Genomic DNA, 47,165 nt, shown 5'->3' on the forward strand with positions numbered 1-47,165 from the left:
GATCAGGTGCTGGGTGTGATCGAATTCAGTATCTCGTTTGCCGCCATTCGTCGCGAAATGGAGCGCGTGGCCGCGGTCGAGGGTACGCACTACCAGTTCATCGTCCGGCGCGAGCTGGTGGAGACCCGACTGTTTGAGGACTTCGAGACGCTGTTCATGCCGGCCGGACTCGACCTGGACTACCTGATCGAGGATCCGCGCTCCTCCCTGGTCGGCCAACCCGATGCGCCGTCGGATCCCGATCTTGTCGAGCGGCTGAATCGTGAGCTTGCCGGCGATGGCCGTGTGGAACGGGGCATGGCGGAGCAGACGGCCTTCGGGGTTTTCGCCCGGGGGGCGGGTGCCACCTGGGCGGTCAATTTCGTGCCGGTCGACAACGCCGAGGGGCGTCACGCCGGCTACGTGGTGGCCTATACGCCGGATTCCAGCCATGACGAGGTGGTGGCCCTTTCGGCGATCTTCTGGACGGTAGGCACCCTGGCGATACTGGGCATCCTGCTCATCCATGACCGCTGGCGTCGCTCGCGCGAAGCGATGCGCTCGGTCACCGAGCACCTGGGGGCGGGGTTGTACCTGCTCGATCGCGCCGGGCGGGTGGAGTATGCCAACCGTGCCGCGGGGCGGATCCTCGGCTATGACCGTGGAGAACTGGTGGGGCGTGACGCCCACGAGATGTTCCATGCCGACGAAGGACTGGAGGGCGGGGGCACCGGCTGTGCGCTCCACGAGATTCCCCTGCGCGGCAAGGTCTATTCGACCGATCGGGCGCATTTTCGTCACCGGCGGGGGCATCTCGTCCCGGTAGACGTGATCAGCAGTCCCCTGGAACTCGACGGCCGGATCACCGCCACGGTGACCATCTTTCGCGACATCACCCGCGCCCGCGAGGTCGAGCAGCGCCTGACACAGGTCTCGGCGGCCATGGGCAGCTCCGACGAGGGCATGCTGGTGACCGATTCGGACGCGCGCATCCTCGATGTCAATCGCGCCTTCACCCGCCTGACCGGCTATTCGCGCGAGGAGGTACTGGGGTGCAATCCGCGCCTGCTCCAGTCGGGGCGACAGGACGCCGCCTTCTATCGGTCCATGTGGGATGCCATCGAGCGGACCGGCCAGTGGCAGGGCGAGATCTGGAACCGGCGCAAGAACGGTGAGATCTACCCCGAGTGGCTGACCATCAGCAGCATCCGTGACGATGCCGGGCGACTGACGAACTACGTGGGCGTGTTCTCGGACATGAGCGAGATACACGCGACGCGCGATGAACTCGAACGGCTCGCCCGGCAGGACCCGCTCACCGGGCTGGCGAATCGTTCGGTCTTCCAGGACCGCCTCGAGCACGCCGTGGAACATGCTCGCCGTGTCGGAACGGGCGTGGCGGTGCTGTTCGTCGGGCTCGATCGCTTCAAGACCATCAACGAGTCCATGGGACACCCGGTCGGGGATCGTCTGCTGATGCAGGTGGCCGGGCGAATCGAGCAGGGCGTGGAGACGGATGCCACCGTCGCGCGCATCGGCGGTGATACCTTCGGCGTGATCATCGAGGACGAGCGGGATATCGAGGCCGTCGAAGCGCTGGCCGATCGCCTGCTTGAGGCGATACTCGAGCCGATACACGTGGGTGGCCGGGAAGTGATCGTCAGTGCCAGCATCGGGCTGGCCATGCGCCCGCAGCACGGCGACGACGGACTGACCCTGATGCGCAACGCCGAGACGGCCATGTACCGGGCCAAGGAGCAGGGCGGCGAGACCCGCGCGGTGTACTCGGCCGACCTGACCAGCCGGGCCTACGACCGGCTCGAGCTGGAAACCCGCATGCGTCGCGGGCTCGAGCGCGACGAATTCAGCGTCCACTATCAGCCCCAGGTGTGCCGGAAAACCGGCCGCGTCTGTGGTGCCGAGGCCCTGATACGCTGGGACAATCCGGATCTCGGTCGCGTCTCCCCGGGCGTGTTCATCCCTCTGGCCGAGGAAACCGGGCAGGTTGCCTCGCTGGGGCGCTGGGTGCTCGAGACCGCCTGCCGGCAGGCCCGGGTCTGGCAGGAGGAGGGGCTGCCGACGATCACCGTATCGGTGAATCTTTCGGCCAACCAGTTGCACGATTCCGCGCTTCCCGCCGAGGTGGATGCCATTCTTTCCCGGACCGGACTGGCGCCGAATTGCCTGGAGCTGGAAGTGACCGAGACGGCGCTCATGCGCCACCCGCGCGAGGCAATCGAGACCCTCAATGCCCTCAAGTCCCAGGGCATCGGCCTGGCCATCGATGACTTCGGCACCGGCTATTCCTCCCTGAGCTACCTCAAGAACCTGCCCATCGATCGGCTCAAGATCGACAAGTCCTTCATCGACGGCCTGCCGGAGGGCGAGGATGACCGGGCGATCGTCGAGGCGGTCGTCGCCATGGCGGATCGGCTGGGGTTGGCCATTATCGCCGAAGGAGTGGAGACCGAGGCGCAGCAGGCCTTCCTGGATTCGATCGGCGTCGATATCCACCAGGGCCATTTCTTTGCGCCCGCCCTGTCGAGCGAGCGATTGCGGGCCACCTTGCTCGGATAGGATGAAGCCCGCCGGGATGGGAAGCGGGCCGCCCGTCGGCCGGGAGATCAGGGCAGGGCGACGGACAGGATGAACAGTCCCTGCACGATCAGGGCGAAAAGCGAGAGCGCGAGTCCCAGCCGGGGTATCCATCGCGGCACGTCCGGCACGTCCTCGGGCTGGCCGCGGCGCTTGAGCACGATCAGCGAGGCGTTCACCACGACGAAGATCGCCAGCATGATCGCGCTGGTGATGTTGGCCAGTGTCTTGAGCGGCAGGAACAGGGTGAGCAGCAGCACCACCGTCGTCACGGCCACGGTGGCGATCAGTGGCGTGTGCGTGACCGGGTTGACGCGCCCGAGGATGGCCGGTGCACCGGCACGATCGCGGCCCATGTCCATGATCAGTCGCGTGGCCATGATGATCTGCCCGAGCGCCCCGTTGACGATGATGAACAGGCTGATCAGGCCCAGTGGCACCCCGGGGTGCCCCTTGGCCTCCGCCACGGCCACCAGCGGGGCATGGGCGAGTGCCAGGTCGTCCGGGGAGAGCACGCTGGTGGCGGCTACCGCCACCAGGGCGTAGATCACCAGCGAGATCACCACCGCGGCGATGATCGCCCGCGGCAGGTTGCGTTTCACGTCGTGCACCTCCTCGGCGAGGTTCGCCATGTCCTCGAAGCCGATGAAGGAATAGAAGGCGAGGAACGCGCCGAGGAACAGGCCGGCGAGCATCCCGGTCTCCAGGCCGCCGAGCGTGCCGGCGAGCGCGACCGGGGCGTCGGCCATGTCGGGGGCGGCGAGCCAGACCACGTAGCCGAGTCCGCCGATTCCCAGCAGTGTGGTGATCGCCATGAACCACGCGCTCTCGCGCATGCCCGCCACCGCGACCGCCCCCAGCACCAGGGTGACGGTGACGATGGTCACCCCGGCGGGGATGTCGAGGAACAGCGAGGCATAGCGCTCGAAGCCGGTGAGGATCGTCGCCCCCGAGACCATGCCGGTGATCGCCAGCCCCCAGCCGACGGTGGACGACAGCCAGGGGCGCCCGAACGCCTGCCGGGAGTAGTCGATCGGCCCGCCGGCCTCCGGGATGCGGGCGGTCAGCTCGCTGAAGGATAGGGCCGTGATCGAGGCGACCACCGCGGCGAGGACGAAGGCGAACGGGGTGAGCAGGCCGGCCGCACCGGCCACTTCGCCGATGACCACGTAGATGCCCGCCCCGAGGATGGTGCCGAGCCCGTAGAGCGTCAGCAGGACCGGCCCCACCTCGCGGCGGAGCACCGGCGCGCGGGGGGCGGGCAGGCCCGTTGGCGTGGGTTCCCGGTCTGGCATGTTCGAATGCTCCGTCCTGTACCGGTGGTCGCTGCGGTCGGGGCGACCAGGATCCGCCCACCCCTCCCCGGAGGGTAACCGGTTGCCCGGGATGCGTCGAACCCGGCCGGCCAGGGGTCAGTCGTGCCCGCTCCCTTCCCGGGGTAAGCTGTCCGTGACATTCCGAACCGACGATTCCATGCGCCGAATTCTCCTTCCTCTGCTGATCTTCTCGTTGGCCCTCGTCTCCACCGGCTGTGAGCGTGACCCGGGCCCCGGCGTCGAGTCCCCCGACGAGACCGGGGTGCTGGTCGTGGCCACCCGCAACGCCGGGACCGTGTGGTACCTCGATGCGGAAGGCCAGCCGAGCGGGCCCGAGCACGACCTGGTTACGGCATTCGCCGAAGAGCAGGGCTGGACGGTTCACTGGCGCGTGCTCGAATCGACCGCCGAGGTGATCCGGGCGCTGGAAGACGGTCAGGCCCACCTCGCCGCGGCCGGGCTGACCCACCTGCCGGAGCGTGACGCGCGTCTCGAGCCGGGGCTGGTCCACACCCGGGTCGTGCCGCAGGTGGTCTGCCATCGCGAGGACCGCCCCCTGCCACGTTCACCGACGGAACTGGCGGACGTCGATCTGCGGGTCACGGCCGACTCGAGCTACGTGAGCCTGCTGTGGGAGCTGGCTGCCTCGGACCCGGGGCTGCGTTTCCGCGAGGAACCGGTGCAGAGCACCGAGGTCCTGCTCACCCGGGTGGCGCAGCGCGAGCTCGGCTGCACCGTGGCGGACTCGAACATCGTGCGGGTCCTGCGCCGGCACTGGCCGCACCTGGACATTGCCATGGACCTGGGGCCGGAGCAGCAGACCGGCTGGTACGTGGCGCCGGGCCACGGGGATCTGGCCGAGACCATGCGAACCTGGCGCCATGGCGGGAAAGGCGAGGCGGCCGTGTCGCGCATGCAGGATCGCTACTACGGTCACATCGGGGAGTTCGATTTCGTCGACTGGCGGGCGCTCAACCGCCGGCTGGACGAGCGTCTGCCACAGTACCGGGGGGCCTTCGAGGACGCGGCCCGGCTGACGGGCATGCCCGCCGACCTGCTGGCGGCGATGGCCTACCAGGAGTCGCACTGGGACCCCGAGGCGACGTCGCCCACCGGCGTGCGCGGGATGATGATGCTCACGCAGTCGACCGCCCGGTCGCTGGGCGTGGAGAACCGGCTGGACCCGGCCGAGTCCATCGAGGCCGGGGCCCGCTACCTGGCCGATCGCCACGAGCGGCTCCCGGAGGACATCCCCGAACCGGACCGGACCTACCTGGCCCTGGCAAGCTACAACATCGGCCGCGCCCACGTGCTCGATGCCCGGCAGATCGCCCGGGGACTCGGCAAGAACCCGGACGACTGGGCGGACATGCGCGAGGTGCTCCCGCTCAAGGCCGACGAGCGCTACTACCCGCAGACCAAGCACGGGTACGCGCGCGGCTACGAGCCGGTCCAGTACGTCCAGCGCATCCGGAACTACCGCGACGTGATTGCCGGGGAGTTCGAGTCGGGGTCGGGGCCGGGCGGCAAGTTGCTGCGGGCGCTGCCATGAAAACAGCCCCGGGGACGCGGGTCCCGCGGGGCTGTCGGATTCGGATCGGCAGGCGATCAGTTGTCGGTTTCTTCCTCGACTTCGTCACCGCCCTCTTCGACCTCGCCGCCGATCTCGTCGGTCGTTTCCTCGGCGGCGTCACCAGATTCTTCCATGGTCTCGTCGATCTGCTCGCCGGCTTCCTCGGCCGGACCCTCTTCCTCGCCGCAGCCGGCGATCGTGAGGCCCGTGGCCATCATCAGTGCGATCAGTGCATTGCGTGCTTTCATCGTCTGTCCTCCTGGGTCGTGCCGGAAACTACCGGCCAATGAGTGTCGGAGTCGAAAATTGAACGGCAGCATCGATACTGCCGGCCCTTGGAGGCACCCGGCGTCGACAAGTTCAGAATCCGTCGACCCGCATGACCTCGTCGCGCTCGAGTTGCCCGGGGCGCGACCAGACGTCCTTGGCCTTCCTGCCGATCGCCACCATAAAGCTGATCAGGTGGTCCTCGGGGAGATTGATCAGTCGACCGACGGCCTCGAAATCGAAGCCGTCCATGGGGCAGGAATCCAATCCCATTTCGCGGGCGGCGAGCATCAGGGTCTGCCCGGCGATGCCGCAACTGCGCATGACCTCGTCGCGTTCGACCTCGGGGCGGTCCCGGTAGTAGGCGTCGATCGCGCCGGCCATCATCTCGCGGACATCCGGCGGGGCGTCCCGCCAGACGCGTTCGGCATCGTGTCTCCAGACATCGCGGCGTCCGCAGAGGATCACCAGCATCGAGGCATCGGTCACCTGGGCCTGGTCCCAGGCCAGCTCGCGGATCTGCTGCCGCCGCTCGGGATCCCGGACCACGACGAAGCGCCAGTGCTGCAGGTTGAAGGCCGTGGGCGACTTCATGGCCAGTTCGATCAGCCGGTTCTGCTCCGCTTCGCTCAGGCGGTGATCGGGATCGAATGCCTTGACGGAACGCCGGCTCTCGATGGCCTCGGAGACTTGCATGCGACTACCTCCCGGTTGAAGTGCATCGAGACCGGGAGTTTAGGCGGTCATCGCCCGTGGCGCAGGGGAGAAGGTCAGAAGGACTTGCCGCGCAGGGCGCGGAGTAGGGCGCGTGCCTGCTTGGCGGGCTTGTGGTGGGGGTTGAGCTCGCGCTCGGCGCGGCGCTGCTCGGACACCAGCCGACGCTTCTCGATGCTCTCGGGGGTTTCCCGGTACATGCGTTCGGCCTCGCTGGCCGGTCCGCGCCTGGGGTTGAGTGCCTCGACATCGACGACGAAGCGCACGCCGGCCTTGCCGATGACCAGGCGGTCACCGACCCGGACGGCCTTGCCCCGCTTGGTCACCGTCTGGCCGTCGAGTTCGATCTTGCCGCCGTCGATGGCGGCGGCGGCCAGTTGCCGGGTCTTGAAGAAGCGTGCGGCCCAGAGCCAGGTGTCGAGCCGCTGGCTGTCGCCCGCGGTGTCGGTCCGACGGTTGTCCGGGGATTTGGAAGCGCGTTTTTTCACGGGGTCGGGGCTGAGGTTCCGGTCGAGGTGCGTTAAGCTTTCGGGCACGCGTGGCGGCCCCGCATGGGGCGACACACGTGACCCATTTCATCTGGAGGCATCATGCAACTCGAACTGATCAGCTTCAAGCTCTGTCCCTTCGTACAGCGCTCCGTGATCACCCTGCTGCACAAGGAGGTCCCGTTCGACACGACCTTCATCCAGCTCGACGACCCCCCGGAGTGGTTCCGCGACATCTCGCCGCTGGGCAAGGTGCCGGTGCTGAAGGTCGACGACACGGTGCTGTTCGAGTCGGCGGTGATCAACGAATTCCTGGACGAGTCCTTCGGCGAGCGGATGCTGTCGGCCAACGCCCTCGAGCGGGCCCAGCAGCGTGCCTGGATCGAGATGGGTTCGGCGGCCATCTTCGCCATGTACGGCGCCATCACCGCCCCGACGCAGGAAGCCAGCGAATCCAAGCGCAACGAGCTCGAGCGACTGTTCCGCCACATCGAACGCCACCTTGGCAACTACCCGCCGCTGCCGTTCTTCTCCGGCAGCAGCCTGTCGCTGGTCGACACCTCGTTCGCGCCGCTGTTCCAGCGCCTGTTCCAGTTGCCGCAGGCGCTGCTCGACTGGAGCGACTACCCGGCGACAACCCGCTGGGGTGAGCGCCTGACCTCCGAGCCGGTGGTCCAGCGTTCCCTGCCCGAGGGTTTCGAGACGCTGTTCCCGGAAGCCCTGCGCAAGCAGAACGGCTGGTACGCACAGCAATACCTCACCGGAGAATCCGGCGAGCCGGGCTAAAAGCCCGGAAACGGCCGTCCGACGGGCTTCAGCTACCGTCGGCCGACCCCGTCAGGCGGCGGTTGATGGCCGAGCCCAGCCCGGCGCCGAGCACGATCCCGGCGCCCACCCAGGCGGCAAACCACTTGCCTTCGCCGAGCATGGCCAGCGCCGTGCCCGGGCAGACACCGGTGACCGCCCAGCCGATGCCGAACAGCACCGCGCCGACCACCAGTCCGCGCTTGAAGGGCTTGTGCCGGATGGAGATGGGCTGGCGGGTGTTCCGCGCGCACCACTTCAGGCGCCAGGCCAGCCAGCTCAGCAGGGCGCCCACGGCGACCGCCGAGGTGATCACCCACAGCAGGTGCAGGTCGTCGAACAGCAGCAGGTCGCTGATCAGGGCGGGGCTGGTGGCACCCGCGCGGCTGAGCAGAAAGCCGAAGCCGATGCCGAAGAGCAGGAACGTGAGATTGTTTCTGGTTCCGGTCATGACCTCAGACCCCCAAAAGCCAGGCGGCCAGTTGGGCGGCGATCACCGCGACGGCGAAGAAGATGGCCGAGGCAGTCAGGCTGGCCGGTGCTCCCATGGCCACGCCGGCGATGGTGTGGCCGGAGGTGCAGCCACCGGCCAGGCGCGCGCCCAGGCCGATGAGCAGGCCGCCGGCCAGCCACCAGGCGGTGGAACCCAGGGTCGACTCGGGCACCAGGGCGGTGTAGAACGCGCCGAACTCGGCCGGCGTGCCCTGCCAGGCCGGCTCGCCGTCGGTCAGGCCGGCCAGCAGTCCGCCGAGCACGATGCCGATCAGGAAGACCAGTCGCCAGTCGGCCTGACACCCACCCGGGGTGAGCAGGCCGGCGATCTGGGCGAAGCCGGTCGAGCAGGAAAGGGGCTGGTCCGTGGTCCAGCGCTGGGCAAAGGCCAAGAGGCCGATCAGGATGCCGACCAGCACCGCCGGCCACAGCGGGGACTGAAGGGGGGAGAGCAGGCTGGTCAGTGCGTCGAGCATCGCGGTGGTGTCACCATTCGTCCAATCGGGAACGGCAACCATAGCGAGGATGACCTGTCCGCGCTAACACATGTTTTTCTATGCCCATTACCTCGCCTCGATACCCTGGAGGGAGGGGGCGGGGGCTCAGTCGCCCGAGCGCGCCTCGTGCTCGCCCTTTTCGGGGAGGGTGATGTTGAGCTCGAATAGTTCGAACTGCTCGTTGTGCTCCACCTCGAACTTTACCGCGTCGTCCGCCACGTCGACGTACTTGCGGATCACCTCGAGGATCTCCTTCTGCATTTCCGGCAAATAGTGCGGAGCGGCGTGCTGTCCCTGGGCGCGTTCGTGCGCGATCAGGATCTGCAGGCGCTCCTTGGCCACCTTGGCCGAGGGTTCCTGCGAACGTGAACGAAAGATATCCAGCAGTCCCATTGGCTTAGCTCCGGCTGAACAGGCGACCCAGGAAGGATTTCTTCTCGGTCTCGATGAATCGCATCGGGCGCTCCTCGCCCAGAAGGCGGGCGACGGCGTCCTGGTAGGCCTGCCCGGCGTCGGTGTTCTCGTCGAGAATCACCGGCCGGCCGGCATTGGAGGCCTGCAGCACGGCGTTGGACTCCGGGATCACGCCCAGCAGCGGCACGGCCAGGATCTCCAGCATATCCTCGACCGAGAGCATCTCGCCGGTGCCGACGCGGTCGGGCGCGTAGCGGGTGATCAGCAGGTGCTCCTTGATCGCGGTCTCGCCTTCCTTCGCACGGCGGGACTTGCTCGCCAGGATGCCGAGCATGCGGTCGGAATCCCGGACCGAGGAGATCTCGGGGTTCGAGACCACGATCGCCTCGTCGGCGTAGTACATCGCCAGCTGCGCGCCGCGCTCGATACCCGCGGGCGAGTCGCAGACGATGTACTCGAAGCCTTCCTCGCGCAGCTCGTCGAGCACCTTGCCGACGCCTTCCTCGGTCAGGGCGTCCTTGTCCTTGGTCTGGGAGGCGGGTAGGACGTAGAGGTTGTCCACCTCCTTGTGGCGGATCAGCCCCTGGTTGAGTGCGGCGTCGCCCTGGATCACGTTGACCAGGTCGTAGACGACGCGTCGCTCGACCCCCATGATCAGGTCGAGGTTGCGCAGGCCGACGTCGAAATCGATGACGACGGTCTTCTTGCCGGCCATGGCCAGACCGCTCGAAATGGCGGCGCTGGTCGTCGTCTTGCCAACGCCGCCCTTGCCGGAAGTTACCACCAGGATCTTGGACACGAATTCCACTCCCTAATCGCGATGAAGATTGACGGTCGTTCGGGTGCGCCGAACGTCGCCGTGACGGGTGTCGACTGCGTTCTCGACCTCCCCGAACTTTGCCACAAGGCGCCCGGTTATCCTACCGGCGCGCTGCGTGATCAGTCGAACGCGTGGACGACCAGCTGGCCGTTTTCCAGTTCGACCACCACACGCTTGCCCCAGGCGGGATGACGGGCGAGCTGCTCGCCGTCGAGAAACGTCCCGCAGATGGCGATGATCTCCGGCTCGAACTGTTCGCAGAAGATGCGCGCCGAGGCCAGGCCCCCGGCCCCGGCTGCCGCCGTGCCCTTGAGCGTGCCGTGGATGTAGATCGAGCCGTCGGCCACCACGCGGGCGCCGGCACCGACGGTGTTCATCACCACCATGTCCTGCCCGTGGGCGTAGAGCTCGGTGCCCGAGCGCACCGGGTGGCGCAGCACCATCGGGCCCACCGCGCCGCCGGGGGTGGCGTTCGCCACCGGCGGCGCGGTTTCCTCGGGCTCGGCGGGGGCGGCGGGGGGCGCTTCCACCGGCTCCGGCGCCTCGGCACGCGCGGGACGGTCCGGGTGCTCCGCCGGCGCATCGAAGACCGGCAGCTCGGCGCCGCGGGCCTGTGCCTGCTGCTGCTCGTTGCCGTGGACGACGCCGACCGGCTCCAGGCGGTAGTTGCGCAGCAGGCTGACCAGGGCCGGGAAGTCGATCCACTTGCCGCTCTCCTGGATCGCGGCGAGGTCGATCACGCAGGGGGACCGTTCGTCGTTGACCCCGGGGTTGCCGAAGCGCTCGCTGAGGCTGCGGGTCAGCTTCAGCAAGTGGGTCTCGAACAGGCGGACGTGGATCACGTCCAGCGGGTTCCGGTCGATCTCGAGGGCCGGGGCTGGCCCCTTGCCTGCTTTCCTGGGGGAGAACGTCATGTCGTGGCCTGGTGGTCGTCCTGAGCGTTGTGTGGTGTCTCGTGCTGCCCGCCGGTCACAGTCGGCACAGGGCCAGGCGGAACTCGATGTCCTCCTGGACCTGGCGGGGGTGGCCGGTCTGGCGGTCGAGGGTCATGAAGCGGACCGTGAAGCGGTGCTTGCCCGCGCTGATCTCGGGATAGAGGTCGGCATCGTCCTCGATCATCACGCGCAGCAACTGGTAGGGCGTGGCGCTCTCGATGCTCTGCTGGAGGAAGCCTTCGTCGGCGGTCACGGACATGGTGTCGACGCTGTTGCGGATCAGGCTGATCACCAGTTCGTTGGCCGCGCGGATGTCGCCGAAGGGCGCAAGCCAGGTGTCCAGGTCCTCGCGGCGCTGCTCCTCGGGAAGCCCCAGCCAGTAGTGCAGCCCGGGGATGTCGAACTCGCACAGCGCCCCGGGAATCGAGGCCCGCTGGCGCACGGCGTTGAGCAGTTCGTGGCTCTTGAGGTGGGCGCCGGGCTGGGCGTGGTAGCCGTGCAGGGCCCGGATCAGGTCGTTCTGTTGCGCGAGCAGGGCATCGAGTTTCCCCCGGTCGACGCCGGGCGCGTTGCCCATGTTCATCAGCCGGCCCTGCTGGCGCTCGAGCTCCTTGATCAGCTCGCGCTTGATATCGATGCGCGAGAGCACGTCGGCCGCTTCCAGCAGGAGCAGGACCGTGCACAGCGTGTCGTTGCGCGACGCGCTCTCCAGGTGGTGGTCGATCCGCGCGAACAGGTGGTCCAGCCGCAGGCAGGCCCGGATACGCTCGTTCAGCGGTTGCTCGAAGATTTTGAGGGGTGCGTTCCGATCCATTGGATGCCGATGTGGTTCGATTGTGGCCCGCCACTGCGGGGAAACGCCGGGACGACCCGGCAGGCCCGAACCGGCGGGAGCCCTGTCCGTCATTCTCGATCCGGCGGCGCGATAACACAACTGCCCGCGTTGCCGGGGCCGTTCCGTGCCTCAGTCCGGCTCGTATCCCAGGATCGGCGCCAGCCAGCGCTCGGCTTCCTTGCGCGTCCAGCCCTTGCGCCGGGCGTAGTCCTCGACCTGATCCTGCCCGATGCGGCCGACGCCGAAATAGCGCGCCTCGGGGTGGGCGAAGTACCAGCCGGACACCGCCGCGCCAGGGTACATGGCATACGAGTCGGTCAGGCTGATTCCGACACGATCGGGCTCCAGGAGTTCCCAGAGCAGGCCCTTTTCCGTGTGATCCGGGCAAGCGGGATAACCCGGCGCCGGGCGGATGCCCTGGTACTTCTCGGCGATCAGCTCGTCGTTGGAAAGCCGCTCGTCGGGCGCGTAGCCCCAGAATTCCTTGCGCACCCGCTCGTGCAGGCGCTCGGCGAAGGCCTCGGCCAGCCGGTCGGCCAGCGACTGCAGCAGGATCGCGTGGTAGTCGTCGTTCGCCTCCTCGAAGCGCCGGACGTGCTCCTCGATGCCGATGCCGGTGGTCACCGCGAACCCGCCGATCCAGTCCTTGATCTTCGTGCCGGTGGGCGCGACGAAGTCCGCCAGGCACTGGTTGGGCTTGCCCGCCGGGCGCGGCATCTGCTGGCGGATGTGGTGCAGGGTCGTGCGCACGCCCTGGCGCTTCTCGTCGACGAACACGCGGATGTCGTCGTCGATCGAGGCGGCCGGCCAGAAGCCGTAGACGGCATTGGCGGTCAGCCACTTCTCGTCGACGATCTGCCTGAGCATGGCCTGCGCGTCGTCGAAGAGCTTCTTCGCCTCGGTGCCGACCTTCTCGTCGTCGAGGATCTTCGGGTACTTGCCGAACAGCTGCCAGCTCTGGAAGAAGGGCGTCCAGTCGATGCGTTCGACCAGTTCGCCGAGCGGGTAGTCCTCCAGGGTGTGCACGCCCGGCTCCCTCGGGGCGACCGGCGTGTATTCGTCGAAGGAGACCCGCTGGCGGTTGTCGCGCGCGGTCTCGATCGAGACCCGCTTGGATTCCTTCTGGTTGGCCTGCCGGCGCTCGACCACCCGAGCGTACTCGCTCTCGATCTCCTCGACGAAGGCCGCCTTGTTCGCGCCCAGCAGCTTGCTCGCCACACCCACCGCGCGCGAGGCGTCGAGCACGTGGACCACCGGGTGATCGTAGACGGGATTGATCTTGAGCCCCGTGTGCAGCTTGGAAGTGGTGGCCCCGCCAATCATCAGCGGGATGTCGAAGCCCTGGCGCTGCATCTCGGCGGCGACGTTGACCATCTCCTCGAGAGACGGGGTGATCAGCCCGGACAGGCCGATCAGGTCGGCGTTCTCCTCGCGGGCGGTGTCGAGGATCTTCTGCGCCGGCACCATCACGCCGAGATCGACGATCTCGAAGCCGTTGCACTGGAGCACCACGCCGACGATGTTCTTGCCGATGTCGTGGACGTCGCCCTTGACCGTGGCCATGACGACCTTGCCCGCCGACTGCGCCTGGCAGGCCTCTTCCTCCATGAACGGCAGCAGGTGGGCGACGGCCTTCTTCATCACCCGGGCGGACTTGACCACCTGCGGCAGGAACATCTTGCCGGCACCGAACAGGTCGCCGACGACGTTCATGCCGTCCATCAGCGGCCCCTCGATCACGTGCAGGGGGCGCTCGGCGTTGAGGCGGGCGGCCTCGGTGTCCTCGATCACGTACTCGTCGATGCCCTTGACCAGCGAGTGCTCGAGTCGTTTTTCCACCGGCCACTCGCGCCAGGCGAGGTCCGGCCCGCTGGACTTCTCGCCGCCGGAGTCGCGGTAGCGGTCGGCGATCTCCAGCATGCGATCGGTGGCGTCATCTCGCCGGTTGAGGACGATGTCCTCGACCGCCTCGCGCAGCTCGTCGGGGATCTCGTCGACCACCGTGAGCTGGCCGGCGTTGACGATGCCCATGTCCATGCCCGCCCGGGTGGCGTGGTAGAGGAAGACGCTGTGGATGGCCTCGCGCACCGCCTCGTTGCCGCGGAACGAGAACGAGACGTTCGATACCCCGCCGGAAACCAGCGCGTGCGGCAGGTTTTCCTTGATCCAGCGCGTGCCCTCGATGAAGTCGACCGCGTAGTTGTTGTGCTCCTCGATGCCCGTGGCGATGGCGAAGATGTTGGGATCGAAGATGATGTCCTCGGGCGGGAAGCCGATCTCGGTCAGCAGGTCGTAGGCCCGCTGGGCGATCTCGCGGCGGCGTTCGAGGCTGTCGGCCTGGCCCTTCTCGTCGAAGAGCATCACCACGGCCGCGGCGCCGTAACGCTGGACGGTGCGCGCATGCTCGAGGAAGGCGTCCTCGCCCTCCTTGAGCGAGATGGAGTTGACCACCGCCTTGCCCTGGACGCACTTGAGGCCCGCCTCGATCACCTCGAACTTCGAGGAGTCGATCATGATCGGCACCCGCGAGATGTCCGGCTCGGCGGCGACGAGATTCAGGAAGCGCTGCATCGCCTCGACGCCGTCGATCAGGCCCTCGTCCATGTTGACGTCGATGATCTGCGCGCCGTTGTCCACCTGCTGGCGGGCGACGTCCAGCGCGGCATCGAAATCGCCTTCCTTGATCAGGCGGCGAAAGCGCGCCGAGCCGGTGACGTTGGTGCGCTCGCCGACGTTGACGAACAGCGAGTCGGCGGTGATGTTGAACGGCTCGAGTCCCGACAGGCGGCAGGCGACTTCCGGTGTCCTGGGCTTGCGCGGCGTGACACCCTCGACCCGGCGGGCCATCTCGGCGGTGTGCGCCGGGGTGGTCCCGCAGCAGCCGCCGACGATGTTGATCAGCCCCGAGGTGGCCCATTCGCCGATCGACTCGGCCATCGGGTCGGCCTCGAGCTCGTACTCGCCCAGCTCGTTGGGCAGCCCGGCATTGGGGTGCACCGAGACCGGGTACTCGCTGATCCGTGCCAGCTCGGCGACGTACTGGCGCAGCAGGTCCGGGCCGAGCGCGCAGTTCAGGCCGATCGAGAGCGGCCGGGCGTGGCGCAGGGAGTTGTAGAACGCCTCGGTGGTCTGCCCCGAAAGCGTGCGCCCGGAGGCGTCGGTGATCGTCCCGGAGATCATCACCGGCCAGCGCTGGCCACGGTCGGCGAACAGCTCCTCGAGCGCGAACACCGCCGCCTTGGCGTTGAGCGTGTCGAAGATGGTCTCGATCAGGAAGATGTCGACGCCGCCCTCGAGCAGACCTTCGGCCGATTCGCGGTAGGCCTCGACCAGCTCGTCGAAGCTCGTGTTGCGGTAGCCGGGGTCGTTGACGTCCGGGGAGATCGAGGCGGTGCGGTTGGTGGGGCCGAGGATGCCGGCGACGAAGCGCGGCCGATCGGGCGTCTCGGCGGTCTTGGCGTCGGCGGCCCGGCGGGCGATCTCGGCGGCGACGACGTTGATCTCCCGCGAGAGCTCCTCCATCCGGTAGTCGGCCATCGCGATGCGCGTGGCCGAGAAGGTGTTCGCCTCGATGATGTCCGCGCCGGCGTCGAGGTACTGGCGGTGGATGTCCTCGATCACGTCCGGGCGGGTCAGCACCAGCAGGTCGTTGTTGCCCTTGAGGTCCACCGGCCAGTCGGCGAAGCGCTCGCCGCGGAAGTCGGCCTCCTCGAGCTTCGCGTTCTGGATCATCGTGCCCATCGCGCCGTCGAGCACGAGGATGCGTTCGCGCATCAGTCCGCGGAGCTGCTCGAAGACGGGGTGGTCCTGGTCAATCGATTTCATGGGCGACAAGGCGTCCTGGTCTCGGTGCCCCGCCGGTCATGGCAGGGTGCCCCGGAAGCGGTGTCCGGCTGGCCGTGAATGGGTAAGGGTGCAAGAAGCGCGCAGTATAACGCAGCGCCCGGCGCCGCGTCGTGTATCCCGGGGCTCAGTCGTCGCGTGCGTTGCGCGATTTCTGGTCTCGCTGGAACTGGCGCAGGCGCAGTAATCGCTGCGCCCGACGACGGCGCTTGTGCCGGGTCAGGTGCAGGCGCCAGAGCAGCCGGATGATGGCGAACCCGAGCAGGGAGCTGACGAACGAGAGGGTCAGCAGCCCGGTGCCCAGTGGCAGCCAGATGTGGGGCAGCTGGCTCATGGCGTAGCCGATGCTCATCACCCCGGTCTCGCCGGTGGGCGGGTCGAGTGCGGCGCCGGTGAGTACCGCCCCGACCTGGTAGGCGATCCAGAGCAAAGGCGGCAGGGTCAACGGGTTGGTCACCCAGACCACCGCGACGGCCAGCGCGATGTTCACGCGCATCACGATCGCCCCGGCCGCCGCCATCAGCATCTGGCCGGGCAGCGGGATGAAGGCCAGGAACAGGCCCAGGGCCACGCCGCCGGAGACCGAGCGGCGATTGAGGTGCCAGATGTTCGGGTCGCCCAGGAACTGCGCGACCGGCTTGAGAAACGGCTGGGAGACGATCCGGTGGCGGTTGGGTGTCAGGCGACGGAAGAACTTGCGTGGCATGTCGGGCCTCGTCGAGCTTCGCCGATGGAAGGTGCGTGTCGGCGGCCCGGGAACCCCCGCTCCCCCGGGGGGCGCTGGGGGGAATCCCCTGAGTTTCATCGACTTGTCTACAGGTTCTTTAGCAGATCGCGCACCTTTTGGCTCAGGGCGATGTAGTCGCGTTTCTCGGTTTCGCTCAGCTCCCCGATCACCTGGTGGCGGAAGTGGGCCAGTGCCTGGTCGGCCGCGTCGATCCGTTGATGGGCGCTGGGCAGCAGCCAGATGGTCTTGGCGCGGCGGTCGGACTCGGAAATCCGGCGCTCGATCCAGCCGCCTTTCTCCAGGCCGTCGAGCAGCTTGACCAGGGTCGGCCCCTCGATGGCCAGTTCGCTTGCCAGCTCTTTCTGCGTTCGGCCCTCGCCCTCGTCGCGGAGGATGCGGATGACCGCCCAGGCCGAGGCGGTCAGGCCGAACTCGGCCAGGGTGTCGTTGACCTGGACGCGCCACAGGCGCGAGACGTCGAATACCAGCCGGGTGATCTCGTCTTCCTGCTGTTGGATCGGGTTCGTCATCTCGGGGTTCGATCCCTGTCATGAGGTGGAAATCCGGTCATGATCTCATCATGCCGCCCGCCGCGCCACGTCGACTCGCCCGTCGGTCCGGTCGATCGCGGCGGGACGGCCGGCTCGCCATGCGGATGACCGGCGTGCTGGACGGGCGAGCCAGATTGCCGGGACAGGGGGTTTGCGGTAACATTTCGCGCTTGAATCGGGCCTCTGGGTCCACCGCCAACATTCCTCTCGAAATGGTTAGTGAATGACCAAATTCGTCTTCGTCACCGGTGGGGTCGTCTCGTCCCTGGGCAAGGGTATCACCGCCGCCTCGCTGGGTGCCCTGCTGGAGTCGCGCGGCCTGCGCGTGACCCTCATGAAGCTCGACCCGTACATCAACGTCGATCCGGGCACCATGAGCCCGTTCCAGCACGGCGAGGTGTTCGTCACCGATGACGGGGCGGAGACGGATCTCGACCTGGGTCACTACGAGCGCTTCGTGCGTTCCCCGGTCGGGCGCCGCAACAACTTCACCACCGGCCGCGTCTACGAGTCGGTCATCCGGCGTGAGCGCCGCGGCGACTACCTCGGCGGCACCGTGCAGGTGATTCCCCACATCACCGACGAGATCAAGCGCCGCGTCGTCGAGGGCAGCAAGGGCTACGACGTCGCCCTGATCGAGATCGGCGGCACGGTGGGCGACATCGAGTCCCTGCCGTTCCTCGAGGCGATCCGTCAGCTGGGCGTGGAGATGGGGCGCGATCGCGCCATCTTCATGCACCTGACGCTGGTGCCGTTCATCAAGGCCGCCGGCGAGGTCAAGACCAAGCCCACCCAGCACTCGGTCAAGGAGCTGCGCTCCATCGGCATCCAGCCGGACGTGCTGGTCTGCCGGGCCGAGGTAGCGCTGCCGGAAGACGAGCGTCGCAAGATCGCCCTGTTCACCAACGTCGAGCACGACGCGGTGATCTCGGCGATCGACGCGGACACCATCTACCGCATCCCGCGGCTGCTGCACGCGCAGAAGCTCGACGAGACGGTGATCAGGAAGCTCCACATCAATGCCGGTCCCGCGGACCTGTCCGAGTGGGATCGCGTGGTCGAGGCCCAGACCAAGCCCGACCGCATCGTCGACATCGCGATGGTGGGCAAGTACGTCGACCTGGTCGATGCCTACAAGAGCGTCAACGAGGCGCTGCTGCACGCCGGTATCCAGACCCGCACCCGGGTGAACATCCACTACTTCGACTCCGAGTCCTTCGAGCGCGAGGGGGTGGGGCGCCTGGAGGGAATGGACGCGATCCTCGTCCCGGGCGGCTTCGGCTCGCGCGGGGTCGAGGGCAAGATCGCCGCGGTACGCTACGCCCGCGAGGCCGGCAAGCCGTACCTCGGCATCTGCCTCGGCATGCAGGTGGCGGTGATCGAGTACGCGCGCAACGTCGCCGGGCTTGCCGGCGCCTGCTCGACCGAGTTCGCCCCCGAGACGGAGAACCCGGTCATCGCGCTGATCACCGAGTGGCGTGACGAGCAGGGCAACCGGATCGAGCGCAGCGCGGACGCCGATCTTGGCGGGACCATGCGCTTGGGTGCCCAGCGTTGCCGGATCGCGCCCAAGACCCTGGCGCACCAGATATACGGCAGTGACGAGATCACCGAGCGCCACCGCCACCGCTACGAGTTCAACAACGGCTACCGCAAGGCGCTGGAGTCGGCGGGGATGGTGTTCGCCGGCTGGTCGGCGGAGAACGAATTGGTCGAGACGGTCGAGCTGCCGGATCACCCGTTCTTCTTCGCCTGCCAGTTCCACCCGGAATTCCGCTCCACGCCGCGCGACGGCCACCCGCTGTTCATCGCGTTCGTGAACGCGGCCCATACCCAGAGGGTGGGGCAATCCGAGGTCCAGGAAGACGAATGACCATGAAACTGCTCGACTTCGAGGTCGGACTCGACCAGCCGCTGTTCCTGATCGCCGGTCCCTGCGTGATCGAGTCGGCGGAACTCGCCCGCGAGACGGCCGGGCAGCTCAAGGAGATGGCAGAAACCGCCGGTATCCGGCTGATCTACAAGAGTTCCTTCGACAAGGCCAACCGCTCGTCGACGGACAGCTACCGGGGGCCGGGCCTGGAACGCGGGCTGGCGATCCTCGAGGACGTCAAGCGCGAGTTCGGCCTGCCGGTCATCACCGACGTCCACGAGGACACGCCGCTCGAGGAGGTCGCCTCCGTGGTCGACGTCCTGCAGACCCCGGCCTTCCTCTGCCGGCAGACCAACTTCATCCAGAACGTGGCGCGCCAGGGCCTGCCCGTGAACATCAAGAAGGGGCAGTTCCTCGCGCCCTGGGACATGGCCAACGTGGTCGAGAAGGCCCGCGCGGTCGGCAACGACCAGGTGATGGTCTGCGAGCGGGGCGTGTCCTTCGGCTACAACACGCTGGTCTCCGACATGCGGGGGCTGGCGATCATGCGCCAGACCGGTGCGCCGGTGGTCTTCGACGCCACCCACTCGGTCCAGCAGCCGGGCGGACAGGGCAAGGCCTCGGGCGGCCAGCGCGAGTTCGTGCCGGTGCTGGCGCGTGCCGCGGTGGCCGCCGGGGTCTCCGGCCTGTTCATGGAAACGCATCCGAACCCGGAGCGGGCACTGTCCGACGGGCCCAACGCCTGGCCCATGGACGAGATGGCCGAGCTGCTGCTCACGCTGACCACGCTCGACCGCACGGTCAAGGCGTCGGGTTTTCCGGAAAACCGCTATCTCGGCATAGGCGACTGACGCCGCGGGGCGCACGGACCAATGATCGCCGGCCGCCCGCAGGGCCACGGGGCGGCAACGAACGCAACCGAATTTCACAGACAGGAGAGAACTTGCATGGCAGCCATCGAGCGAGTGCACGCACGAGAAGTAATCGATTCACGCGGCAACCCGACGGTCGAGGCCGAGGTCCACGTTGCCGGCGGTGTCATGGGGCGTGCCATCGTCCCGTCCGGTGCTTCGACCGGCGCGCGCGAGGCCATCGAACTGCGTGACGGCGATGCCTCCCGCTTCCTCGGCAAGGGCGTGACCCGGGCGGTGGCCAACGTCAACGGCGAGATCAATGACGCCATCGCCGGCATGAACGTCCACTCGCTGTCGGACATCGACAACCGGATGATCGAGCTCGACGGCACCGAGAACAAGTCCCGCCTGGGCGCGAACGCGATCCTCGCCGTCTCCCTGGCCGCGGCCCAGGCCGGCGCGCTGGTGCGCAACGAGCCGCTGTACGCCTACCTGGGCGGTGATGCTGCCGTCACCCTGCCGGTGCCGATGATGAACATCATCAACGGCGGCGAGCATGCCGACAACTCCATCGACATGCAGGAGTTCATGATCATCCCGGCCGGCGCGCCGAGCTTCTCCGAGGCCCTGCGCTACGGCGTCGAGGTGTTCCATGCGCTCAAGCAGGTGCTGGCCGCGCGCGGCCTGTCCACGGCGGTCGGCGACGAGGGTGGCTTCGCCCCCGACCTGCCCTCCAACGAGGCCGCGATCGAGGCCATCATGGAGGCGATCGAGAAGGCCGGCTACACCCCGGGCAAGGACGTGTTCCTCGGCCTGGACGCGGCGAGCTCCGAGTACATCAAGGACGGCAAGTACGTGCTGGCCGGCGAGAACCGCAGCCTGGACGCCGCCGGCATGGTCGACCTGCTGGCCGAGTGGGTCGAGAAGTACCCGATCCTCTCGATCGAGGACGGCATGGCCGAGGACGACTGGGATGGCTGGGCGCTGCTGACCGAGCGGCTGGGTGGCAAGTGCCAGCTCGTGGGCGACGATCTGTTCGTCACCAACGAGAAGATCCTGCGCGAGGGCATCGAGCGCAAGATCGCCAACTCCATGCTGGTCAAGGTCAACCAGATCGGCACCCTGACCGAGACGCTGGCGGCCATGCGGCTGGCGCAGGAGAACGGCTACTCCAACGTCGTCTCCCACCGCTCCGGCGAGACCGAGGACACCACGATCGCGGACCTGGCCGTGGCCACCAACGCCGGGCAGATCAAGACCGGTTCGCTGTCGCGCTCCGACCGGATCGCCAAGTACAACCAGTTGCTGCGCATCGAGGAGCAACTCGGCGACCGGGCCCGTTTCCCGGGCCGGTCGGCGTTCGGCCAGTAAGCCGGTCCCTCGGCCGCTGGGATGCGCTGGCTGACCCTGGTCCTGGTCCTGACGCTGGCCGGCCTGCAATGGCGGGTGTGGTTCGGCGACGCCTCCGTGGGCAACGTGCAGGCCAAGGAGAAGCGGCTCGAGGCCCTGGAGGCCGACCTGCGGCGCCTGGAGATGCGCAACGAGACGCTTGCCGCGGAGGTCGAGAGCCTGCGCGAGGGCGTGGCAGCCGTGGAAGGCCAGGCGCGCCTGAACCTGGGCTTCGTCTACCCCGACGAGCACTTCTTCCAGGTGATCGAGGCCGTGCGTCCCGACACCATCACCCCGGCCCAGCTCGATGGCACCCGTGTGCCGCGATTCGTCCCCGATGAGTGACCGTTCCGGATCCTCCCGGCCGGCCGTGACAGCCGCCCGCCCACAGGGAGATCGGGGCGGGCGCACCCCGCTCGAGGCCGGTCGCTGGTGGTTGTTGCTCCCGGCGGCCGGTTTCGGTCGCCGCATGCGTAGCGACACGCCCAAGCAGTACATGGCACTCGGCGGGCGATCGGTGCTGGATCTCACCATCTCCCGCTTTGCCGCGCTGCCGGGGCTGGCAGGTATCGTCCTCGTGACGGCGCCCGACGCGCCGGCGGAGGCCGCGACGGCGGTGGAGGCGGGCGGGGTGCCCGTCTGGCAGGTGCCCGGGGGCGCGACGCGAGCCGAGAGCGTGCGGAACGGCCTGGCGGTGTTTCGAGATCGCTGGGCGGATATGGTTCCCGGGGACGAGGGTCCCGACGGGCTCGGCGAGTGGGTGATGGTCCACGACGCCGCCCGTCCCTGCGTGCGTCCGGAGGATGTCACCCGGCTGCTCGAGACCGCGACGGCACCGGAGGGGGCGCTGCTCGCCGCGCCGGTGCGCGACACCATCAAGCGCGTGGATGCGCGGGGGCACGTGGCCGAGACGGTGGACCGGGGTTCCCTCATGCATGCACTGACGCCGCAGTTGTTCCCGGTCGGCGTGGTGCTCGGGGCGCTGGACTCGGCGATCGAGGCCGGCCGCGAGGTCACCGACGAGTCCTCCGCGCTCGAGCAGGCGGGGCTCTTTCCGCGGCTGGTCGAAGCGGCGGCGGACAACCTGAAGATCACCCACCCGGAGGACATCGCCATCGCCCGGGCCATCCTCCGGCAGCAGGGGGTGCTGCAATGACCGATCCCGCCGCCATTCGCGCCGGCCATGGCTTCGACGTGCATGCGTTCGAGGCCGGTGACCACCTGTGGATCGGCGGTTGCCGGATCCCCTTCGACCGCGGCTTTCGCGCGCACTCCGACGGTGACGTGCTGCTGCACGCCATCTGCGACGCGCTGCTCGGCGCGGCAGGCCTCGGGGATATCGGGCGGCACTTCCCGGACACCGATCCGACCTGGGAGGGCGCCGACAGCCGCAAGCTGCTCGGGCGGGTGGTGGCGATGCTCGCCGAGGCCGGGTGGTGCGTGGTGAACGTCGACGGGACGGTCATCGCCCAGGCACCGAAGCTCGCGCCGTGGATCGAGCCCATGCGCGCGGCGATCGCCGCGGCCCTGGGCACGGAGCCCGCCGCGGTGAACGTCAAGGCCACCACCTCCGAACGGCTCGGGTTCACCGGCCGGGGGGAGGGCATCGCGGCCGAGGCCGTCGCCCTGATCCGGCGATGCCCGGATCGATCGGCGGATTGATTTTGGGGGGGCAGGCAAGTAGGCTTGTCGCCCGTTTCGTGGGGTCCGGGTCCGTTGCGGACTCCGTCCCGCGGGATCGAGACTCTTGGAAAAGCAAAGTGGAACCATCGGATGCGTAAACCGATTGTCGTAGGAAACTGGAAGCTCAACGGGACCGAGGCCGGCAACGAAGCGCTGGTCGCCGGGGTACTCTCCGAGATGAGCAATCTGGCCGATATCGACGTGGCCGTCTGCCCGCCGTTCGTCTACGTCCCGCAGGTCGTGGGACTGGCGAAGGGCACGGCCCTCGGCGTCGGCGGCCAGAACTGCTCGGAACAGTCCTCGGGTGCCTTCACCGGCGAGGTCGCCCCCGAGATGTTGTCCGACGTCGGTGCCCGTTACGTGATCCTGGGGCACTCCGAGCGCCGCGCCCTGTACGGCGAGACCGACGAGATCGTCAGCGAGAAGGTCAAGGCGGCACTGCATGCCGGGCTGACGCCTATCCTCTGCGTGGGCGAGACGCTGGAGGAACGCGAGGCCGACGAGACCGAGGCGGTGGTTCGCCAGCAGCTCGCCGCCGTGATCGCCGGCAACGGCATCAAGGCCTTCGAGCGTATGGTGATCGCCTACGAGCCCGTCTGGGCGATCGGCACGGGTCGGACGGCCAGCCCGGAGCAGGCCCAGCAGGTCCATGCCTTCATCCGCGGGCAACTCGACTCGCACGACGCCCGGGTGGCCCAGTCGGTGCGTATCCAGTACGGCGGCTCGGTCAAGCCGGGCAACGCCGCCGAGCTCTTCGGCCAGCCGGACATCGACGGCGGGCTGATCGGTGGTGCCTCTCTCAAGGCCGAGGATTTCCTTGGCATCTGTCGCGCCGCGGCCGACACGGTAGGTTAAGTAATGACGACTCTCGTACTCATCGTTCACGTGCTGCTGGGCCTCGCCCTGATCGGCATGGTGCTGATTCAGCATGGCAAGGGCGCCGATGCCGGTGCGGCCTTCGGTTCGGGTGCTTCCGGCACCGTTCACGGCGCCCGCGGGCCGGCCAACACGCTGCAGAAAGTGACCGGCTGGATGGTCGTGGCCTTCTTCGGCACCAGTCTGTTGCTCGCCTACGTAATCAACACTTCCCAGGAGCCCTCGAGCGTGGTAGATTCTGCACCCGTTTCCGAGAGCGGAAGCGAGTCCGGCGAAGTCGAACGCACCCCGTCCGACGAGCCGGCAGAAAAGCCGACCGACGTCCCATCCCCGAACTCGGCGGCACCCTCTGGGCAGGAAGACGGCAACACCCAATCGCCGTCGGATGTGCCCGGACAGTAACGGCGAACATTCGCCGTTACGGCCGGATCAAGCGATGATCCGGTTGACAATCAAAGCGGACGTGGTGGAACTGGTAGACACGCTATCTTGAGGGGGTAGTGGCGAAAGCCGTGTGGGTTCGAGTCCCACCGTCCGCACCAAACGTACTTTTCCGGTTCGATTCGTTATCCTTGCTACGCTACAGCAATGAGCGTGCAGGGGAGTCGAACGCGCAGAAAAAATTCCGCCGGTCCCTGCCCAGCGGATTTCGAGCAAGAGGGTGTCAGATGCTTGAAGGCTACATTCCCATCCTGATCTTCTTCGGTGTGGCCACCCTGTTTTCCCTGGGTCTTCTGGTCATCGGCCAGATTCTGGCACCCAAGCGGCCCGATCCGGCCAAGAACGATGCGTACGAGTGCGGTTTCGCGCCCTTCGAGGACGCGCGCATGAAGTTCGACATCCGCTACTACCTGGTAGCCATCCTGTTCATCATCTTCGACCTCGAGATCGCCTTCCTGTTCCCCTGGGCCGTTGCCCTCGAGGACATCGGCGGCTTCGGCCTGGGCGCGATGGCGATCTTCCTCGGCGTGCTGGTGATCGGCTTCATCTACGAGTGGAAGAAGGGGGCGCTGGAATGGGAGTAGAAGGCGTTCTCGAGAAGGGCTTTGTCACCACCTCGGCCGACAAGCTGATCAACTGGGCACGCACCGGCTCGCTCTGGCCGATGACCTTCGGCCTGGCCTGCTGCGCCGTCGAGATGATGCATGCCGGTGCGGCGCGTTACGACCTGGACCGCTTCGGCGTGGTGTTCCGCCCCAGTCCGCGCCAGTCGGACGTGATGATCGTCGCCGGCACGCTGGTCAACAAGATGGCGCCGGCCCTGCGCAAGGTCTACGACCAGATGGCCGAGCCGCGCTGGGTCATCTCGATGGGCTCCTGCGCCAACGGCGGCGGCTACTACCACTATTCCTACTCGGTGGTGCGAGGCTGTGACCGGATCGTGCCCGTGGACATCTACGTGCCGGGCTGTCCGCCGACGGCCGAAGCGCTGCTCTACGGCATCATCCAGTTGCAGAACAAGATCCGCCGCACCAACACCATCGCGCGTGCCTGACGGCCTGTGGCAAGCATTTTGGGGGCAGCCCGACCTATGAATTTGCAAACGGCCCTGAAAGAGACCATCGGCGAGTTCATCGTCGATCAGACCATCGATCGTGGCGAGGTCACCATCGAGGTGGCCGCCGAGAACTGGCGCGAGGTCGCCAGGCGGCTGGAGCAGAGCGAGGCGACCCGTTTCGAGCAGTGCGTGGATATCTGCGGCGTCGACTACCTCGAGTACGGCCGCGGCGAGTGGGCCGGCGAGGAGACGGTCTCCTACACGGGCTACAGCCGCGGGGTCGAGCCCAACACCAGCGGCTGGCTCAAGTTCGGCGAGGAGCCGGATGCCGGTGATCTCGGCCGCCCGCGCTTCGCCGTGGTCGCGCACCTGCTGTCCTACACGCACAACTGGCGGCTGCGCGTGCGCGTCTACTGCCCGGACGACCAGGCGCCGTCCGTGCCGTCGGTCGTCTCGGTCTGGGCGGGCGTGAACTGGTTCGAGCGCGAGGCCTTCGACCTGTTCGGCATCCTGTTCGAGGAGCACCCGGACCTGCGCCGGATCCTGACCGACTACGGTTTCGTCGGCCACCCCTTCCGCAAGGACTTCCCGCTGATCGGCAACGTCGAGGTGCGTTACGACGACGAGAAGCAGCGGGTCGTCTACGAACCGGTGTCGATCGAGCCGCGCGTGCTGGTGCCGAAGGTGCACCGCAAGGACAGCCGCTACATTGACCTCGACGAGGGCTGATAGATGCCGGAAATCGCCAACTACACCCTGAATTTCGGTCCCCAGCACCCGTCTGCCCACGGCGTGCTGCGCCTGGTCCTCGAGATGGACGGCGAGACCGTCGTGCGGGCCGACCCGCACATCGGCCTGCTGCACCGTGCCACCGAGAAGCTGGCCGAGAGCAAGCCCTACAACCAGTCGATCGGTTACATGGACCGGCTCGACTACATCTCGATGATGTGCAACGAGCATGCCTACGTGCGCGCCATCGAGCAGCTGCTGGATCTCGAGATCCCGGAGCGGGCCCAGTACATCCGCGTGATGTTCGACGAGATCACCCGCATCCTGAACCACCTGCTGTGGCTGGGTGCCCACGCGTTGGACATCGGCGCGATGGCGGTGTTCCTGTACGCCTTCCGCGAGCGCGAGGACCTGATGGACTGCTACGAGGCGGTCTCCGGGGCGCGCCTGCACGCGACCTACTACCGCCCCGGTGGCGTTGCGCGGGACCTTCCGGACACCATGCCGCAGTACGAGCCCTCCAAGTGGCACAGCGAGCGCGAGGTTAAGCGCATGAACGAGGCCCGCCAGGGCTCGCTGCTCGACTTCCTCGAGGACTTCACCAACCGTTTCCCCAAGTACGTCGACGAGTACGAGACGCTGCTGACCGACAACCGCATCTGGAAGCAGCGCACGGTCGACATCGGCATCGTCAGCAAGGAACGCGCGCTGCAGATGGGCTTCACCGGCCCGATGCTGCGCGGCTCCGGCGTGGAGTGGGACCTGCGCAAGCACCAGCCGTACGCGGTCTACGATCAGCTCGACTTCGACATCCCGGTGGGGGTGAACGGCGACTGCTACGACCGCTACCTGGTGCGCGTCGAGGAGATGCGCCAGTCCAACCGCATCATCCGCCAGTGCATCGACTGGCTGCGCAAGAATCCGGGGCCCGTGATGGTGGAAGACCACAAGGTGGTCCCGCCGCGCCGCGAGGAGCTCAAGGCGGACATGGAGTCCCTGATCCATCACTTCAAGCTCTTCACCGAGGGGTATACCCTGCCCGAGGGCGAGGCATACGCGGCGGTGGAGCACCCCAAGGGCGAGTTCGGGATCTACCTGGTCTCCGACGGGGCCAACAAGCCCTACCGCCTGAAGATCCGCGCGCCGGGCTTCGCGCACCTGTCGGGGCTGGATGAGATGTCGCGCGGCCACATGCTGGCCGACGTCGTGGCGATCATCGGCACCCAGGACATCGTATTCGGAGAGGTCGACCGCTGATGAGCGAAAGCAAGCTGGATCTGCTGACCGAACACTCCCGCGAGGAGATCGATCAGTGGCTGTCGCGCTACCCCGAGGACCGCAAGCAGTCCGCGGTCCTGGCGGCGCTGCGCATCGTGCAGCACCAGAACGAGGGTCACGTCACCGTCGACCTGATGGACGCGATCGCCGAGTACCTCGAGATGGAGCCGATCTCCGTCTACGAGGTGGCCTCGTTCTACTCGATGATCGAGACCAAGCCCTGTGGCCGCCACCACGTGTCGGTATGCACAAACATCGCCTGTTCGCTGATGGGGTCCGACGAGATCGTCGAGCACTGCGAGCGGAAGCTCGGGATCAAGACCGGCGAGTCCACGCCGGACGGACGGATCCTCCTGAAGAAGGAGGAGGAGTGTCTTGCGGCCTGCGGTGGCGGGCCGATGATGCAGGTCGACCATGTCTACTACGAGAACCTGACGCCGGAAAAGGTCGACGAGATTCTCGACAAGCTGGATTGACGCCATGAGTTTCAACAAAGCCAGTTCGACAGCCGTCTGCTTCGCCACGCTCGATCACGAGAAGCCGTGGTCGCTCGAGGCCTATCTCGAGTCCGGCGGCTACCAGGCCTGGAAGAAGATCCTCGAGGAAAAGACCGACCCGGCGCTGATCATCGAGGAGGTCAAGACCTCGAACCTGCGTGGCCGGGGCGGCGCCGGCTTCCCGACGGGGCTCAAGTGGTCGTTCATGCCGCGCAACGCGCCGGGACAGAAGTACATCGTCTGCAACTCGGACGAATCCGAGCCCGGCACCTTCAAGGACCGCCAGATCCTGATGAACAACCCGCACGCGCTGGTCGAGGGCATGGCGATCGCCGGCTACTCCATCGGCGCGACCATGGGCTACAACTACATGCGCGGCGAGTTCTCGGACCTGGTCTTCCAGCGCTTCGAGCAGGCCGTCAAGGAAGCCTACGAGTACGGGATGCTCGGCAAGAACATCCAGGGGTCGGGCATCGACTTCGACCTGGCCGGCTCGCTGGGCGCCGGCGCCTACATCTGCGGCGAGGAGACCGCGCTGCTCGAGTCGCTCGAGGGCAAGAAGGGCCAGCCGCGCTTCAAGCCGCCGTTTCCGGCGAACTTCGGCCTCTACGGCCGACCGACCACGGTCAACAACACCGAGACGCTGTCGTCCATCCCGGCGATCATGCGCAACGGCGGACAGTGGTTCGCCGACCTGGGCGTGCCGAACAGCGGCGGCGTGAAGATCTGGTCGGTCTCCGGCCACGTCAACAAGCCGGGCGTGTTCGAGATCCCGATGGGCACACCGTTCGCCGAGCTGCTGGAAATGGCCGGCGGCATGCGCGACGGCAAGCGCTGCAAGGCCGTGATCCCGGGCGGAACCTCCTCGCCGGTCATCCCGGGCGAGATCATGCTCGAGACCAACATGGACTACGACTCGATCGCCAAGTCCGGCACCTTCCTGGGCTCCGGCGGGCTGATCGTCATGGACGAGGACACCTGCATGGTCAAGGCGTTGCGCCGGATCGCGCAGTTCTACTACCGCGAGTCCTGCGGCCAGTGCACCCCCTGTCGCGAGGGGACCGGCTGGCTGTTCCGCATGCTCAACCGCATCATCGACGGCAAGGGCAAGCTGGAGGATCTCGACCGCCTCGACGACGTGGCCAGCAAGATCGAGGGGCGCACGATCTGCGCCTTCGGCGATGCGGCCGCCACGCCGGTAAGGAGCTTCATCAAGCACTTCCGCCCGGAGTTCGAGTACTACATCAAGCACGGCCACAGCATGGTCGATGGCAAGGCCGACGCGGCGTGAGCCGCGGCCTGCAACCAGGTTCCCAGGTATGAGTGACGAGCAGATTACCTTCGAAGTCGATGGCATGACCCTCCAGGGCAATCCCGGGGACATGCTGATCGAGGTGACGGACAAGGCCGGGATCAACATCCCGCGCTTCTGTTATCACCGCAAGCTGTCGATCGCGGCGAACTGCCGCATGTGCCTGGTCGAGGTCGAGCGCGCGCCCAAGCCGTTGCCGGCCTGCTCGACCCCGATCTCCGAGGGCATGAAGGTCTCGACCCGCAGCCCCAAGGCGATCAGCGCCCAGCGCTCGACCATGGAATTCCTGCTGATCAACCACCCGCTCGACTGCCCCATCTGCGACCAGGGCGGCGAGTGCGAGCTGCAGGACGTGGCCATGGGCTACGGCGAGGGCGTCGGCCAGTACTCCGAGGCCAAGCGCGTGGTCAAGGACAAGGACATCGGCCCGCTGATCGCCACCGACATGACCCGCTGCATCCACTGCACCCGCTGCGTGCGCTTCGGCGAGGAGATCGCGGGCCTGAAGGAGCTGGGCGCGACCGGTCGTTCCGACCAGATGGAGATCGGCACCTACATTTCCAAGAGCGTGACCTCCGAGCTCTCGGGCAACGTCATCGACCTCTGCCCGGTCGGCGCGCTGACCGCCAAGCCGTCGCGCTACACGCACCGTCCCTGGGAACTGGTGCAGCACAAGCACGTCTCCACGCACGACGCCTTCGGCTCGAATCTCTACCTGCATACCCGGGAGGCGCAGGTGATGCGCGTGGTTCCGCGTGACAACGAGGCGGTCAACGAGACCTGGATCGCCGATCGCGACCGGTTCGCCTACACCGGCCTGGTCACCGAGGATCGCCTGACCCGCCCGATGGTCAAGCGCGACGGGGAATGGCAGGTCGCCAGCTGGGAAGAGGCCCTGGAGGCGGCCGCCAAGGGCATCCAGGAGATCGTCAACCAGCAGGGCCCGACCGCGCTGGCTGCGCTGGTCTCGCCCAACGCGAGCATCGAGGAGCAGTACCTCGCCGCGCGCATCGTCCGCGGCATGGGCTCGAACAACATCGACCATCGCCTGCGGCAGACCGACTTCTCCGGCGATGCCAACGACCCGGTCATGCCGTGGCTCGGGATGGACATCCCCGCGATCGCCGGCCTCGACGCGGCACTGACCGTCGGCCTGGCGGTCCGCGAGGAGGTGCCGCTGTTCGGTCACCGCCTGCGTCAGGCCGCGCTGGACAACGGCGCCCGCCTGACCCTGGTGCACCCGTACCGCCAGGCGCTTACCTTCCCGGCCCGCCAGGTGGCCTCGGACGAGGCCGGCGGCGGCCAGCTCGGCACGCTCGTCGCGCTGGTCCGCGCCGCCGGGGGCGAGATCCCCGCCTCGCTGGCCGACTGGCCGGAGACCCCGGTCGACGAGGCCTCGGCCATCGTCGAGGAACTCAGGGAGGGTGGTCAGAGCGCCATCTTCCTCGGCGCGGTCGCGCAGAACGCCCAGGAATTCGCCGCCATCCGCGCGCTGGCCGGCGAGCTGGCCCGCCTGACCGGCGCACAGCTCGGTCTGCTGGCGCAGGGCGGCAACGCCGCCGGTGCCTGGCTCGCCGGCGCGGTGCCGCACCGCAGTGCCGGCGGTGCCGAGGCCGTCGGCCATGGCCGTACCGCCGCCGAGCTGCTCGCCGAGCCCAGCGACGCGATGATGCTGCTCGGCGTCGAGCCCGAGCACGACAGCGCGGCCGGGCAGGCGGCGCTGGCCGCCCTGGAGAAGGCCGCCTGCGTGGTGGCGATCTCCAGCTACGTCACGCCGGCCATGAAGCGCTACGCCGACGTGCTCCTGCCGATGGGCACCGCGGTCGAGACGGCCGGGACCTGGGTCAACGGCGAGGGACGCTGGCAGTCGGTCAACGGCGCCGTCCGGCCGCTGGGCGAGTCGCGCCCGGCCTGGAAGGTGTTGCGCGTGATGGGCAACCTGCTGGACCTCAACGGCTTCGACTACATGGCGGTCACCGAGATCCGTCGCGAGCTGCAGTCCCATTGCCAGAACGTGGCGCTGAACAACCGTCCCGTGGACCTCGACCAGGCGCGTTTCGAGCTGCCGGACCGTGCAGCCGGGCAGGGCGGTTATCGCCGCGTGGCCGCCGTCGGCATGTACGCCGGTGACCCGGTCGTACGCCGTTCGCCGGCACTGCAGGCCACCGAGAAGGCCGAGACGCAACGCCACGTGCTGGTCAACCCGTCCGACGCCGAGCGCGAGGGCTGGGAAGACGGCGCCACGGTGTCCGTCGAGCAGGACGGGGCGAAGGTGGAACTGCCGCTGCGCATCGATGACAACGTCACCCCGGGCACCGTGGTGGTGTTCAGCGGCACGCACAGCGATGCGCTGGCACCGCGCAGCGGCCGGGTCGAGATTCACATGGAGGTGGCCGCATGATCACCGAATGGCTTTCGCCGGTCATCGGCTGGATGTCGCCCGGCTGGCAGTACTTCGTCGTCCACGTCCTGCTGACGCTGGTCATCGTCATGCCGATCGTGCTCGCCGTCGCCTACCTGACGCTGGCCGAGCGCAAGGTGATCGGCTACATGCACGTGCGCATCGGCCCCAACCGCGTCGGTCCGCGCGGGCTGTTCCAGCCGTTCGCCGACGTGTTCAAGCTGATGTTCAAGGAGGTGATCACCCCGACGGTCGCCAACAAGTTCATCTTCTACCTCGCGCCGGTCCTGATCCTGGTCGCCGCGCTGGTGGCCTGGGCGGTCATCCCGTTCGACGACGGCTGGGTGCTGGCCGACATCAACGCCGGCCTGCTGTACGTGCTCGCCATCGGCGCGGCAGGGGTCTACGGCGTGATCCTCGCCGGCTGGGCCTCGAACTCCAAGTACGCGCTGCTCGGCGGGATGCGCTCGGCGGCCCACAAGGTGGCCTACGAGTTGGCCATGGGCTTTGCGCTGGTCGGCGTGCTGATGGTCTCGGGCAGCCTGAATCTCTCCGAGATCGTCCGCGGCCAGGACGGCAGCCTCCTGCACTGGTACTGGCTGCCGCTGCTGCCGATGTTCGTCGTCTACTTCGTCTCCGGCGTGGCCGAGACCAACCGCGCGCCCTTCGACATCTCCGAGGGCGAGTCCGAGATCGTCGCCGGCTTCCACGTGGAGTACTCCGGGATCGCCTTCGCGCTGTTCATGCTGGCCGAGTACGCCAGCATGATCCTGATCTCGGCGCTGGCCGCGGTCCTGTTCCTCGGCGGCTGGCTGTCCCCGTTCCAGGGGACCTTCCTCGAGCCGGTGTTCGCCTTCGTGCCGGGCATCGTCTGGTTCCTGCTCAAGATCTCGTTCCTGCTGTTCGTGTTCATCTGGCTGCGGGCGACGTTCCCGCGGTTCCGGTACGACCAGATCATGCGCCTGGGCTGGAAGGTATTCATCCCGCTGACCATCCTGTGGATCGTGGTCGAGGGCGTGTTCTTCTATTTCGAACTCGGCCCGTGGTTCGGCTAAGGGGTAGCTTGCTATGAACGCGATCAAGCATTTCTTCAAGACCTGGTTCCTGTGGGAGCTGTTCCTCGGCATGTCCGTGACCGGCAAGTACTTCTTCGGTCACAAGTACACCGTGCAGTACCCGGAGGAGAAGACCCCGCAGTCGCCGCGCTTCCGCGGCCTGCATGCGCTGCGTCGCTACGCGAACGGCGAGGAGCGCTGCATCGCCTGCAAGCTCTGCGAGGCGGTCTGCCCGGCACTGGCGATCACGATCGAGTCGGAGCAGCGCGAGGACGGCACCCGCCGTACCACTCGCTACGACATCGACCTGTTCAAGTGCATCTACTGCGGCTTCTGCGAGGAGGCCTGCCCGGTGGACTCCATCGTGGAAACAAGGGTTTACGAGTACCACTTCGAGAACCGTGGCGAGAACATCATGACCAAGGACAAGCTCCTCGAGATTGGTGACCGCCTCGAGCCGCAGATCGCGGCCGACCGTCTCGCGGACGCCGCGTACCGCTAGGCGGTTTCGGGATACCCGCGGGCGCCGGGACGTGGTAACGTCCGCCGGCGCCAGGCGCGGGTGAAGGGAAAAACAACAGATACAAAGGTCAACCGGCTACGGGGCGGTGATCCGCCTCCAGCAGAAGGATAGTCATGTCGCTCTATCAGATCCTCTTCTACGTGTTCGCCTCGGTGGCGGTGATCGCCGCCGCCCGGGTCGTGACGGTGAAAAACCCGGTGCACGCGGCGCTCTACCTGGTGCTGACGTTCTTCTCCACCGCGCTGATCTGGGTGCTGATGGAAGCCGAGTTCCTCGGCATCGTGCTGCTGCTGGTCTACGTCGGCGCGGTCATGGTGCTGTTCCTGTTCGTGGTGATGATGCTGGACGTCAACCTCACCCCGCTGCGCGAGGGCTTCGTCCGCAACCTGCCCATCGGCGTGTTCGTCGCCTTGGTGATGATCATCGAGCTGGGCCTGATCCTGGGCCCGGCGAGCTTCGGCCTGGAGCTGTACCCCTCGCCCGAGCCGGCCCCGGCGGACGCCGGCAACACGCTGGCGATCGGCCAGGTGCTCTACACCGAGTTCGTCTACCCGTTCGAGATCGCGGCGTTCATCCTGCTGGTGGCCATCGTCGCGGCGATCGCCCTGGCACAACGTCGCCGGCCGGGCGTGCACTACCAGGACATCGACGCCCAGGTGCGGGTCCGTGCCGCCGACCGGGTGCGCATCGCCGAACTCGATGCGGAGAAGACGCGCCGCGGCGACATCGCCGGGGACGGGGCCAACAAGGAAAAGGAAGAGTCATGATCAGCCTGTCCGAATTCCTGATCTTCGGCGGCCTGCTGTTCTCGATCAGCGTCGCCGGGATTTTCCTCAACCGAAAGAACGTGCTCGTGCTGCTGATGGCCATCGAGCTGATGCTGCTCGCGGTCAACGTCAACTTCGTGGCGTTCTCGCACTTCTCCGGCGACATCGACGGCCAGGCGTTCGTCTTCTTCGTGCTGACGGTGGCCGCGGCCGAGGCGGCGGTCGGGCTGGCAATCCTCGTCACCCTGTTCCGCAACCGGCGCACGATCAACGTCGAAGACCTGACCGAGATGAAGGGCTGATCCCATGGAAATGATGTATCTTGCCGTCGTGCTCGCCCCGCTGATCGCCTCGATCATCGCGGGCCTGTTCGGGCGCCAGATCGGTCGGGCCGGCGCGCACTGGGTGACCATCATCGGCGTCGCCATCTCGTTCGCCGCCTCGCTGTACGTCTTCTACATGCACGTCTTCGGCGGGCTGCCGACGTTCGACGGCACCGTCTACACCTGGATGGCCTCGGACCTGTTCGAGTTCAACATCGGGTTCCTGGTCGACAACATGACCGCGATGATGATGGTCGTGGTCACCGGGGTCTCGCTGATGGTGCACATCTACACCATCGGCTACATGCACGACGACCCGGGCTACCAGCGCTTCTTCAGCTACATCTCGCTGTTCACCTTCTCCATGCTGATGCTGGTGATGGCGAACAACCTGCTGCAACTGTTCTTCGGCTGGGAGGCCGTCGGGCTGGTCTCCTACCTGCTGATCGGCTTCTGGTACAAGCGCGAGTCGGCCATCTTCGCCAACCTCAAGGCCTTCCTCGTCAACCGGGTGGGCGACTTCGGCTTCCTGCTCGGGATCGCCGCGATCCTGATGTACGCCGACACGCTGCACTACGCCACGCTGTTCGAGCGGCTGCCCGAACTGGTCGACATGAAGGTCGAGTACCTGCCGGGCGTGGAGTGGTCCGTCGTGACGGTCATCGCGATCCTGCTGTTCATCGGCGCGATGGGCAAGTCGGCCCAGGTGCCGCTGCACGTGTGGCTGCCGGACTCCATGGAAGGCCCGACCCCGATCTCCGCGCTGATCCACGCGGCGACCATGGTCACCGCCGGCATCTTCATGGTGGCGCGCTTCTCGCCGCTGTTCGAGCTCTCCGATGCCGCGCTGTCGTTCATCCTGGTCATCGGGGCGATCACCGCGCTGTTCATGGGCCTGCTCGGCATCGTGCAGAACGACATCAAGCGCGTGGTCGCCTACTCGACGCTCTCGCAGCTCGGCTACATGACCGTCGCGCTGGGCGTGTCGGCCTACAGCCCGGCACTGTTCCACCTGATGACCCACGCCTTCTTCAAGGCGCTGCTGTTCCTTGCCGCCGGTTCCGTGATCATCGCGCTTCACCACGAGCAGGACATGCGCAAGATGGGCGGGCTGGCGAAGAAGCTGCCGATCACCTTCGTCACCTTCCTGATCGGTGCGCTGGCGCTGATCGGCTTCCCCGGCACGTCGGGCTTCTACTCCAAGGAGTCGATCATCTACGCGGTCGAGGCCTCGACCCTGCCGGGCGCGACGTTCGCCTACTGGGCCGTGTTCGCCGGCGTGTTCGTCACCGCCTTCTACACCTTCCGCATGATGTTCCTGGTGTTCTTCGGCCAGCCGCGCATGAGCGACGAGGAGTACTCCCACGTCAAGGAAACGCCCAAGGTGGTCACCGTGCCGCTGATCCTCCTGGCGGTACCGTCGCTGGTGATCGGTTTCCTCGTGATCGAGCCGATGCTCTTCGGCGGCTACTTCGACGACTCGATCCGCGTGCTGGCCACCCACGGCGCGATGGCGGCGATCGAGTCGAAGTTCCACGGCGCGTGGGACATGTTCCTGCACGGCTGGGCGACCTCCGTGGTCTGGATGGCGCTGGGCGGCGTCGCACTGGCCGCCGTGATGTACCTCGGCGTGCCGAAGACCGCCCCGGCGGCGGCCGCCAAGGCACTGGCCTGGCCGCGCCGGGTGCTCGAGGAGGGCTACGGCTTCGACTCGTTCAACAACACCGTGATCGCCGGCGGCTCGCGCCTGCTCGGCCGCGGGCTGTGGCGCGGCGCCGACCTGCGCGCGATCGACGGCTGGCTGGTCAACGGCTCTGCGGACCTCATCGGTCGCATGGCCCAGCTCTGGCGCCGTGCCCAGACCGGCTACCTCTACCACTACGCGTTCGTCATGATCCTCGGCCTGATCGGCCTGATGACCTGGATCGTGTTCCTGAACCCGTAACGACAGAACACTTAGAAGGATAACGGTTCGATGCTCACTTCCTGGCCGATACTGAGCCTGCTCGTCTGGCTGCCGATTGCCGCCGGTCTTGCCGTCATGCTGTTCGGTGAACGCCGTGCCGACGGCGCGCGGTGGTTCTCCCTCACGGTGTCCGTGGTGGTCTTCCTGGTCAGCCTGCTGCTGATCGTGGGGTTCAACACGTCCACCGCGGCGATGCAGTTCGTCGAGCACGTGCCCTGGATCCCGGCCTTCGGCATCAACTACGCGCTGGGCGTGGACGGCATCTCCATGCCGCTGATCGTGCTGACCACCTTCACCACGGTGCTGGTGGTGATCGCGGCCTGGGAAGTGATCAAGGACAAGGCGCACCAGTACCTGGCCGCCTTCCTGATCATGGAAGGCATGATGAACGGCACCTTCGCCGCCATGGATGCCATCGTCTTCTACTTCTTCTTCGAGGGCATGCTGATCCCGATGTTCATCATCATCGGGATCTGGGGTGGTCCGCAGCGCGTGTACGCGACGATCAAGTTCTTCCTGTACACCTTCCTCGGTTCGGTGTTCATGCTGGTCGCGCTGATCTACATGTACTTCCAGGCCGGCAGTTTCGCCATTCCGGTGTTCCATGACCTGAAGCTGGGACTGACCGAGCAGATCCTGATCTTCCTGGCGTTCCTGATCGCCTTCGCGGTGAAGATCCCCATGTGGCCGGTGCACACCTGGCTGCCGGATGCCCACGTCGAGGCGCCCACCGGCGGCTCGGTGATCCTGGCGGCGATCATGCTCAAGATCGGCGGCTACGGCTTCTTGCGCTTCTCGTTGCCGATGACCCCCGACGCCGCGGCGACGCTGGACTGGCTGATGATCGCGCTGTCGCTGATCGCCATCGTCTACATCGGCCTGGTGGCCATGGTCCAGTCGGACATGAAGAAGCTGGTGGCCTATTCGTCGATCTCGCACATGGGCTTCGTCACGCTGGGCATGTTCGTGATCTTCATGATCGTGGCCAACCCGGACAACCCCTCGGCCAGCGGCGTGACCCTGGCGCTCGAGGGCGCGATGGTCCAGATGGTCTCCCACGGCCTGATCTCCGCGGCGATGTTCCTCTCGATCGGCGTGCTCTACGACCGGCTGCACACCCGGGACATCTCGGCCTACGGCGGGGTGGTCAACACCATGCCCTGGTTCGCCGCGCTGGTGGTGCTGTTCGCCATGGCCAACGTCGGCCTGCCGGGCACCTCGGGCTTCGTCGGCGAGTTCATGGTCATCCTCGCCTCGTTCAAGGCCAACTTCTGGATCGCCCTGGCCGCGGCCCTGACGCTGATCATCGGCGCGGCCTACACCCTGTGGATGGTCAAGCGCGTGATCTTCGGCGAGGTGAAGAACGAGGGCGTCAAGACGCTCGAGGACCTGAACTTCCGCGAGGCATGGATCCTGGGCGTGCTCGCCTTCCTGATCATCCTCATCGGTGTCTGGCCGAACCCGCTGGTCGAGGTGATGCACGCTTCGATCGAGAACCTGGCGCAACAGGCGCTGACCACCAAGTTGTAAGACGTTCCCTATGACACTCGCCTCACTGAACCTGCAACCGGTCCTTCCCGAAATCGTCCTCGCGGCGATGGCGTGCCTGATCCTGCTCGTCGACCCGTTCCTGCCCAAGCGGGGACCGTCGGTGAGCTTCGGCCTCTCGATCCTGACGCTGATCGCCCTGTTCGTGATCACCCTGGTCCAGATGGACGAGGGCGTGCGCATGAGCTTCGGCGACATGGTGGTCAACGATCCCATGGCCGACGTGATGAAGCTGTCGGTCTACGTGCTGGTCGCGGCGGTGTTCGTCATCTCGCGGGCCTACCTGCGCCAGCGCGGCATCGACAAGGGCGAGTACTACATGCTGGGCCTGTTCGGCGTGCTCGGCATGATGATCACCATCTCGGCCAACCACCTGCTGCTGCTCTACCTGGGCCTGGAACTGCTGTCGCTGTCGATGTACGCCATGACCGCGTTCAAGCGCGACGACGGCCGGGCCTCCGAGGCGGCGATGAAGTACTTCGTCCTCGGCGCGCTCGCCTCGGGCATCCTGCTCTACGGCATGTCGCTGCTCTACGGCGTGACCGGTGACCTCACGCTGACCGCCATCGCCGATTCCGTCGCCGGCGGCGAGGACTCGATCGTGCTCAAGGCCGCCGTGGTGCTGATCGTGGTCGGCGCGATCTTCAAGATGGGCGTGGCGCCGTTCCACATGTGGCTGCCGGACGTCTACGAGGGCGCCCCGACCGCGGTGACCATCTACCTGGCCGCCGCCCCCAAGATCGCCGCGCTGGCGCTGATCCTGCGCCTGCTGGTCGACGGGATGGGTCCGCTGTTCGCCGACTGGCAGCCGATGCTGATCGTCGTCGCGATGCTCTCCATGGCCATCGGCAACGTGGTGGCCATCGCGCAGTCGAGCTTCAAGCGCATGCTGACCTACTCGACCATCGGTCACGTCGGCTTCATCCTGCTCGGCGTGCTGGCCGGCACGGCCGCCGGCTACTCCGCGGCACTGTTCTACACCATCGCCTACGCGGTGATGACCATCGGCGGCTTCGGCATCATCCTGCTGCTGGCCCGCCAGGGCTTCGAGGCCGAGGAGCTCGACGACCTCAAGGGGCTCAACGACCGCAGCCCGGTGATGGCCTTCGTCTTCCTGCTGCTGATGTTCTCCATGGCCGGCATCCCGTTCACCTTCGGCTTCTGGGCGAAACTTGCCGTGCTGCAGGCTGTCGTAGGGGTCGGGCTGTGGTGGCTGGCGACCTTCGCCGTGGTCACGGCCGTCATCGGCGCCTTCTACTACCTGCGGGCGGTGAAGATGGTCTACTTCGACGAGCCGGTCGACCGCAGTCCCATCGAGGCGGACGTCAACGTGCGCGGCGTGCTCGCCCTGAGCGGCATCGCCATGCTGGTGTTCGGCCTGTACCCGACCGGGCTGACGGCACTGACCGCCGGCGCGTTCGGACTCTGAACCTGCCGGGCCCCGTGGCCCGGGCAAACACAACGAGGTCTCCATGGTCCCCGACTGGATCGTCATCGTCTACCTGCTGGCACTGCTCGTCCTGGCCAACCTGCCGTTCGTCAACCAGCGGCTGTTCCTGGTCGTCCCGGTGGCGGCGCCCGGCAAGCTCAAGTCGTTCTGGTGGCGGCTGGTCGAGTGGGTGGTCTACTTCGTGATCGCCATGGGGCTGGGCCTGTACCTCGAGTACGCGCTCACGGGCATCGAGGCGAAGGACTGGATCTTCTGGGCGGTGGCGGCGAGCATCTTCGCCGTGTTCTCGGCGCCCGGTTTCATCTGGCAGTACCAGTTGCGCAAGTACCTGCAGGCCTGATCGCGGTCGGGGGCCTCGCCGGGCCCCGTCGGGAAAGACCGCCAGTCGAGCATGGCTCGCTGGCGGTTTTTTCGTATTGGATGTGGGCGTGGCGTGGTCGCTCTGCCGAGCGCGGGGTCGCCGTCCATCGTGGCACGGAGAGCGGTGACTATCCCCGCCGGCCCGTTCCGCGATGCTCTGTCATCGATCGCCGTGGTTGCCGGGCTCGTCGCGGGATGTCGTCGTGGCTGCGTTGCCGTCGTGCGCGGCCTCGGTCGACGTGTCAACATCAGCGGCCGGTGGATAGACCAGGCTGGCCGGGCGCTGACGGACGAGGTGCCAGTAGGCCCGCAACAGGTTGAGCGGACGCGAGATACGCGTTCCGCGCGCCCGCAGGGCGACGTTGAGGGCGAGGGCGAAGCTCACCGTCAGGTTGACCGCGCCGATCAGCAGCACGAAGCCCAGCAACAGGGCGAACATCAGCGGCCCGGCGAATTCCTGCGACATGGCGTAGCCTAGGTCCGCCGAGGAGAACGCCACGTGGCGGATGTCGAGCGGCAGACCGAGCAGGTAGCCCACGTAGCCGGTCGAGCCGAGCATGATGCCGAAGGCGAAGTTGCTGATCAGGGCGCCGTAATGGCCATCGATGTAGGCCGCCAGACGATGGCGTGTGCCTTGCGGCAGCAACCGTCGCAGCAGCGGGTGTTCGCGCAGTCGCGCCTCGAGGCCCAGATAGGCGGCGCGATTGTCGAAGAAGCCCGCGATCAGGCCCGAGAGGAACAGCCAGACGCCGGCAATGGCGGCGTAGAGCAGCGCCAACCCGGTCACGGGGTTGATGCCCTCGAGGATGTAGTCCGCCCGCTCGGGGCTGATCAGCGCCGTGCCGGCCTGTTGCTGCCACCACCAGGCGATCAGGAAGGCAAGCGAAAGGGCGGCGATCACGTTGCCGGCGATGGCGACGAACTGGGTGCGTCCGACGCGCAGCAGCAGGTCGGCGAGCTTGCGGGGATTCGCCCGGCCGCGCTCGCCCAGCTCGACCTGTTCGGCGATGCTCGCCGCCGTCATGGCCGGCTGCTTGGTGGCCACCGTGCCGTGCAGGATGTGGATCAGGACGAAACCCAGCCCGTAATTGAGACTGACCAGGACGGTTTCGGGCAGGCGCGCGAAGCCGCTTTCCAGGATGTGGATCTTGATCAGGGCCATCACCGCGATGACCAGCCCGCCGGCCAGCCCGGAGGCCAGCATTCGGAAATAGGCGGGGCGGTCGCCGGCGATGTAGTGCTCGCCCTTGTCGCTGGCGTTCTCGGTGACGCTGCGCGCCAGTTGACGCACGCTGCGGCGGATCAGCGGGCGGATGCCGTGGCGTTCGGCGCTGGCCTCGACCAGCTCGGTGAACAGGGTGGTGGCCCGTTCGCTGCACTGCTCGCAGGCCTTGGGATCGAGGATGTCGAGCAGGCGCTCGATCCGGGCGATGGTCTGGCCGAGCCGTTCGAGCAAATGCGTCAGCGCGATGCTGGTCCCTCCGCTGACCGCGCGCCGGCGCAGGCGCTCGACCTCCTCACGGCACTGCTCGAGCAGCACGCGGATGTGGGCGTCGTCGTGGAAGTCCTTGAGCTTGCCTTCCAGCCAGCCGACGTAGTCGCGCACGTAGGCGCCGACCTCTCGCTGCAGGGCGATGAAGCTGGAATCGCGGGTGGCCATGCTCGGGTCGAGGCGCAGGATGTCGGGCTCGAATTCCTCGGCGGCGATCCAGATGGCCAGCATCTCCACGGCGTAGAGCGCCTCGCGGGTCAGCCGGTCCCTGCCTCTCTGCCCGGTCTCGTCAGGCTCCCACGGCCAGAGCGTGCGCATCAGCCGTTCCCAGCAGGCCGGCGGCACCTGCGCCACCCAGTCGGGATCGTCGGTCTCGTGGAAGGCGAGGTAGAACACGTCTCGCGCATTCATCGGGTCGGCAGGCGCCGGGTTCAGGCGTTCGTAGACGCGTTGGCCCAGCTCGCGCAGAAAGCCGCGCCGGGAGAACAGGCCCAGTCCCGCCAGGATCTGGAAGAAGCGTGCCTGGTCGAGCCACTCCCCTAGGCGCTCGTGAAGGGCCTGCTGCGCGTCGGGGTCGGCTTCGAGAGCGGCCTGCAGTCCCTCGATGCGGTCGATGGCCGACGCGGCATCCTCGGCCGGGCCGGGACGCAGCCAGTCGATGATGGCGACCAGCGTGCCGACGGGATCGTCCGCGTGGCGTTCGGCAAGTGTCCGGAGCAACTGCTGGGGCATGGGGCGATCCTGTCGGAAGAGGGCGGTCGGTTCAGAGGCGTCGGGCCATCTCCTCGGCGCGGGCCAGGTACTTGCCGCGCTGGAACAGCAGACGCCAGCGGCGACCGCCCACCTGGTCGAAGAGAATCGTGGCGCGCACGCCGGCGAGCAGCAGGGCGCGCACCGTCGAGGAGATCTGCAGGTCCTCGAGGTGGTGCTTCTCGCCGTTGATGACGAACTTCTGCGGCAGGTTGCTCAGGGTCGAGCGATAGAGGTTGTTCAGGTCGGCCATCAGGCCGCTGTCGGCACCGTGCTGGTCGAAGGCGGGCTTGAGCTCCTCGAGGCGGGAGAACAGCTTTGCCGCCATCTCGTCATCGCGACGGAAGGCCTTGGTGACCGCGAACAGGGTGACCACGTAGCGGGTCAGTTCCAGATCCCTCGGTTCGCGGGACTTGCCGGCCAGCAGCTCGGTCAGGCGTTTCATGCCGAAGCGCACCCCGGGCAGGCCGCCGTAGATGCTGGCCGTGTCCGGCGCGTCGAAGGCGAACAGCGACCCGATGCTCGCCTCGAGCGCCTGCTGGTCGGCGACGCGGCCCTCCCAGGCGAGCGTCTGGATCAGTTGCACGGCCTGGGTCATGCCGGCCATGGCGATGAGCTGGTCGTCGATGCTTGAGGCCATTGTCTCGGATATCTCGGCGTTGGGTTCGAATCAGCCCCCGGGCAGGGCGCGGGTGATCACCGCGCCGCCCAGGCACAGGGGGCCATCATAGAACACGATCGACTGACCCGGCGTGATCGCCCGCTGCGGGTTCTCGAACCGGGCGATCAGCCGGTCGCCGTCCTGCTCGATCTCGACGGCCTGGTCGGGTTGCCGGTAGCGGATCTTGGCGGTGACGGGCCGGTCGGCCGGCGGCGGCTCGATCCAGTGGACCTGCTCGGCTTCCAGTGCCGGGGCGAACAGGGCGGGGTGGTTCTTGCCCTGGGCGACCAGCAGGACGTTGCGTTCGAGATCCTTGCCCACCACGTACCAGGGCTCGTCGCCGTGCGTCTTGAGCCCGCCGATGCCGAGCCCCTGGCGCTGGCCGATGGTGTGGTACATCAGCCCCTGGTGGGTGCCCAGGCGCTCGCCCTCGAGCGTCTCGATCGGCCCCGGCTGCGCGGGCAGGTAGGTCTGCAGGAAGTCGGCGAAGCGCCGCTCGCCGATGAAGCAGATCCCGGTCGAATCCTTCTTCTGCGCGGTGACCAGGCCGTGCTCGGCCGCGATCTCGCGCACGCGCGGCTTTTCCAGCTCGCCCAGCGGGAAGTACGCCGCGCCGATCTGCTCGCGGGACAGGGCGTGAAGGAAGTAGCTCTGGTCCTTGTTCTCGTCGACCCCGCGGGCCAGGTGCACGCCCCGCGCGTCGTCGATTCGACGGGCGTAGTGGCCGGTGGCGATGGCATCGGCGCCCAGCTCGCGGGCGTGGTCGAGGAAGGCGCGGAACTTGATCTCGCGGTTGCAGAGGATGTCCGGGTTGGGCGTGCGCCCGGCGCGGTATTCGTGCAGGAAGTGCTCGAAGACGCGGTCCCAGTACTCCGACGAGAAGTTGACGTAGTGGAACTCGATGCCGAGGCGATCGGCCACCGCCATGGCATCGAGCATGTCGTCCTTGGCCGCGCAGTACTCGTCGTCGTCATCGCCCTCCCAGTTCTTCATGAACAGGCCCTCGACCCGGTAGCCGGCGTCCTTGAGGAGCAGGGCGGCCACCGAGGAGTCCACGCCGCCGGAAAGCCCCACGACGATGCGCGGGGCGTCGGCCGGGGCCGGGGGGATGATCGGTTGCTTGCTGGTGTCGGTCATCGGATCGAATGGATCAGGTCGAGGGGGAAACGCCGCCCGCGCTCGAAGTCGCGGATCGCGGCGACGACGAACGGCGAGCGGTGCGGGACGGCCGAGGCCTCGATGGCCCGGCGCGTCATGAAGCGCGCCTCGATGATGCCGTCGTCGAGCGGCTCCTCGTCGGGCTCGCCATCGATCTCGCCGATGATCGCCACCCGCAGGATGCGCCGCCCGGCCGGCGGGTTGTCGTGGTACAGGCCCAGCAAATGCTGCGGTTCGAAGGCGAAGCGGGTTTCCTCGCGCACCTCGCGGACCACCGCCTCGAGCAGGCTTTCGCCGGGCTCGACGTGGCCGGCCGGCTGGTTGAGGCGCCGCTCGCCGCGAACCGACTCCTCGACCACGAGGTAGTGGTCCTCGCGGCAGGCGATGCCGGCGACGGTGAGACCCACCAGGGGGCGTTCGGTGGTGTTGATCGACATGGCGGCATTATACCGGTGTGTGCAAGGACCCCCGCTGCTCACTCCTCCTCCCGCTTTGCCTTCCACTCGTAGAGCAGGTCCAGCGCCTCGCGGGGGGTGATCTCGTCCGGGTCGAGCGCGTCGATCGCCTCGAGCAGCGGGTCGGGCTCGGCCTCCACCGGGGGCGCGGAAGGCTCGGCGGCGAACAGGTCGAGCTGTGGGGCCTGCGCGCCGTGGCTGCCCTGCCACTCCAGCTTTTCCAGCAGCCCCCGCGCGCGACGGATGGCGGGGCGGGGCAGGCCGGCCAGCCGGGCGACGTCGATGCCGTAGCTCTGGTTGGCCGGGCCCTCCTTGACCCCGTGCAGGAAGACCAGCTCGCCGTTGTGCGTGATCGCCTCGAGGTGCACGTTCACCAGCGTCTCGAACTGCTCGGCCAGCGTGGTCAGCTCGAAGTAGTGGGTGGCGAACAGCGTCATCGCCCGGTTCTTCTGCAGCAGGTGCTCGGCGACCGCCCAGGCGAGCGCCAGCCCGTCGAAGGTCGAGGTGCCCCGGCCGATCTCGTCGATCAGCACCAGCGAGCGCTCGGTGGCGTGGTGGAGGATCTCGGCGGTCTCGGTCATCTCCACCATGAAGGTCGAGCGCCCCGAGGACAGGTCGTCCGAGGCGCCGATCCGGGTGAAGATCCGGTCGATCGGGCCGATCTCGGCGCTCTCGGCCGGTACGTGCGCCCCGGCGTGGGCCAGCAGCACGATCAGGGCGGTCTGGCGCATGTAGGTGGACTTGCCGCCCATGTTCGGCCCGGTGATCAGGAGCATGCGCCGGTCGGGTGCCAGCTCGGCGTCGTTGGGCACGAACACCTCGTCGCTGTTGGCCTCGACCACCGGGTGGCGTCCCTGGCGGATGTCGATGCCGGCGATCCGGCGGAACGACGGCGCCACCCAGTGCTGACGCTCGGCGACGTCGGCCAGGGCGGCCAGCGTGTCGAGGTCGGCCAGCGCGTCGGCCCGGCGGCGGAGCTCGGCCTGCTGTTCGGCCAGCGTGCCCAGGAGCGACTCGAAGCATTCCTTCTCCCGGGCCAGCGCCTTCTCCCTAGCGGTGAGCACCTCCTGCTCGAAGGTCTTGAGGGCGGGGTTGGTGTAGCGCTCGACGGACTTGAGCGTCTGGCGGCGGGTGAAGCTCTCCGGCATGCGCGCCGACTGGCTGCGCGGCACCTCGAAGTAGTAGCCGTGCACCCGGTTGTAGGCGAGCTTCAGGTTTTCCACCCCCGACTGCATGCGCGCGTCCTGCTCCATGGCGGTGAGCGTCACGTCGGCCCGCTCGGAGAGCCCGCGCAGGCGGTCGAGCTCCGCGTCGAACCCGGCCGCGATCACCCCGCCGTCGCGCAGCCAGACCGAGGGCTTCTCGGCGACGGCCGCGTCCAGCAGCTCGCGCGCGGCCGGCAGGTCGGCCAGTGCCTCGGCCAGCGACCGGATCAGCGGCTGCTGGCAGTCGGCGAGCAGGGCGGTGAGTTCCGGCAACTGGTGCAGCGAGTCGCGCAGGGCGGCGAGATCTCGCGGTCGGGCGGTGCCCAGCACGATGCGCGTGGTGATGCGCTCGATGTCGTTGACCTGGCGCAGGCAGGCGAACAGCCCGGCGGGCAGTTCGCGTTCGCGCAGCTCGGCGATCGCCTGGTGGCGGGCGGCAAGCTGCCCGTGGTCGCGCAGCGGCCGGGCCAGCCACTCGCGCAGGCGCCGGGCGCCCATGCCGGTGGCCGTGCGGTCGAGCAGCCCGATCAGCGAGCCGCCGCGGTTGCCCTGGCTGTCCTCGAAGAGCTCCAGGTGGCGACGGGTGTGCACGTCCAGCAGCAGGGCATCCCCGGTCTGCTCGACGGCCAGCGAGTCGATGTGCCCGATGTGGGTCTTCTGCGTGTCGGTGACGTACTGCCAGAGTGCCCCGGCCGCCCCCAGCGCCGCCTCCAGCGGTTCGCGGTTGTCGGCGTGGATGCCGAAGCCGGAGAGATCGCGGGTGCCGAACTGGCGGCACAGCCGCTCGACGGCCGTGTCGGCGGCGAAGTGCCAGTCCGGGCGCTCGCGGGCAGGCGCGCCGTCCCGCCACAGGCCGGCGGTCAGCTCGTCGAGGGTCACCCCCTCGGGAAGCAGCAGCTCCCGGGGGTCGATGCGCGCCAGCTCGGTGGCCAGCTCGTCGGGCCCCTCGGGGGCCATGACCGCGAAGCGCCCGCTGGACAGGTCCAGGTGCGCCAGTCCCAGCCGGACCCGCCCGCGCCTTCGAGCCACGGCCACGGCGGCCAGGCGCGCGGCCCGGCGCTGTTCGAGCAGGGCCTCGTCGGTGACCGTGCCCGGGGTGACCACCTTGACCACCTCGCGCTGCATCGGCCCCTTGGCCTGCACGTCGCCGACCTGCTCGCAGATGGCGACCGACTCCCCGGCCTTGAGCAGGCGGGCGAGGTAGGACTCGTAGGCGTGGACCGGCACCCCGGCCATGGGAATCGGCTCCCCGGCGGAGGTGCCGCGCTGGGTGAGCGTCAGGTCGAGCAGGCGGGCGGCGTGACGCGCGTCCTCGAAGAACAGCTCGTAGAAGTCGCCCATGCGGTAGAACAGCAGCACGTCGGGGTACGCTTGTTTGATGCGCAGAAACTGCTGCATCATGGGCGTGTGGGCGCTGAGGTCGGGGCTCTCGTCGGCCGGCGCGGCACCCGGCGTCTCGCCGGATACGTCGATGGATGCGGGGTTTGTGCTCATGCGCGCCATTGTAAACAATTCGGTCCCCGTGCACGGGGTCGCGACGCGGCTGGATTTCGCAGGATGAGCGAGCAGAACGGACAACCCGGCAATCCGCCCGGCTGGACCCCGCCGGGGGAGTTGACTGCCGATATCACGCGGCGCGAGCAGCGCATCGCCTGCCTGGCCGAGGCGCTGGAGGCCCGCGGGATGCGCGTTGCCACGGCCGAGTCCTGCACCGGCGGACTGATGGCGGCCAACCTCACCGACCGGCCGGGCAGCTCGCAGTGGTTCGACTGCGGGTTCGTCACCTACAGCAACCAGGCCAAACAGCGGGACCTGGGCGTGCCGGCGCACGTCCTGGCCGAGGCCGGGGCGGTGAGTGCCGAGGCGGTCGCGGCGATGGCCGAGGGCGTGATTCGCCGGGCGGGCGTCGAGTACGCCGTGGCGATCAGCGGGGTGGCCGGTCCGGGCGGCGGCAGCGAGGCCAAGCCGGTCGGCACCGTCTGGCTCGGCTGGGCCTGGTGCCCGCCGGTCGCCGCGGACGGCAGCCGCCCGCCCGGCGCGCAGACCTTCACCGCCCGCTACCGGTTCGAGGGCGACCGCCAGGCGGTGCGCGAGGCGGCCGTGGACGTGGCCCTGCGCGGCCTGTGCGCGCACCTCGGCGGCCACGACTGGGACGAGTCGGCCGCCGGGGCGTGGTCGGACGCCCACTGGCCCGTCGCCGGACTGAAGCTGT

The 47,165-nt window shown here is 67.6% G+C and carries 45 protein-coding genes and 1 tRNA gene; 28 read left to right on the plus strand and 18 right to left on the minus strand.

The features are described from left to right. Positions 1-2,556 (plus strand): putative bifunctional diguanylate cyclase/phosphodiesterase (locus ACLFMY_RS00835; protein WP_410762613.1); only part of this gene is annotated, 2,556 nt, incomplete at its 5' end. A gap of 47 nt (positions 2,557-2,603) precedes the next feature. Here the strand turns inward: ACLFMY_RS00835 and ACLFMY_RS00840 are convergent. Next, a complete protein-coding gene (locus tag ACLFMY_RS00840) occupies positions 2,604-3,869 on the minus strand; it encodes an APC family permease (RefSeq protein ID WP_410762614.1) in 1,266 nt (421 codons plus the stop codon). Positions 3,870-4,047: 178 nt separating this feature from the next. Between ACLFMY_RS00840 and mltF the strand changes: the two genes are divergently transcribed. Then, positions 4,048-5,442 (plus strand): membrane-bound lytic murein transglycosylase MltF, encoded by a 1,395-nt coding sequence (gene mltF / locus ACLFMY_RS00845; RefSeq protein WP_410762652.1) that lies wholly within the window; start codon positions 4,048-4,050, stop codon positions 5,440-5,442. Between the two features lie 56 nt (positions 5,443-5,498). Here the strand turns inward: mltF and ACLFMY_RS00850 are convergent, their stop codons facing one another. From ACLFMY_RS00850 to ACLFMY_RS00860, 3 genes are all read right to left on the minus strand, one after another. Next, positions 5,499-5,711, minus strand: coding sequence for a hypothetical protein (locus ACLFMY_RS00850; protein WP_410762615.1), 213 nt, complete (start codon positions 5,709-5,711; stop codon positions 5,499-5,501). A gap of 112 nt (positions 5,712-5,823) precedes the next feature. Continuing rightward, on the minus strand, positions 5,824-6,426 hold the full coding sequence (locus ACLFMY_RS00855) for a nitroreductase family protein (RefSeq protein ID WP_410762616.1): 603 nt from the start codon (positions 6,424-6,426) through the stop codon (positions 5,824-5,826). A 74-nt stretch (positions 6,427-6,500) separates the two neighbouring features. Next, the gene (locus ACLFMY_RS00860; RefSeq protein ID WP_410762617.1) at positions 6,501-6,980 is read right to left on the minus strand and encodes an RNA-binding S4 domain-containing protein; all 480 of its coding nucleotides are present in this window, start codon (positions 6,978-6,980) and stop codon (positions 6,501-6,503) included. A gap of 54 nt (positions 6,981-7,034) precedes the next feature. Between ACLFMY_RS00860 and ACLFMY_RS00865 the strand changes: the two genes are divergently transcribed. Continuing rightward, positions 7,035-7,718 carry a glutathione S-transferase family protein gene (locus ACLFMY_RS00865; protein ID WP_410762618.1) on the plus strand — a complete coding sequence of 228 codons (684 nt, stop codon included), beginning with the start codon at positions 7,035-7,037 and terminating at the stop codon, positions 7,716-7,718. A gap of 28 nt (positions 7,719-7,746) precedes the next feature. Here the strand turns inward: ACLFMY_RS00865 and ACLFMY_RS00870 are convergent, their stop codons facing one another. From ACLFMY_RS00870 to ACLFMY_RS00910, 9 genes are all read right to left on the minus strand, one after another. Continuing rightward, a complete protein-coding gene (locus tag ACLFMY_RS00870; protein WP_410762619.1) occupies positions 7,747-8,187 on the minus strand; it encodes a DUF6691 family protein in 441 nt (146 codons plus the stop codon). 4 nt (positions 8,188-8,191) lie between these two features. Further along, positions 8,192-8,704, minus strand: coding sequence for a YeeE/YedE family protein (locus ACLFMY_RS00875; protein WP_410762620.1), 513 nt, complete (start codon positions 8,702-8,704; stop codon positions 8,192-8,194). Between the two features lie 126 nt (positions 8,705-8,830). After that, positions 8,831-9,118, minus strand: a complete 288-nt coding sequence (gene minE, locus ACLFMY_RS00880) for a cell division topological specificity factor MinE (protein ID WP_410762621.1) — start codon at positions 9,116-9,118, stop codon at positions 8,831-8,833. A gap of 4 nt (positions 9,119-9,122) precedes the next feature. Beyond that, positions 9,123-9,938: a septum site-determining protein MinD gene (minD, locus tag ACLFMY_RS00885; protein WP_410762622.1), complete on the minus strand. Its 816-nt coding sequence runs from the start codon at positions 9,936-9,938 to the stop codon at positions 9,123-9,125. A gap of 140 nt (positions 9,939-10,078) precedes the next feature. Further along, positions 10,079-10,873 carry a septum site-determining protein MinC gene (gene minC / locus ACLFMY_RS00890; protein ID WP_410762623.1) on the minus strand — a complete coding sequence of 265 codons (795 nt, stop codon included), beginning with the start codon at positions 10,871-10,873 and terminating at the stop codon, positions 10,079-10,081. Between the two features lie 55 nt (positions 10,874-10,928). After that, entirely contained in the window at positions 10,929-11,708 is a 780-nt protein-coding gene (gene zapD / locus ACLFMY_RS00895; RefSeq protein WP_410762624.1) for a cell division protein ZapD, read from the minus strand. Positions 11,709-11,858: 150 nt separating this feature from the next. Continuing rightward, positions 11,859-15,554 carry a methionine synthase gene (gene metH / locus ACLFMY_RS00900; protein ID WP_410762625.1) on the minus strand — a complete coding sequence of 1,232 codons (3,696 nt, stop codon included), beginning with the start codon at positions 15,552-15,554 and terminating at the stop codon, positions 11,859-11,861. Positions 15,555-15,699: 145 nt separating this feature from the next. Beyond that, on the minus strand, positions 15,700-16,278 hold the full coding sequence (locus ACLFMY_RS00905; protein ID WP_410762626.1) for a DUF2062 domain-containing protein: 579 nt from the start codon (positions 16,276-16,278) through the stop codon (positions 15,700-15,702). Positions 16,279-16,385: 107 nt separating this feature from the next. Next, complete coding sequence (locus tag ACLFMY_RS00910; RefSeq protein WP_410762627.1) at positions 16,386-16,829, minus strand: MarR family winged helix-turn-helix transcriptional regulator; 444 nt, start codon at positions 16,827-16,829, stop codon at positions 16,386-16,388. A 244-nt stretch (positions 16,830-17,073) separates the two neighbouring features. Between ACLFMY_RS00910 and ACLFMY_RS00915 the strand changes: the two genes are divergently transcribed. The 24 genes from ACLFMY_RS00915 (at position 17,074) to ACLFMY_RS01030 (ending at position 39,212) form a co-directional block, all read left to right on the plus strand. Continuing rightward, positions 17,074-18,723: a CTP synthase gene (locus ACLFMY_RS00915; RefSeq protein ID WP_410762628.1), complete on the plus strand. Its 1,650-nt coding sequence runs from the start codon at positions 17,074-17,076 to the stop codon at positions 18,721-18,723. A gap of 2 nt (positions 18,724-18,725) precedes the next feature. Continuing rightward, positions 18,726-19,574 carry a 3-deoxy-8-phosphooctulonate synthase gene (gene kdsA, locus ACLFMY_RS00920; protein WP_410762653.1) on the plus strand — a complete coding sequence of 283 codons (849 nt, stop codon included), beginning with the start codon at positions 18,726-18,728 and terminating at the stop codon, positions 19,572-19,574. Between the two features lie 96 nt (positions 19,575-19,670). Next, a complete protein-coding gene (eno, locus tag ACLFMY_RS00925; protein WP_410762629.1) occupies positions 19,671-20,948 on the plus strand; it encodes a phosphopyruvate hydratase in 1,278 nt (425 codons plus the stop codon). 21 nt (positions 20,949-20,969) lie between these two features. Next, positions 20,970-21,311, plus strand: coding sequence for an FtsB family cell division protein (locus ACLFMY_RS00930; protein WP_410762630.1), 342 nt, complete (start codon positions 20,970-20,972; stop codon positions 21,309-21,311). Beyond that, positions 21,304-22,122: a 2-C-methyl-D-erythritol 4-phosphate cytidylyltransferase gene (gene ispD / locus ACLFMY_RS00935; protein WP_410762631.1), complete on the plus strand. Its 819-nt coding sequence runs from the start codon at positions 21,304-21,306 to the stop codon at positions 22,120-22,122. Before ACLFMY_RS00930 ends, ispD begins: the two co-directional genes overlap by 8 nt. Further along, positions 22,119-22,628 (plus strand): 2-C-methyl-D-erythritol 2,4-cyclodiphosphate synthase, encoded by a 510-nt coding sequence (gene ispF / locus ACLFMY_RS00940; RefSeq protein ID WP_410762632.1) that lies wholly within the window; start codon positions 22,119-22,121, stop codon positions 22,626-22,628. Before ispD ends, ispF begins: the two co-directional genes overlap by 4 nt. 111 nt (positions 22,629-22,739) lie before the next feature. Then, positions 22,740-23,504: a triose-phosphate isomerase gene (gene tpiA / locus ACLFMY_RS00945; protein WP_410762633.1), complete on the plus strand. Its 765-nt coding sequence runs from the start codon at positions 22,740-22,742 to the stop codon at positions 23,502-23,504. 3 nt (positions 23,505-23,507) lie between these two features. Further along, the gene (gene secG, locus ACLFMY_RS00950; protein ID WP_410762634.1) at positions 23,508-23,927 is read left to right on the plus strand and encodes a preprotein translocase subunit SecG; all 420 of its coding nucleotides are present in this window, start codon (positions 23,508-23,510) and stop codon (positions 23,925-23,927) included. A gap of 55 nt (positions 23,928-23,982) precedes the next feature. Continuing rightward, positions 23,983-24,067 (plus strand) — tRNA-Leu (locus ACLFMY_RS00955). A gap of 126 nt (positions 24,068-24,193) precedes the next feature. Further along, positions 24,194-24,550: an NADH-quinone oxidoreductase subunit A gene (locus tag ACLFMY_RS00960; RefSeq protein ID WP_410762635.1), complete on the plus strand. Its 357-nt coding sequence runs from the start codon at positions 24,194-24,196 to the stop codon at positions 24,548-24,550. Then, positions 24,541-25,020, plus strand: a complete 480-nt coding sequence (locus ACLFMY_RS00965) for a NuoB/complex I 20 kDa subunit family protein (protein WP_058575719.1) — start codon at positions 24,541-24,543, stop codon at positions 25,018-25,020. Before ACLFMY_RS00960 ends, ACLFMY_RS00965 begins: the two co-directional genes overlap by 10 nt. A 36-nt stretch (positions 25,021-25,056) precedes the next feature. Continuing rightward, a complete protein-coding gene (locus ACLFMY_RS00970) occupies positions 25,057-25,752 on the plus strand; it encodes an NADH-quinone oxidoreductase subunit C (protein ID WP_410762636.1) in 696 nt (231 codons plus the stop codon). Positions 25,753-25,755: 3 nt separating this feature from the next. Continuing rightward, positions 25,756-27,009, plus strand: a complete 1,254-nt coding sequence (locus tag ACLFMY_RS00975) for an NADH-quinone oxidoreductase subunit D (protein ID WP_410762637.1) — start codon at positions 25,756-25,758, stop codon at positions 27,007-27,009. Next, a complete protein-coding gene (nuoE, locus tag ACLFMY_RS00980; protein WP_410762638.1) occupies positions 27,009-27,506 on the plus strand; it encodes an NADH-quinone oxidoreductase subunit NuoE in 498 nt (165 codons plus the stop codon). The genes ACLFMY_RS00975 and nuoE overlap by 1 nt, the downstream gene beginning before the upstream one ends. Before the next feature lie 4 nt (positions 27,507-27,510). Next, a complete protein-coding gene (gene nuoF / locus ACLFMY_RS00985) occupies positions 27,511-28,818 on the plus strand; it encodes an NADH-quinone oxidoreductase subunit NuoF (RefSeq protein WP_410762639.1) in 1,308 nt (435 codons plus the stop codon). 28 nt (positions 28,819-28,846) lie between these two features. Then, positions 28,847-31,240, plus strand: coding sequence for an NADH-quinone oxidoreductase subunit NuoG (gene nuoG, locus ACLFMY_RS00990; RefSeq protein WP_410762640.1), 2,394 nt, complete (start codon positions 28,847-28,849; stop codon positions 31,238-31,240). A 32-nt stretch (positions 31,241-31,272) separates the two neighbouring features. Beyond that, positions 31,273-32,295, plus strand: a complete 1,023-nt coding sequence (nuoH, locus tag ACLFMY_RS00995; protein ID WP_410762654.1) for an NADH-quinone oxidoreductase subunit NuoH — start codon at positions 31,273-31,275, stop codon at positions 32,293-32,295. 13 nt (positions 32,296-32,308) lie between these two features. Next, positions 32,309-32,797: an NADH-quinone oxidoreductase subunit NuoI gene (nuoI, locus tag ACLFMY_RS01000; protein WP_125198713.1), complete on the plus strand. Its 489-nt coding sequence runs from the start codon at positions 32,309-32,311 to the stop codon at positions 32,795-32,797. 134 nt (positions 32,798-32,931) lie between these two features. Then, on the plus strand, positions 32,932-33,585 hold the full coding sequence (locus ACLFMY_RS01005) for an NADH-quinone oxidoreductase subunit J (RefSeq protein WP_410762641.1): 654 nt from the start codon (positions 32,932-32,934) through the stop codon (positions 33,583-33,585). Further along, on the plus strand, positions 33,582-33,887 hold the full coding sequence (gene nuoK / locus ACLFMY_RS01010; protein ID WP_372591989.1) for an NADH-quinone oxidoreductase subunit NuoK: 306 nt from the start codon (positions 33,582-33,584) through the stop codon (positions 33,885-33,887). The genes ACLFMY_RS01005 and nuoK overlap by 4 nt, the downstream gene beginning before the upstream one ends. Before the next feature lie 4 nt (positions 33,888-33,891). After that, positions 33,892-35,853, plus strand: coding sequence for an NADH-quinone oxidoreductase subunit L (gene nuoL / locus ACLFMY_RS01015; protein ID WP_410762642.1), 1,962 nt, complete (start codon positions 33,892-33,894; stop codon positions 35,851-35,853). 30 nt (positions 35,854-35,883) lie between these two features. After that, positions 35,884-37,404: an NADH-quinone oxidoreductase subunit M gene (locus tag ACLFMY_RS01020; RefSeq protein WP_410762643.1), complete on the plus strand. Its 1,521-nt coding sequence runs from the start codon at positions 35,884-35,886 to the stop codon at positions 37,402-37,404. A 10-nt stretch (positions 37,405-37,414) separates the two neighbouring features. Continuing rightward, positions 37,415-38,851 carry an NADH-quinone oxidoreductase subunit NuoN gene (gene nuoN, locus ACLFMY_RS01025; protein WP_410762644.1) on the plus strand — a complete coding sequence of 479 codons (1,437 nt, stop codon included), beginning with the start codon at positions 37,415-37,417 and terminating at the stop codon, positions 38,849-38,851. Between the two features lie 43 nt (positions 38,852-38,894). Next, on the plus strand, positions 38,895-39,212 hold the full coding sequence (locus ACLFMY_RS01030; RefSeq protein ID WP_410762645.1) for a DUF2818 family protein: 318 nt from the start codon (positions 38,895-38,897) through the stop codon (positions 39,210-39,212). 180 nt (positions 39,213-39,392) lie between these two features. Here the strand turns inward: ACLFMY_RS01030 and ACLFMY_RS01035 are convergent, their stop codons facing one another. The 5 genes from ACLFMY_RS01035 to mutS are packed head-to-tail and all read right to left on the minus strand — an operon-like array spanning position 39,393 to position 46,447. Further along, positions 39,393-41,456, minus strand: a complete 2,064-nt coding sequence (locus ACLFMY_RS01035) for a site-specific recombinase (RefSeq protein WP_410762646.1) — start codon at positions 41,454-41,456, stop codon at positions 39,393-39,395. A 31-nt stretch (positions 41,457-41,487) separates the two neighbouring features. Next, entirely contained in the window at positions 41,488-42,114 is a 627-nt protein-coding gene (locus ACLFMY_RS01040; protein WP_410762647.1) for a lysogenization protein HflD, read from the minus strand. A 30-nt stretch (positions 42,115-42,144) separates the two neighbouring features. Beyond that, the gene (gene mnmA, locus ACLFMY_RS01045; protein ID WP_410762648.1) at positions 42,145-43,272 is read right to left on the minus strand and encodes a tRNA 2-thiouridine(34) synthase MnmA; all 1,128 of its coding nucleotides are present in this window, start codon (positions 43,270-43,272) and stop codon (positions 42,145-42,147) included. Next, positions 43,269-43,730 carry an NUDIX domain-containing protein gene (locus ACLFMY_RS01050; RefSeq protein ID WP_410762649.1) on the minus strand — a complete coding sequence of 154 codons (462 nt, stop codon included), beginning with the start codon at positions 43,728-43,730 and terminating at the stop codon, positions 43,269-43,271. The genes mnmA and ACLFMY_RS01050 overlap by 4 nt, the downstream gene beginning before the upstream one ends. Positions 43,731-43,768: 38 nt before the next feature. Beyond that, on the minus strand, positions 43,769-46,447 hold the full coding sequence (gene mutS / locus ACLFMY_RS01055; protein WP_410762650.1) for a DNA mismatch repair protein MutS: 2,679 nt from the start codon (positions 46,445-46,447) through the stop codon (positions 43,769-43,771). A 63-nt stretch (positions 46,448-46,510) separates the two neighbouring features. Between mutS and ACLFMY_RS01060 the strand changes: the two genes are divergently transcribed. Next, the coding region (locus ACLFMY_RS01060) for a CinA family protein (RefSeq protein WP_410762651.1) at positions 46,511-47,165 on the plus strand (655 nt) is incomplete at its 3' end.

Origin of the sequence: Guyparkeria sp. (assembly GCF_046545975.1) — a bacterium.
Lineage (GTDB): Bacteria > Pseudomonadota > Gammaproteobacteria > Halothiobacillales > Halothiobacillaceae > Guyparkeria.

Bases quoted from the DNA above. Each gene is read 5' to 3' on its own strand.
- ACLFMY_RS00840 (WP_410762614.1), bottom strand. From the start codon at position 3,869: ATGCCAGACCGGGAACCCACGCCAACGGGCCTGCCCGCCCCCCGCGCG.
- mltF (WP_410762652.1), top strand. From the start codon at position 4,048: ATGCGCCGAATTCTCCTTCCTCTGCTGATCTTCTCGTTGGCCCTCGTC.
- ACLFMY_RS00850 (WP_410762615.1), bottom strand. From the start codon at position 5,711: ATGAAAGCACGCAATGCACTGATCGCACTGATGATGGCCACGGGCCTC.
- ACLFMY_RS00855 (WP_410762616.1), bottom strand. From the start codon at position 6,426: ATGCAAGTCTCCGAGGCCATCGAGAGCCGGCGTTCCGTCAAGGCATTC.
- ACLFMY_RS00865 (WP_410762618.1), top strand. From the start codon at position 7,035: ATGCAACTCGAACTGATCAGCTTCAAGCTCTGTCCCTTCGTACAGCGC.
- ACLFMY_RS00870 (WP_410762619.1), bottom strand. From the start codon at position 8,187: ATGACCGGAACCAGAAACAATCTCACGTTCCTGCTCTTCGGCATCGGC.
- ACLFMY_RS00875 (WP_410762620.1), bottom strand. From the start codon at position 8,704: ATGCTCGACGCACTGACCAGCCTGCTCTCCCCCCTTCAGTCCCCGCTG.
- minE (WP_410762621.1), bottom strand. From the start codon at position 9,118: ATGGGACTGCTGGATATCTTTCGTTCACGTTCGCAGGAACCCTCGGCC.
- minC (WP_410762623.1), bottom strand. From the start codon at position 10,873: ATGACGTTCTCCCCCAGGAAAGCAGGCAAGGGGCCAGCCCCGGCCCTC.
- zapD (WP_410762624.1), bottom strand. From the start codon at position 11,708: ATGGATCGGAACGCACCCCTCAAAATCTTCGAGCAACCGCTGAACGAG.
- metH (WP_410762625.1), bottom strand. From the start codon at position 15,554: ATGAAATCGATTGACCAGGACCACCCCGTCTTCGAGCAGCTCCGCGGA.
- ACLFMY_RS00905 (WP_410762626.1), bottom strand. From the start codon at position 16,278: ATGCCACGCAAGTTCTTCCGTCGCCTGACACCCAACCGCCACCGGATC.
- ACLFMY_RS00910 (WP_410762627.1), bottom strand. From the start codon at position 16,829: ATGACGAACCCGATCCAACAGCAGGAAGACGAGATCACCCGGCTGGTA.
- ACLFMY_RS00915 (WP_410762628.1), top strand. From the start codon at position 17,074: ATGACCAAATTCGTCTTCGTCACCGGTGGGGTCGTCTCGTCCCTGGGC.
- kdsA (WP_410762653.1), top strand. From the start codon at position 18,726: ATGAAACTGCTCGACTTCGAGGTCGGACTCGACCAGCCGCTGTTCCTG.
- eno (WP_410762629.1), top strand. From the start codon at position 19,671: ATGGCAGCCATCGAGCGAGTGCACGCACGAGAAGTAATCGATTCACGC.
- ACLFMY_RS00930 (WP_410762630.1), top strand. From the start codon at position 20,970: ATGCGCTGGCTGACCCTGGTCCTGGTCCTGACGCTGGCCGGCCTGCAA.
- ispD (WP_410762631.1), top strand. From the start codon at position 21,304: ATGAGTGACCGTTCCGGATCCTCCCGGCCGGCCGTGACAGCCGCCCGC.
- ispF (WP_410762632.1), top strand. From the start codon at position 22,119: ATGACCGATCCCGCCGCCATTCGCGCCGGCCATGGCTTCGACGTGCAT.
- tpiA (WP_410762633.1), top strand. From the start codon at position 22,740: ATGCGTAAACCGATTGTCGTAGGAAACTGGAAGCTCAACGGGACCGAG.
- secG (WP_410762634.1), top strand. From the start codon at position 23,508: ATGACGACTCTCGTACTCATCGTTCACGTGCTGCTGGGCCTCGCCCTG.
- ACLFMY_RS00960 (WP_410762635.1), top strand. From the start codon at position 24,194: ATGCTTGAAGGCTACATTCCCATCCTGATCTTCTTCGGTGTGGCCACC.
- ACLFMY_RS00965 (WP_058575719.1), top strand. From the start codon at position 24,541: ATGGGAGTAGAAGGCGTTCTCGAGAAGGGCTTTGTCACCACCTCGGCC.
- ACLFMY_RS00970 (WP_410762636.1), top strand. From the start codon at position 25,057: ATGAATTTGCAAACGGCCCTGAAAGAGACCATCGGCGAGTTCATCGTC.
- ACLFMY_RS00975 (WP_410762637.1), top strand. From the start codon at position 25,756: ATGCCGGAAATCGCCAACTACACCCTGAATTTCGGTCCCCAGCACCCG.
- nuoE (WP_410762638.1), top strand. From the start codon at position 27,009: ATGAGCGAAAGCAAGCTGGATCTGCTGACCGAACACTCCCGCGAGGAG.
- nuoF (WP_410762639.1), top strand. From the start codon at position 27,511: ATGAGTTTCAACAAAGCCAGTTCGACAGCCGTCTGCTTCGCCACGCTC.
- nuoG (WP_410762640.1), top strand. From the start codon at position 28,847: ATGAGTGACGAGCAGATTACCTTCGAAGTCGATGGCATGACCCTCCAG.
- nuoH (WP_410762654.1), top strand. From the start codon at position 31,273: ATGTCGCCCGGCTGGCAGTACTTCGTCGTCCACGTCCTGCTGACGCTG.
- nuoI (WP_125198713.1), top strand. From the start codon at position 32,309: ATGAACGCGATCAAGCATTTCTTCAAGACCTGGTTCCTGTGGGAGCTG.
- ACLFMY_RS01005 (WP_410762641.1), top strand. From the start codon at position 32,932: ATGTCGCTCTATCAGATCCTCTTCTACGTGTTCGCCTCGGTGGCGGTG.
- nuoK (WP_372591989.1), top strand. From the start codon at position 33,582: ATGATCAGCCTGTCCGAATTCCTGATCTTCGGCGGCCTGCTGTTCTCG.
- nuoL (WP_410762642.1), top strand. From the start codon at position 33,892: ATGGAAATGATGTATCTTGCCGTCGTGCTCGCCCCGCTGATCGCCTCG.
- ACLFMY_RS01020 (WP_410762643.1), top strand. From the start codon at position 35,884: ATGCTCACTTCCTGGCCGATACTGAGCCTGCTCGTCTGGCTGCCGATT.
- nuoN (WP_410762644.1), top strand. From the start codon at position 37,415: ATGACACTCGCCTCACTGAACCTGCAACCGGTCCTTCCCGAAATCGTC.
- ACLFMY_RS01030 (WP_410762645.1), top strand. From the start codon at position 38,895: ATGGTCCCCGACTGGATCGTCATCGTCTACCTGCTGGCACTGCTCGTC.
- ACLFMY_RS01035 (WP_410762646.1), bottom strand. From the start codon at position 41,456: ATGCCCCAGCAGTTGCTCCGGACACTTGCCGAACGCCACGCGGACGAT.
- ACLFMY_RS01040 (WP_410762647.1), bottom strand. From the start codon at position 42,114: ATGGCCTCAAGCATCGACGACCAGCTCATCGCCATGGCCGGCATGACC.
- mnmA (WP_410762648.1), bottom strand. From the start codon at position 43,272: ATGACCGACACCAGCAAGCAACCGATCATCCCCCCGGCCCCGGCCGAC.
- ACLFMY_RS01050 (WP_410762649.1), bottom strand. From the start codon at position 43,730: ATGTCGATCAACACCACCGAACGCCCCCTGGTGGGTCTCACCGTCGCC.
- mutS (WP_410762650.1), bottom strand. From the start codon at position 46,447: ATGAGCACAAACCCCGCATCCATCGACGTATCCGGCGAGACGCCGGGT.